This window comes from Pseudomonas sp. BT-42-2 (assembly GCF_025847435.2).
Taxonomy (GTDB): Bacteria; Pseudomonadota; Gammaproteobacteria; order Pseudomonadales; family Pseudomonadaceae; genus Aquipseudomonas; species Aquipseudomonas urmiensis.
Map to the genome: position 1 here is coordinate 114,609 of NZ_JAOYTM010000010.1, position 57,671 is coordinate 172,279.

Annotated in this window: 41 protein-coding genes, 1 tRNA gene and 1 pseudogene (2 of these 43 cut by a window edge); 19 read left to right on the forward strand and 24 right to left on the reverse strand. The window is 60.6% G+C overall.

Annotated elements, in window-relative coordinates; all coding sequences use genetic code 11:
• Together OIU19_RS12280 and aguA are read left to right on the forward strand one after the other, a co-directional pair.
• A protein-coding gene (locus OIU19_RS12280) for an aminotransferase (RefSeq protein WP_264235222.1) crosses the window boundary here: on the forward strand, positions 1–570 show its final stretch. The gene continues 2,331 nt to the left of window position 1, outside the view; the window shows 570 of its 2,901 coding nt (coding positions 2,332–2,901); its start codon lies beyond the left edge, outside the window; the stop codon is at positions 568–570.
• 175 nt (positions 571–745) lie between these two features.
• The gene (gene aguA, locus OIU19_RS12285; protein ID WP_264235223.1) at positions 746–1,852 is read left to right on the forward strand and encodes an agmatine deiminase; all 1,107 of its coding nucleotides are present in this window, start codon (positions 746–748) and stop codon (positions 1,850–1,852) included.
• A gap of 486 nt (positions 1,853–2,338) precedes the next feature.
• Here aguA and OIU19_RS12290 read toward each other — a convergent pair whose 3' ends face one another.
• Positions 2,339–4,441 (reverse strand): TonB-dependent siderophore receptor, encoded by a 2,103-nt coding sequence (locus tag OIU19_RS12290; RefSeq protein ID WP_264235224.1) that lies wholly within the window; start codon positions 4,439–4,441, stop codon positions 2,339–2,341.
• A gap of 438 nt (positions 4,442–4,879) precedes the next feature.
• Between OIU19_RS12290 and OIU19_RS12295 the strand changes: the two genes are divergently transcribed.
• Positions 4,880–6,199: an OprD family porin gene (locus tag OIU19_RS12295; protein WP_264235225.1), complete on the forward strand. Its 1,320-nt coding sequence runs from the start codon at positions 4,880–4,882 to the stop codon at positions 6,197–6,199.
• A 30-nt stretch (positions 6,200–6,229) separates the two neighbouring features.
• Here OIU19_RS12295 and OIU19_RS12300 read toward each other — a convergent pair whose 3' ends face one another.
• The 13 genes from OIU19_RS12300 to tssA all read right to left on the reverse strand — a co-directional run bounded on the left by OIU19_RS12300 (position 6,230) and on the right by tssA (position 25,170).
• Positions 6,230–7,900, reverse strand: coding sequence for an FMN-binding glutamate synthase family protein (locus OIU19_RS12300; protein WP_264235226.1), 1,671 nt, complete (start codon positions 7,898–7,900; stop codon positions 6,230–6,232).
• Positions 7,901–8,040: 140 nt separating this feature from the next.
• Positions 8,041–8,472, reverse strand: a complete 432-nt coding sequence (locus tag OIU19_RS12305) for a hypothetical protein (RefSeq protein ID WP_264235227.1) — start codon at positions 8,470–8,472, stop codon at positions 8,041–8,043.
• Between the two features lies 1 nt (position 8,473).
• On the reverse strand, positions 8,474–12,901 hold the full coding sequence (locus OIU19_RS12310; protein ID WP_264235228.1) for an RHS repeat-associated core domain-containing protein: 4,428 nt from the start codon (positions 12,899–12,901) through the stop codon (positions 8,474–8,476).
• A 9-nt stretch (positions 12,902–12,910) separates the two neighbouring features.
• Complete coding sequence (locus OIU19_RS12315) at positions 12,911–13,342, reverse strand: DUF1795 domain-containing protein (RefSeq protein WP_264235229.1); 432 nt, start codon at positions 13,340–13,342, stop codon at positions 12,911–12,913.
• An 11-nt stretch (positions 13,343–13,353) separates the two neighbouring features.
• Positions 13,354–15,291, reverse strand: coding sequence for a type VI secretion system tip protein VgrG (locus OIU19_RS12320; RefSeq protein ID WP_264235230.1), 1,938 nt, complete (start codon positions 15,289–15,291; stop codon positions 13,354–13,356).
• Positions 15,292–15,302: 11 nt separating this feature from the next.
• On the reverse strand, positions 15,303–17,978 hold the full coding sequence (tssH, locus tag OIU19_RS12325; protein ID WP_264235232.1) for a type VI secretion system ATPase TssH: 2,676 nt from the start codon (positions 17,976–17,978) through the stop codon (positions 15,303–15,305).
• Positions 17,971–19,023, reverse strand: a complete 1,053-nt coding sequence (gene tssG, locus OIU19_RS12330) for a type VI secretion system baseplate subunit TssG (RefSeq protein ID WP_264235233.1) — start codon at positions 19,021–19,023, stop codon at positions 17,971–17,973. Before tssG ends, tssH begins: the two co-directional genes overlap by 8 nt.
• A complete protein-coding gene (gene tssF, locus OIU19_RS12335) occupies positions 18,987–20,849 on the reverse strand; it encodes a type VI secretion system baseplate subunit TssF (RefSeq protein ID WP_264235234.1) in 1,863 nt (620 codons plus the stop codon). The genes tssG and tssF overlap by 37 nt, the downstream gene beginning before the upstream one ends.
• On the reverse strand, positions 20,846–21,361 hold the full coding sequence (gene tssE, locus OIU19_RS12340; protein WP_264235235.1) for a type VI secretion system baseplate subunit TssE: 516 nt from the start codon (positions 21,359–21,361) through the stop codon (positions 20,846–20,848). Before tssE ends, tssF begins: the two co-directional genes overlap by 4 nt.
• A 123-nt stretch (positions 21,362–21,484) precedes the next feature.
• On the reverse strand, positions 21,485–21,973 hold the full coding sequence (locus OIU19_RS12345) for a type VI secretion system tube protein Hcp (RefSeq protein ID WP_186552835.1): 489 nt from the start codon (positions 21,971–21,973) through the stop codon (positions 21,485–21,487).
• Between the two features lie 66 nt (positions 21,974–22,039).
• Positions 22,040–23,533 carry a type VI secretion system contractile sheath large subunit gene (gene tssC, locus OIU19_RS12350; RefSeq protein WP_264235236.1) on the reverse strand — a complete coding sequence of 498 codons (1,494 nt, stop codon included), beginning with the start codon at positions 23,531–23,533 and terminating at the stop codon, positions 22,040–22,042.
• An 11-nt stretch (positions 23,534–23,544) separates the two neighbouring features.
• The gene (tssB, locus tag OIU19_RS12355; protein WP_186552833.1) at positions 23,545–24,060 is read right to left on the reverse strand and encodes a type VI secretion system contractile sheath small subunit; all 516 of its coding nucleotides are present in this window, start codon (positions 24,058–24,060) and stop codon (positions 23,545–23,547) included.
• A 72-nt stretch (positions 24,061–24,132) separates the two neighbouring features.
• Positions 24,133–25,170 carry a type VI secretion system protein TssA gene (tssA, locus tag OIU19_RS12360; RefSeq protein WP_264235237.1) on the reverse strand — a complete coding sequence of 346 codons (1,038 nt, stop codon included), beginning with the start codon at positions 25,168–25,170 and terminating at the stop codon, positions 24,133–24,135.
• A gap of 395 nt (positions 25,171–25,565) precedes the next feature.
• Between tssA and tagH the strand changes: the two genes are divergently transcribed.
• The 14 genes from tagH (at position 25,566) to OIU19_RS12430 (ending at position 44,198) form a co-directional block, all read left to right on the forward strand.
• On the forward strand, positions 25,566–26,951 hold the full coding sequence (gene tagH / locus OIU19_RS12365; RefSeq protein WP_264235238.1) for a type VI secretion system-associated FHA domain protein TagH: 1,386 nt from the start codon (positions 25,566–25,568) through the stop codon (positions 26,949–26,951).
• Positions 26,952–27,000: 49 nt separating this feature from the next.
• Positions 27,001–27,498 carry a type VI secretion system lipoprotein TssJ gene (gene tssJ / locus OIU19_RS12370; RefSeq protein ID WP_186552830.1) on the forward strand — a complete coding sequence of 166 codons (498 nt, stop codon included), beginning with the start codon at positions 27,001–27,003 and terminating at the stop codon, positions 27,496–27,498.
• 15 nt (positions 27,499–27,513) lie between these two features.
• The gene (gene tssK, locus OIU19_RS12375) at positions 27,514–28,848 is read left to right on the forward strand and encodes a type VI secretion system baseplate subunit TssK (protein WP_264235239.1); all 1,335 of its coding nucleotides are present in this window, start codon (positions 27,514–27,516) and stop codon (positions 28,846–28,848) included.
• Between the two features lie 6 nt (positions 28,849–28,854).
• Positions 28,855–30,162 (forward strand): DotU family type VI secretion system protein, encoded by a 1,308-nt coding sequence (locus OIU19_RS12380; protein WP_264235240.1) that lies wholly within the window; start codon positions 28,855–28,857, stop codon positions 30,160–30,162.
• Entirely contained in the window at positions 30,159–33,662 is a 3,504-nt protein-coding gene (tssM, locus tag OIU19_RS12385) for a type VI secretion system membrane subunit TssM (protein WP_264235241.1), read from the forward strand. Before OIU19_RS12380 ends, tssM begins: the two co-directional genes overlap by 4 nt.
• Positions 33,659–34,315: a type VI secretion system-associated protein TagF gene (gene tagF / locus OIU19_RS12390; protein WP_264235242.1), complete on the forward strand. Its 657-nt coding sequence runs from the start codon at positions 33,659–33,661 to the stop codon at positions 34,313–34,315. Before tssM ends, tagF begins: the two co-directional genes overlap by 4 nt.
• Positions 34,312–35,031, forward strand: coding sequence for a PP2C family serine/threonine-protein phosphatase (locus OIU19_RS12395; RefSeq protein WP_264235243.1), 720 nt, complete (start codon positions 34,312–34,314; stop codon positions 35,029–35,031). The genes tagF and OIU19_RS12395 overlap by 4 nt, the downstream gene beginning before the upstream one ends.
• A 7-nt stretch (positions 35,032–35,038) precedes the next feature.
• Positions 35,039–38,053, forward strand: a complete 3,015-nt coding sequence (locus OIU19_RS12400) for a serine/threonine-protein kinase (RefSeq protein ID WP_264235244.1) — start codon at positions 35,039–35,041, stop codon at positions 38,051–38,053.
• Positions 38,053–38,769: an ABC transporter ATP-binding protein gene (locus tag OIU19_RS12405; RefSeq protein WP_319004511.1), complete on the forward strand. Its 717-nt coding sequence runs from the start codon at positions 38,053–38,055 to the stop codon at positions 38,767–38,769. The genes OIU19_RS12400 and OIU19_RS12405 overlap by 1 nt, the downstream gene beginning before the upstream one ends.
• A complete protein-coding gene (locus OIU19_RS12410) occupies positions 38,769–39,971 on the forward strand; it encodes an ABC transporter permease (RefSeq protein WP_264235246.1) in 1,203 nt (400 codons plus the stop codon). The genes OIU19_RS12405 and OIU19_RS12410 overlap by 1 nt, the downstream gene beginning before the upstream one ends.
• A complete protein-coding gene (locus OIU19_RS12415) occupies positions 39,964–41,736 on the forward strand; it encodes an SUMF1/EgtB/PvdO family nonheme iron enzyme (protein WP_186552821.1) in 1,773 nt (590 codons plus the stop codon). Before OIU19_RS12410 ends, OIU19_RS12415 begins: the two co-directional genes overlap by 8 nt.
• Before the next feature lie 77 nt (positions 41,737–41,813).
• The gene (gene tagQ, locus OIU19_RS12420) at positions 41,814–42,740 is read left to right on the forward strand and encodes a type VI secretion system-associated lipoprotein TagQ (protein ID WP_264235247.1); all 927 of its coding nucleotides are present in this window, start codon (positions 41,814–41,816) and stop codon (positions 42,738–42,740) included.
• Positions 42,741–42,891: 151 nt separating this feature from the next.
• Positions 42,892–43,782 carry an NAD synthetase gene (locus OIU19_RS12425; protein ID WP_372353310.1) on the forward strand — a complete coding sequence of 297 codons (891 nt, stop codon included), beginning with the start codon at positions 42,892–42,894 and terminating at the stop codon, positions 43,780–43,782.
• Positions 43,782–44,198 carry a hypothetical protein gene (locus tag OIU19_RS12430; RefSeq protein ID WP_264235248.1) on the forward strand — a complete coding sequence of 139 codons (417 nt, stop codon included), beginning with the start codon at positions 43,782–43,784 and terminating at the stop codon, positions 44,196–44,198. The genes OIU19_RS12425 and OIU19_RS12430 overlap by 1 nt, the downstream gene beginning before the upstream one ends.
• A 133-nt stretch (positions 44,199–44,331) precedes the next feature.
• Here OIU19_RS12430 and OIU19_RS12435 read toward each other — a convergent pair whose 3' ends face one another.
• Together OIU19_RS12435 and dsdA are read right to left on the reverse strand one after the other, a co-directional pair.
• Positions 44,332–45,006: an outer membrane protein gene (locus OIU19_RS12435; protein ID WP_264235249.1), complete on the reverse strand. Its 675-nt coding sequence runs from the start codon at positions 45,004–45,006 to the stop codon at positions 44,332–44,334.
• A 372-nt stretch (positions 45,007–45,378) separates the two neighbouring features.
• A complete protein-coding gene (gene dsdA, locus OIU19_RS12440; RefSeq protein ID WP_264235250.1) occupies positions 45,379–46,737 on the reverse strand; it encodes a D-serine ammonia-lyase in 1,359 nt (452 codons plus the stop codon).
• 125 nt (positions 46,738–46,862) lie between these two features.
• On the opposite strand from dsdA, the pseudogene OIU19_RS12445 reads away from it, so the two are divergent.
• Together OIU19_RS12445 and OIU19_RS12450 are read left to right on the forward strand one after the other, a co-directional pair.
• Positions 46,863–46,976, forward strand: a pseudogene (locus OIU19_RS12445) (type II toxin-antitoxin system RelB/DinJ family antitoxin); the annotation flags it as partial.
• A gap of 431 nt (positions 46,977–47,407) precedes the next feature.
• Complete coding sequence (locus tag OIU19_RS12450; protein WP_196163314.1) at positions 47,408–48,997, forward strand: DUF6119 family protein; 1,590 nt, start codon at positions 47,408–47,410, stop codon at positions 48,995–48,997.
• A gap of 342 nt (positions 48,998–49,339) precedes the next feature.
• Here OIU19_RS12450 and OIU19_RS12455 read toward each other — a convergent pair whose 3' ends face one another.
• The 8 genes from OIU19_RS12455 to OIU19_RS12490 form a co-directional block, all read right to left on the reverse strand.
• The gene (locus tag OIU19_RS12455; protein WP_196163315.1) at positions 49,340–49,888 is read right to left on the reverse strand and encodes a GIY-YIG nuclease family protein; all 549 of its coding nucleotides are present in this window, start codon (positions 49,886–49,888) and stop codon (positions 49,340–49,342) included.
• Positions 49,889–50,024: 136 nt separating this feature from the next.
• On the reverse strand, positions 50,025–51,950 hold the full coding sequence (locus tag OIU19_RS12460) for a hypothetical protein (RefSeq protein WP_264235252.1): 1,926 nt from the start codon (positions 51,948–51,950) through the stop codon (positions 50,025–50,027).
• A gap of 26 nt (positions 51,951–51,976) precedes the next feature.
• Positions 51,977–52,501: a hypothetical protein gene (locus OIU19_RS12465; RefSeq protein WP_196163317.1), complete on the reverse strand. Its 525-nt coding sequence runs from the start codon at positions 52,499–52,501 to the stop codon at positions 51,977–51,979.
• Complete coding sequence (locus tag OIU19_RS12470) at positions 52,498–53,742, reverse strand: hypothetical protein (RefSeq protein ID WP_264235253.1); 1,245 nt, start codon at positions 53,740–53,742, stop codon at positions 52,498–52,500. The genes OIU19_RS12465 and OIU19_RS12470 overlap by 4 nt, the downstream gene beginning before the upstream one ends.
• A gap of 246 nt (positions 53,743–53,988) precedes the next feature.
• Positions 53,989–54,264 (reverse strand): hypothetical protein, encoded by a 276-nt coding sequence (locus tag OIU19_RS12475; protein ID WP_230392810.1) that lies wholly within the window; start codon positions 54,262–54,264, stop codon positions 53,989–53,991.
• Positions 54,257–55,240 carry an integrase domain-containing protein gene (locus OIU19_RS12480; protein ID WP_196163319.1) on the reverse strand — a complete coding sequence of 328 codons (984 nt, stop codon included), beginning with the start codon at positions 55,238–55,240 and terminating at the stop codon, positions 54,257–54,259. Before OIU19_RS12480 ends, OIU19_RS12475 begins: the two co-directional genes overlap by 8 nt.
• A 929-nt stretch (positions 55,241–56,169) precedes the next feature.
• The gene (locus OIU19_RS12485; protein ID WP_264235255.1) at positions 56,170–57,489 is read right to left on the reverse strand and encodes an integrase arm-type DNA-binding domain-containing protein; all 1,320 of its coding nucleotides are present in this window, start codon (positions 57,487–57,489) and stop codon (positions 56,170–56,172) included.
• A gap of 161 nt (positions 57,490–57,650) precedes the next feature.
• Positions 57,651–57,671, reverse strand: a tRNA-Thr gene (locus OIU19_RS12490); it runs 55 nt beyond the window's last position.

The following is a 57,671-nucleotide window of genomic DNA, read 5'->3' on the forward strand; positions in this document are numbered from 1 at the left end:
GACGAGGTGCAGGTCGGCTACGGTCGGCTGGGCGAGTATTTCTGGGGCTTCGAGGAGCAGGGCGTGGTCCCGGACATCATCACCATGGCCAAGGGCATGGGCAACGGCCAGCCGCTGGGCGCAGTGATCACTCGCCGCGAAATCGCCGAGGCGCTGGAAGCCGAGGGCTACTTCTTCTCCTCCGCAGGCGGCAGCCCCGTCAGTTGCCGGATCGGCCTGGCAGTGCTGGACGTGATGCACGACGAGGGCCTGTGGCAGAACACCCGTGAGGTCGGCGCCTACTTCAAGGCGCGCTTGCAGGCTTTGGTCGATAAACATCCGCTGGCCGGCGCCGCCCATGGGTCGGGTTTCTACCTGGGACTGGAACTGGTACGCGATCGCGACACACTGGAGCCGGCCAGTGAGGAGACCATGATCCTGTGCAATCGCTTGCGCGATCTGGGCATCTTCATGCAGCCAACCGGCGATTACTTGAACATCCTCAAGATCAAACCGCCGATGTGTACCACGCGGGCGAGTGTGGATTACTTCGTCGATTGTGTGGATAAGATCTTGGCTGAAGGTCTCTAACAGCGGGCGAATGGCTCGGTCAAATCGATTCATATCGGTTAGATCGAGCTTTTTATATCTAAACGGTCTCTTTGATCGCTTTTAAAGCCGATATTTATCGGATATAAATGCGGGTCATTGACCCTCGGGCCGCAGCGCGACCCAGACCCTCCGACAGTTTTTCCAGAGGCTACTGATGAAAACCCTCAATTCGACCCCGCGTGCCGACGGCTTCCACATGCCAGCCGAATGGGCGCCGCAGACCCAGGTCTGGATGGTCTGGCCGGAGCGCCCTGACAACTGGCGTCTGGGCGGCAAGCCAGCACAGGCTGCGCATGTCACCCTGGCCAAGGCCATCGCCCACTTCGAGCCGGTGACCGTCGGCGTTTCCGCCGGCCAATACGAGAACGCTCGGCGCCAACTCGACGTGCCGAACATCCGCGTGGTGGAAATCAGCAACGACGATGCGTGGGTGCGCGACACCGGCCCAACCTTCGTCATCAATGACCACGGCGAAGTGCGCGGTGTAGATTGGGGCTTCAACGCCTGGGGCGGCTTCGACGGCGGCCTCTATGCGCCGTGGAACCGCGATGAAGAGCTGGCTGCCAAGGTGCTGGAAATGGAGCGCTGCCAGCGCTACCAGACCGAAGGTTTCGTGCTCGAAGGCGGCTCGATCCACGTCGACGGTGAAGGCACCCTGATCACCACCGAGGAATGCCTGCTCAATCGCAACCGCAACCCACACCTGGACCGCGAGCAGATCGAGCAGATCCTGCGCGAGCAGTTGGCAGTCGATACCATCGTCTGGCTGCCAGATGGCTTGTACAACGATGAGACCGACGGCCACGTCGACAACTTCTGCTGTTACGTCGCCCCAGGTGAAGTGTTACTGGCCTGGACCGATGATTCCAACGACCCCAACTACGCCCGCTGCCACGCGGCCTTCGAGGTGCTGAAAAACACCCGTGATGCCAAAGGGCGCGAGTTCGTGGTGCACAAGATGCCCATTCCTGGACCACTGTTCGCGACTGAAGAAGAGTGCGCCGGGGTCGATCAGGTCGCCGGCAGCCAGGAGCGTGATCCATCGGTGCGCCTGGCTGGCTCCTATGTGAACTTCCTGATCGTCAATGGCGGGATCATCGCGCCGAGCTTCGACGATCCGGCAGATGCCGAAGCTAGAGCGATTCTGGCCAAGGTCTTCCCTAATCATGAAGTGGTGATGATCCCGGGTCGTGAGTTGCTTCTGGGCGGTGGCAACATTCACTGCCTGACCCAGCAGCAACCGGCGCCGATCAAGCGCTAACCTCTTGGCAAATGAAAAGGCCCGTCGCGATGACGGGCTTTTTTGTTGGTGCGACGGCTGGCGCGGGGAATGGCATACGTTTTGTATTGTTTTCCATTGTGTTTCAAACAGATAGGACTACTCCGATCTGTAACAAAACCCACGTAAGTTAGCCGCTCACGGGCCCAGGGAGTTTGTGTAGAGATGAATGCAGCAAGTGAGTCGGCTTTGCCCCCATCGGCAGTGAATCACGAATCGCTCAAAATATTGACGCAGTGGTTGAGACACCATGGAAGCAAACGGGTCAGGACGACCGACCCGCGACGTCTGCTGGATGGGCGCTATCCGCAAGGCTTGATCAGTGAAGCAGAGCTTGAGGCTCTGATGGCTGTCTGGCATTGACCGGGTAGTACTTACGGATGAATGAAAAACGCCACCGCGATCATGCGGTGGCGTTTTTGTTTGTGGGGGGCAGTGCCGGCCGAGGGCGGTACGCACCCTGCAAATCTAGAAATTGTACGTGCCGGTCACCACCAGGCTGCGCGGATCGCCCACCTGAATCTGCGCCGCACTGGTTGCCGAGGCGTAGTAGGTCTTGTCGGCAATATTGTTCAACGCCGCGCGCACATCCCAGTCGCGGGTACGGAACCCTGCCAGTGCATCCCAGCGGCCATAGCCCGGCAACACCGTGGTGTTCTGGTTATCGGCATAGCGCTCGCCCACCAGGGTCAGGCCGGTTTCTGCGTACCAGCCCAACTCTGGCTTCCAGGTGATGAACAGGCTGCCGTTACGCTTGGCCACGTCGTTGATCCGGTTGCCCTCCTGGCCGTTGTTGTCCTCGACGATGATCGCGTCCTGGATACCGATCCCGCCGCGCACGTACCAGTTGCCAACGATATTGCCGGTGGCGGTCAGCTCGATACCGCGTGACCGTTGCAGGCCGCTCAGTTGAATCAGCTCTGGGTTGTTCGCGTCGCGGGTGCGGCGGTTGTAAAGCTCCAGTTCATAGACGGCGAGGGTGGTGGTCAGGCGGTCGTCCAGCCAGTCGCTCTTGACGCCGATTTCCTTCTGCCGGCTGAGCTCTGGCCCGGTGTCGTTGGCATTACCAGGCGCGCCTGGGGTGATGCCGATCAGCCCGCCGCCAACCGGCGAGAAGGTCTTGCTCCAGGACGCATAGAACGAATGGTCTTGCCATGGCGAATACACCACGCCCAGACGGGGGCTGGTGGTGTTGCTGTCCTGTTTTTCGCTCAGGTTGCGAATCTGGTTGGTCGTTTCCACCTCGAACTGATCGAAGCGCACGCCAGCGAGGATCTGCCACTGATCGTTCAGGCGGATCTGGTCCTGCAAGTACAGGCCGCGGCTGTCGACCACGCTGTGGTTGTTGCTCGACACCACCATACGGCCGTTGTGTTGCAGGCTACGGTCGGGGTTGTTCAGGTCCAGGCTCGGAACCAGGGTGCCGCCGTCCTTAGGCTTTGCGGCGGTGTACAGCAAAGGATCGCGGCGCTGATGACCGAACTCAAGGCCCACCAGCAGCTTGTGTTCCAGGCTCCAGGTGGCGAAGTTGCCTTCGGCTTCGAGGTTGTTGAACAGGTTGCGGGTCTTCAGGTCCTGCTGCCAACGCTGGCGAGTGACGGTGTTATTGCTGGCGTTGTAGGCGGTCACGTAGGTGTTGTCGAAATCACTGTCGAGCTGGAACAGGCTCAGGGTGTGGCGCAGCTGCCAGGTGTCGCTGAGCTGGTAGTTCAGGCGTGAGCGCAGCGACTGGCTCTTGTCGTCGATGAAATCGCGCTGGGTATCGCCATAGGTGGTGTCGCGGCCAACGTCGGCCGGGCGTCCATTGACGCCTGGGATGCCGCGATCAGGTGTGCGGTTGAAGCGGCTGTATTCGTACTGCACCAGCCAGTTGAGATCTTCGCTCAGTTGCCAGCTCATGGAGGGGGCGAACAGCTGGCGGCTGCCATCGATACCGTCGCGGAAGCTGTTGTTGTCCTGGTTGCCCAGGTTCAGGCGCAGGCTGATGTCATCGCTAGGGTCGGCGCTGAGGTCGGCGTACAGGCTGCGCAGGTCCTCGCTGCCGCCTTGGACCTCGATGCTCGAGCGGCGGCCATGTTCTGGCACCTTGCTCACCCGGTTGACGATACCGCCTTGGCTGCCCCGGCCATACAGCACTGCCGCTGGGCCCTTGAGCACATCGACCCGCTCGATGTTGTGCAGGTCGCGAATGTACTGGCTGTCGTCGCGCACGCCATCGAGATAGAAGTCGTTGCTGCTATCGAAGCCGCGGATTCGCACGCTGTCGAAGCGCGTGTCGGCGCTGCTGCTGACGTTGGGGATGCCTTCGAGTGCCTTGCCCAGCGAACTGCTGCCGTAGTCCAGCACATTTTGCGTCTTGAGGGTGTCGATCGCCTGCGGCACGTAACGCACCGGGGTCGAGGTGCGGGTCGCGGTGCTTACTTCTTTCACTCTGGGGTTATCGCGCTCGCGTTCACTGTCGGCGGTGACCGACAACTCCGGCAGGGTAGTGGTAGCAGCATGGGCAACGCCTGCGCTGCACAGCAGCGACAGGCCGAGGGTTACAGGAGAAAGACGGCAGGCAGCACGCATGGAAACATCCGCATAAGGCAGTAATTGGAAAAAGGGTGCGGATGATAATGCGTGCTATTTACTCGTGCTTGGGTATTTGTAAAGACTCGTCTTTACATATGTATCAGTTTGTAAATGCCAGGCCACAGTCAGGATGTCAGCACAAGAGACAGATTGCCCCAGGCAATGGCAGATATGCATTGAAATGCACCAGACCTAAGCGTGATTTTGGTTATATCGACCTGCATTTCACGATTTTTTGACATCCTCAAGCGCGGGCGGATAGGATTCGGCCAACGCCTGCCGGCCATGACTTGGCCATGCAGCTGCACAAGGCCCGCCAGGCAAGTATCGGTGGGGCCTTCCAGTTGGATCCGCATAGCGTCGAACCTACGAAGGGGCGTTGGTTCCTGGCGTCAGAATGCAGAGCGTTTTTGATTAAGAAATAAGGAAAATAAGATGTTGAAAACCAGGATCAGCCTGGTCGCCTTGGCGATGATCGCCGCGACCCAGGCACAGGCCAACGAGCAGGCCGACAGCAAGGGCTTTATCGAAGACAGCCACGCAAACGTTCTCCTGCGTAACGCTTTCATCAATCGTGACAAGAAACACGGCACCAACGATCAGTCCCAATGGGGCCAAGCGTTCATCGCCAACTTCTCCTCCGGCTTCACCCAAGGCACCGTCGGTGTAGGCGTTGACGCCTTCGGCCTGTACGCGGTGCGTCTGGACGGTGGTAAAGGTCGCAACCAAGGTGGCGGCGTCGACTTCTTCAAGCGCTCCGACCCCACCTTCGACGGCGAAAAAACCAACTCGCCGCACAACCTGGCCCGCGCTGGCGCGGCCGTGAAGTTCCGCATCTCCAACACCGTGCTCAAGTACGGTGACCAGATGCCAGCCCTGCCGGTTCTGCAATACGACGATGCCCGTCTGCTGCCAGAAAGCTTCACCGGTACCCTGATCACCTCCAAGGAGATCGAAGGCCTGGAGCTGAACGCCGGTCGTTTCACCCAGGAAGCGCGCAAGAGCGCCGAGCGCCGTGACGGCGGTGGCCTCAAGTCGATCAACGTGCTCGGTGGTAGCTACAAAGTTACCGACAACTTCACCGCTTCGCTGTACACCGCAGACAACGAAGACGTGATGAAGAAGCACTACCTGGGCTTGAACTACGTCTTCCCGATTGCCGCTGACCAGTCGCTGACCCTGGACTTCAACGGCTACAAGTCGGACATCGACAACAAGTACGTACGCGCCGCCAGCCTCAATGGCGACTCCAACACCATCTGGAGCCTGGCTGCTACCTACGCCTACGGCCCGCACTCGTTCACCCTGGCGCACCAGCGCAGCACCGGCAGCACCGGCTACAACTACGGCTGGTACCAGAACGAGGGTGGCGTGGGTGACGGTGGTTCGACCATCTACCTGGCCAACTCCTACTGGTCTGACTTCAACGCTGAAGACGAGCGTTCCTGGCAGCTGGGCTATGGTCTGGACTTCGGCGCCTTCGGCGTACCGGGCCTGACCTACAAGGTCGCCTACGTTGTTGGTGACAACATCAACACCCGTAAAGTCGGTGCCCCACAAGGCTTCGGCGAGGGTAAAGAGCGCGAGATCTTCAACCAGATCCGTTACGTCGTTCAAGACGGCCCGGCCAAGGACCTGTCGATCAAGCTGCGTAGCTCGTTCGTGCGTACCAACAACGCCGTTCAGCAAAACGGCTACAACGACGACGGTAACGAAGTCCGCGTATTCGTCGAGTACCCGATCAGCATCTTCTGATCCTGACTTGGCGTCTCAAACAGCCCCGGCCTATGCCGGGGCTGTTTGTTTGCGGCGTACCGTAGCCACGGCTGGCGCCTTGTCAATTTCTCCCGTCTCTGGCGCAAAGCTGTCACTGCGCGCCATCCGCCACATCCGCGCATAGAACTCACTTTCGATCGAGCCACTGAGCAATTCACCTGGCTTGAGGAAGGTATGCAGCTGCGAGAACAGGCCAATTTCACTCGGGCTGATGCGCCGCGCCAGGTGCTTGGGCTTGAGCTCCGAGGGATGCTCAAGCCCCGCTGCGGCGAGCATCTCGGCCAGGGCATGCAAGGTGTTGCGATGGAAGCTGGCCACGCGCTTGGCCTTCTCCGGCACCACGAGCGCACGCTGGCGCAGAGGATCCTGGGTCGCCACGCCAGTCGGGCATTTGTTGGTATGGCAGCTCTGCGACTGAATGCAGCCAATGGCGAACATGAAGCCGCGCGCCGAGTTGACCCAGTCGGCGCCAATGGCCAATACGCTGGCGATATCGAATGCGCTGACCAGCTTGCCCGCCGCGCCGATGCGTACCCGATCACGCAGGTTCAAGCCGACCAGGGTGTTGTGCACGAACATCAAGCCCTCCCGCAGCGGTACGCCGATATTGTCGGAAAACTCTCGCGGCGCCGCGCCCGTGCCGCCTTCACTGCCGTCGACGACAATGAAGTCCGGGGTAATGCCGGTGGCCAGCATGGCCTTGGCGATGGCCATGAACTCCCACGGATGCCCCAGGCAAAACTTGAAGCCCACCGGCTTGCCGCCAGACAGTTCCCGCAGCAACGCGACGAAGCGCAGCAGCTCGACCGGGGTGCGGAAGGCGCTGTGGGCGGCCGGCGAGATGCAGTCCTCACCTTCGCGCACGCCACGGGTGGCGGCGATTTCCGGGCTGACCTTATGCCCCGGCAAGATCCCGCCGTGGCCAGGCTTGGCGCCTTGGCTGAGCTTGATCTCGATCATCTTCACTTGCCCATCGCGCGCCTGCTCGGCAAAGCGCTGTGGATCGAACCGGCCCTCGTCGGTGCGACAGCCAAAGTAGCCACTGCCGATCTCCCAGATCAGGTCGCCGCCGTGCTCGCGATGGTAGGGGCTGATACTGCCTTCGCCGGTGTCATGGGCGAAGCGGCCCAGCCGTGCGCCCTTGTTCAGGGCGGCAATGGCGTTGGCGCTAAGGGCGCCGAAGCTCATCGCCGAGATATTGAAGATCGATGCCGCATAGGGTTGCAGGCACTGCGGCCCGCCGATACGGATGCGAAACGACGCCGGATCCGGCGTTTGCACCGGCAGCATCGAATGGCTGATGAACTCGAAACCGGTCTTGTAGACGTCATTGAGCGTGCCAAAGGCTTTCTCGGCGCTCTCGTTCTTGGCGCGGGCATACACCAGTGAGCGTTGCGCGCGGGAGAATGGCAGCTTGTCGTCATCACCTTCGATCAGGTACTGGCGGATTTCCGGGCGAATGGTTTCGATCAGGTAACGGATGTTGCCCAGGATCGGGTAGTTGCGCCGCACCGCGTGATGGCTCTGGCGCAGGTCGTTGAGGCCGACCAGGCTGAGCAGGGCAGTGATCACGCAAAACGGCCACAGCCAGCTGTGCTGGGCGAGCAAAGGGATACTGGCAAAGGTGAAGATCAGGCAGGCGGCCAGGCAGGCGTAGCGGCTGGGGAGCGACTCTTTCATGGGTCCATCGCAGGCAGGATGACCCGACCTAGGATAGGCAAAGCAGGCGCGCGGAAAACCAGGGGTTTCGGTAAAAGACTCTTGCGCGCGCGCAGCTTGTGTTCAATGGATTGCTTACGCTAAGACCACTTGCAATGCGATCAATCCAGTTCGAAATACCATTCGAGGAAGGCGTTGAAATCTGGCCACTGAGGTTTCACCTTGCCTGCCAGGAAATCGACCAGCAACGGGCCGGCCTCCAGCTCAAGCACTTCGCCTGTATCGCGGTTGTAGAAGAAACCGTGTTCGGAGTGGAACCCGTCCAGTGGCAGGTATGCTTCTGGCAGCCCCATCTCATGGGTAGCCTCGATACTACCCAGATAGCTGGAGTTCACCAGGAACCAGCCCACCTGAAACATCTCCACATGACGACTGAGAAAGGTCGGGCCGTCTTCGGCATGCAGGAAGAAGCGCACGAAATCAGAGTCCATGGGGAGGCCAAGGCCAAGCAACGCTTGGCGGTATTCTTCAGAGGCATCATCGAACCACCAGCCTTTGGTCTTGCAGTGGTTGATCAGTTTTTCGGAAAGCATGTCAGGCTCCACAGCGGTTTGGTTTGCCACCGCCCTTGATGGAGGCAGTGGCACGTTGTTTCCAGTATGCCTCACGGTCAATGTCAAACGCGCTACGGTTGACCGGATTGTGTGGGTGAGCATTGGGCAAGTGCGGATGCAGCGCCTTGCTCTTTTGGAACCGATTATGGGTATCGGCCGACAGTTCGAACAAGGATCCGATGCCATTCTGCTTGGAGTGGTGCAGGTGGACCACCTCGTACTTGCCGTTCTTGATGATCATCGGACTGCGCTGCTCTTCCAGCACCAGCTGACGGTTGGTTTTCACGCCATTACGTGTATTGACCTTCAAGTCCCAGTCGATCTCCTGCTGATAGACCGTATGCACATTGCCAGAAGGCGCCTCGAACACCGTTCGGGTGAAGATGCCATCCAGGCCGAGCGGGTCGATCCAGGTGAACGGGTTGGGCCCATAGGCATACAGGTTCAGGCCACCGTACAGGCCAATCGGGTCCGGTTGGGTGAAGCGCCCGATATCGGGGTCGTAGTAACGGTGCAGGTTGTAGTGCAGGCCGGTTTCGCGATCAAGGTACTGGCCCTGAAAGCGCAGATTCTGCTCGTCGATGAAGCGCGCCTCGCGCTCCTCGCGCAAGGTATTGCCCCACACCTGATAGCTCGCTTGCCAGAGCAGCTGGCCCTGGTCGTCGGTCAGCTTGTTCGGCAGGCCATTGACGTCGTTATGGAAGTGGCAGACCTGCTGCGTCTGGCCCTGGCCGTCGATGCGCGCAAGTGGCTCGAAGCCGTCGTTGGCATAGACGTAGAGGCTGGCGCGGCCATTGCGTCGCTCGCTCAGCAGGCGCTGGCCCTCCCAAGTGAAGCAGGTCTGGTTCAACAGCCGACCCTGGCCGTCGTACTCGGTTTTTTCCAGCCTGCGTCCCAGCGGGTCATAGCGCATGCGCAGCACGCGTTCGCGCCCTGCCTGATGGCTGTCGACCCGTACCAGGCGGTGCTCGGCGTCATAGTGAAAGTGCTGTGTGCCCCAGCGACGGCTGCGTTTTTCCAGCAACCGGCCAAAGGCGTCATAGCGGTAGCGTTTGTCCTGGTAGTGGCTCAGGCGATTATGGCGAACCGGTTTGGCCGGCGCCTGCGCGGGGTCTATCAGGTTGGCGGCAGCATCGTAGGTGAAGGCTTCATGGGTGCCATCGTGAGCATCCTGGCGAGCGATTATCCGGCCGGCGGCATCGTGGCGTAGCCACTGCTGGTGCTGTTGGCCGGGCTGCTGGCTGAAATGCCCCGCCAGATCATCGGCCAAGCTCCACTGGTAGCTGTCCTGGAACGGCGCCAGCAGCTGGGAGGCTTGGTCGAGCTGGCGAGATTGGCGTCGGTGCAGCCGCCCGCTGCGGTCGTACTCGCTTTGCGTCGCCAGGCGACCTTGCACGCGCAAGGTTTCCCGATGCAGGCGGTCGCGTTCGAAGTCGCAAAGCACCAGGCCGTCGAGGTTGATGTGGTGCAGATGGCCATTGCCGTAGAAATGCCGATTGAGCCAGCGGCCGTCAGGCAACTGGGTTTGCAGGGGATTGCCCAGTTCATCGTAGACCCGCCTCAGTACCCCGCCTGCAGTGTGCTCCTCGGTGTTTTGCCCCAAGGCGTCATAGGCGAACGCTACCCGTTGCGTGTTACCGTCGCGGTCAGTGCCGAGCACTTCCAGCAGTCGGTCCAACGCGTCGTAGCGATACTCGGTAAAACCATCGTCGGTGGTCTTGGCGACCATTCGCCCACCGGCATCGCGGGTGTACTGATGGACGATTGCCGCTGGGTTCGCCTCGGCGAACTCGGGCGAGGGGTAAAACTCCAGCGCGATCAGGTTGTCCGTGGCGTCATAGCGGTAGCGGCGTCCACCGCCGTCCAGCTCTTGCTGGTCAATCAAGCGATCGAGCGGGTCCCAACTGAACCGATAGTGCTCGCCGTTGGCATTGCTCAGGGCAGTCAAGCGACCGTAGGGATCGTAGCGGTACTCCACCTGATGACCGAGGGGGTCGATGCTTTTCCAGGCTTTGCCTTGCCGATTGAAACTGTAGAGGCTGGTCTGCCCGCCCGTATCGCTGTAGCGCACCAGACGGCCCAGGGCGTCGTGCTCGAAGTGCTCCCGACGACCGTCAGGCTGCACGATGGCGGTCAGGTAGCCACGGATATCCCGCTCATAGGTGGTGCATTCACCCAAGGCATTGGTCACTGCCTGCAAGTGGCCGCGGTGATCATAGTCGAAGCGGGTTGTTGCAGCAGAACAATCGGTATAGCGCTTGAGTTGGCCCAGTGGGTTCCAGTGCAGTTGCTTGTGCTTGCCTGCCGCATCGATGATTTCCACAACCTGGCCGTGCGCGTCGTAGCGGTAGCGTGTGACCTGGCCCAGCGGGTCGGTCTCACGGGTGCGATTGCCACGCGGGTCATAGCGATACTGCCAACGATTGCCCGCCCTGTCGGTGCGCGCGCGCGGCAAGGCCCAGTGCTCCAGCCACTGAAACGACTCGCTGCGCCCCAGTGGGTCGATACTCTCGGCCAGGTTGCCCGATTCGTCATAAAAGTACTGCCATTGGCCACCATCGGGCGCCTGGGCGCCGAGCAGTTGGCGCTCATCGTTCCACTCGAAGTGCCAGGTGTCGCCCAGCGCATTGGTGAACGAGGTGACCTGATACTGCGGGTTCCAACGACGGGTCGAGACCCGTTGCAGGCCATCGGTGATACGCGTAATGCCCGCGCCAAGGTCATACTCGAAGCGATACTCGTCGCCTTCGTTGGTCCAGTGTCGGACCACCCGCCAACCATCGTCGAAACTCGCCCACTCATAGCAGCACTGCAGGCCGTCGTAGGTCTGGTGCAGGGTCAGGCGAGCGCCGCCATCGTAGCCGAACTGTCGGGTGGGGCGGGCCAGGGCGTCTTCAACCTGGGCCAGGTTGCCGTTGGCGTCATAGCGGTAGCTGACCAGTGTTTCCCGGCTGGGCTGGGGCTGATTTGCCTGAGGGTAGTGACGATCAACCGCGAGCAGCCGCTGTGGCCACTGGCTGCAATAGCGCAGGTGGATCTCGATCTGCCCGCTACTGTCGCGCAAGCGTGCTAGACGGCCGAGGTCGTCGTAGTCCAGGTAAAGGCGGTTGTCGTTGCGGTCGCCCAGCTGGCTCAGGCGCAGGCGGTCAGGGTTGCCTGGCGTAGGCTCGAACAGCCGGTACACCCCTTGCAGGCTTTCGATCAGCAGTTCGCCATTGAGGGCGTGACGTACGCTCAAGCCTTCACTGGCACTGAATACCGCATCGCCCTTGGGGATCTGCCCCATGTCGATGACTCTGGCTTGCTCATCGGTGAACAGCAGGCGTTCTGTGCCCGCGTCACGCTTGAACTCGACGAAGACTTCGTAAGCCACGCTCCAGCCGGGGCCAAACAGCCCGTCGCGGCGTTCATCGCGGCTGTTGTAGTAGCGCTGCCAGGGCAGCGGGATCGGGCCTGGCAGGTTGAAGTCCAGGTCCTCCTCGCCGTTGAGCAACTTGGCGCCAGTGGGCGCGTGGACCGGATTCGGCGAGCCGACGATGGCAGAGGTGAGGGCGCTGGTGACCTGACCGCTGACATAGCTGCTCACGCCACCGATCAGCATGCAGCCAAACCGGCTGTAGAACTTGCCACCACGCCCGCGCAACAGCATCAAGGCAGTGATCGCCAGGCCGATCCCAGGCGTCTTGCCGCTGCGTATCTCGCGGACCACGATAGGCTCGCCGCCGATGCGCACATTGTTCGACACCAGCCCACCGTCGACGATCACCGCTTCACAGGTGCTGCGGTCGCCACTGCGCGCAGCCGGATGGCCGTTGATCAAGACCTTGCTCGAACCCTCGGCAAGGTATTGCGGCGGCATCGGCGGGTGCTTGCTGCACACGACCTTGTCGTCGTTGGCTTCCTGGGTGTTGGCGGCGGGGCTGGCGACGGTGGGGCGCCACATCTGCGAGAAGAACCCCTTGGCCATGTCCAGGAAGGTTTCCTCAGGCTCATCGGCACCCTCTGCGCCGCCTTCCAGTGGCGCGGGGGGGGCGATAACCACACCTGCTGCGCGGGCTGCCGGTTTACCGTTGGTCTTGGTGTCGGGGGAGCCTGAAGCGATGGTCGCCTGCACCGAGGGCGGAAACAAAAAATTGCCGATACCCTCACATAATCGACTGAGCCCAGTGTCGGCGCCGGTCGCCGCCATGGCCACACCCACCACCAGGCCCACCACTGCGCCGAGCACGAAGCAGCCCAGCCCGCCAGTGGCTACGGTGATGCCCAGGGCCGCAGCGACGGCTGCCGTCGCCAGGGCGCCGATGGCCACGGTGGCAGCAACTTCCAGCACGCCGCCGACGATGTCGGCCATCATCGAGGTGTGCAACAGGGCATCGCCTTCGCGTGCCGCCCACAGAGCGTCAGACATGGAAGGGGATCAGCCGAGGTTGTCGAAGTCGAGCGATTGTTTGATCGCCAGCCAATGCGCTGCCTCAGCTTCGCCCAGCGGCTGCGGCTTGACGTAGCTGAGCGCGAACATCCGGCGAGTGCCGGGCAGCACAAAAGCCAGCTGGTACTGGTAGACCTTCTCCTGGCCCTTGCTGAACTGGCTGCTCAGCTCGATCGCGTCAATGCCTGTGGCGCCCACGCGCACCGCCTGGGCGGGCTGGAAGTTGAGGTCCTTGACCTGCTGTTGCAGGCGCTGCAATTGGCCATCGAAGTTGCTTTGCAAGGTCTCGCCCTCGGCCAACAGGCTACGGCTGACGATCAAGGAGGTGCCCAAGGCCTCGAAGCGCAGGATATTGATCGTGGAGTCCTGCACAGTGGGGTCAGGCAGGGCGAAGCGGAATTCGTTGAGGCGGTAGCTCATTGGGCATCTCGTTACTTGCTGGAGTCGGGGAACATGGCCTTGACCGAGTCCTGGATTTTTTTCTGCACACCTTGCTCATTCGCTGCGGTTTGCGCACCGCTGCCAACGTTCAGGTCGAGGGTGCCGTCCGTGTTGATCTCGGCATCTTTGCTGGCGTGGAAGCTGAACTGCACGCAGCTGAGGTTGATCTGCCCACTGGCATTGAGCTCGATCACGCTCTTGCCGCAGACCAGCCGCAGGTTGTCACCCACTTCCAGCAGGTAGCTGTTGCCGATGCTGTCGCGTTTGCTCGCGCCGACCAGCAGGACCTCGTCGCGGCGCACTGCGCGCAAGCGGTCCTGGCCGATGGTGATGGTCTCCAGCATGCCGACGCTCTGGGTGCGGTTGATGCCTACCGAAAGGGTCTCGCTCTGCTCGACCACGGTGTCCATGTTGCGCTCGGCATGCACGTACAGCTGCTCGGCCCCCTTCTTGTCTTCCATGCGGATTTCATTGAAGTTGGCCGGGCTGCCGCCCTTGCTCGAACGGCTCTTCATGCCGCTCTGGGTGGCATTGCCGGGCAGGTCGTAAGGCACCGTTTGTTCAGCGTTGTAGACGCGCCCGGTAATGATCGGTCGGTCAGGGTCGCCTTCGAGGAAACTGACGATCACCTCCTGGCCAATTCGTGGGATCTGCATCGAACCCCAGTTCTTGCCAGCCCAGGCCTGGGACACACGAATCCAGCAGGAGCTGTTTTCGTTGGATTGGTCATGCCGGTCCCAGTGGAAATGCACCTTGACCCGGCCGTACTGGTCGGTCCAGATCTCTTCGCCGGCGGGGCCTACTACCACGGCGGTCTGCGGACCTTTGACGATCGGTCGCATGGTGCTCGAAACCGGCCGATAGCTCTGCTGCGCAGCGATGCAGCTGAGGTTGCTTTCGAACTGCGCCGAGCCGCTGCCCCCGCCGGTCTCCAGGCGCTCCTGGACCACGTAGTAACGGGCAGAGACGATCAGGTACTCGCGGTTCTGGTCCTGGCGGGTAAAGCCGCTGAGGCTGAACAGATGGCCGCTACCCAGGCCGCGGGCGTTGCCGCGCAGCTCGACCCGCTCGTGCAGGCTTTGCAGCGACTCCAGGCGGGTGCGCGCATAGTGCTCGCCGTCCTGCGACTGTTCGTAGGCGCCAGGGTAGTCGAACAGCGGATAGTCGCCGGCCTGGTGCGGGCGTGGCATCGCCGAGCGTACGTCGATGCGTGCGCTGGGGCGCTGGAAGTCGTAGTCGTTGAGCTCAAGCGAGCCTGGCTGCACTTCCTGGGCAAGGTGCCAGTCATTGATATGGTCGCGTTCGCGGTGCTGTCCATCCGGGGGATAGAAGGGCACCGACTCGTAGCCCGGCGCCTTGTTGTGGGCGCCGTAGGCGTCGGCCAGCACCAGCACGTGGCGCTCTTGTTCGTGGCGGAAGAAGTAGTAGATGCCTTCTTCCTCCATCAGCCGGCTGACGAACTCGAAGCTGGTCTCGCGGTACTGCACGCAGTATTCGCGCTCGCGATAGCTGCGGCTCAGGGCGTCCTCGAAATCGGAGAAACCCAGGTCGCGGAACACCTGCTTGATGATCTGCGGCGCGCTCAAGTGCTGGAAGATCCGGCAGTCGCTGGTGCGCGTCAGCAGCCACAGCCACGGGCGCAGGGTCACCCGATAGCTGGCGAACTGGCCACGGTCGACCGACTGGCTGCAGCGCGCGACGATGCCATGGAAATAGCGCGAGCCACCCAGGCTCAGCTGCAATGACAGGCTCATCGGCTTGCCGAGCAGTTGGTTGAGGTCGATCGCCGGATCGTCGCTGGTCAGTTGCAGCTCATAGTCGAACAGGCGGCCGAGTTCTTCGCTGCCGCCCATCTCGCTGAGCAGCAGCACGTCTGGGCCCAGAGGGCTATTGATCTGCGCCAGGCGCGTGAGTTGCTTGAACAGCATGAAAGGTCCTGTCAGCTGGCGGCGCTGAAGTCGTAGTGCAGGTCATTGTTGCGGCGGCGGATGCTGACGCTGGCCAGCGGCTTGCCTTCGAGCAGGCGCGTGAGGAACTCGCGGCTCATGTCCGGCAGCAGGCCATTGGTCAGGATCGCGTCGATCATGCGTCCGCCGCTTTCGCTCTCGGTGCAGCGCGAGACGATCAGCTCGACCACGCCTTCGTCGTAGGCGAAGCCCACCTTGTGGGTGCTCTCCACGCGCTTGCGGATGCGCTCCAGTTGCAACCGAGTGATGGCCTTGAGCATGGCATCGCTGAGCGGGTAGTAAGGGATGGTCACCAACCGGCCGAGCAGCGCCGGCGGGAATATTTCCAGCAACGGCTTGCGCAACGCGCTGGCGACCGACTCGGGATCGGGCAGCGCTTGCGGGTCGTTGCAGGTGCTGGCGATCAGCTCGGTGCCGGCGTTGGTGGTGAGCAGGATCAGGGTATTGCGAAAATCGATCTGGCGACCTTCGCCATCCTCCATGACGCCCTTGTCGAACACCTGGAAGAAGATCTCGTGCACATCCGGGTGGGCCTTTTCCACCTCGTCGAGCAGCACCACGCTGTACGGCCGACGACGCACCGCCTCGGTCAGTACCCCGCCTTCGCCGTAGCCGACATAGCCGGGTGGCGCACCCTTGAGGGTCGACACGGTGTGGGCTTCCTGGAACTCGCTCATGTTGATGGTGATCAGGTTCTGCTCACCGCCATACAGCGCTTCGGCCAGGGCCAGGGCGGTCTCGGTCTTGCCTACCCCAGAGGTGCCGGCGAGCATGAATACGCCAATCGGCTTGTTCGGGTTGTCCAGGCCTGCGCGCGAGGTCTGGATGCGCTTGGCGATCATCTGCAGGGCGTGGTCCTGGCCGATGATGCGCTTGGCCAGGTGGCTGTCGAGGTTGAGCACCGTCTCGATTTCGTTGCGCGCCATGCGTCCGACCGGAATGCCGGTCCAGTCCGCGACCACCGAAGCCACCGCTTGGTAGTCCACGGTTGGCAGAATCAGCGGCGACTCGCCTTGCAGCGCGCTCAGGCGCTGTTGCAGGTCGATCAATTGCTCGCGCAGGGCATGGCTGCCCTGAACGTCGATCTGCTGATCGACCACGCCGACGTGTTCGCGCAATTGCGCGCGAGTGGCCAGCAGCTCATCGACCAGGGCTTTTTCTTCGGCCCAACGGCTTTCCAGCTCGGTGAGGCGCTGGCGCTCTTCGCTCAGGCTGGCCTCGACCTTGGCTTGGCGCTGGACGGTGTCGACGCCGATGGCGCTTTCGCGGGCGATGATCTGCAGCTCTACCTGCAGGGCCTCGATGCGTCGGCGGCTGTCGTCGACCTCGGCCGGGACCGCATGCAGGCTGATCGCCACGCGTGCGCAGGCGGTGTCGAGCAGGCTGACCGACTTGTCGGGCAACTGACGCGCCGGGATGTAGCGGTGCGACAGCTTGACCGCGGCCTCCAGGGCCTCGTCGAGGATTTGCACCTGATGGTGTTTTTCCATGGTGGAGGCAACGCCGCGCATCATCAGCAGCGCCTTGTCTTCGCTCGGCTCGGCCACTTGCACCACCTGGAAGCGCCGGGTCAGGGCCGGGTCTTTCTCGATGTGCTTCTTGTACTCGGCCCAGGTGGTCGCAGCCACGGTGCGCAGGCTGCCGCGCGCCAGTGCCGGTTTGAGCAGGTTGGCCGCATCCCCGGTACCGGCTGCGCCGCCTGCGCCGACCAAGGTGTGCGCTTCATCGATGAACAGGATGATCGGCTTGGGCGAGGCCTGGACATCCTCGATCACCTGGCGCAGGCGCTGTTCGAATTCGCCTTTCATGCTCGCACCGGCCTGCAGCAGGCCAACATCCAGGCTGCGCAGCTCGACGTCCTTGAGCGCTGGCGGTACGTCGCCAGCGACGATACGCAGGGCGAAACCTTCGACCACCGCCGTTTTGCCAACTCCAGCCTCACCGGTAAGGATCGGGTTGTTCTGCCGGCGGCGCATGAGGATGTCGACCAGTTGGCGAATCTCTTCGTCACGGCCGACGATGGGGTCGAGCTTGCCGCTGCGGGCCTGCTCGGTGAGGTCGACGGTAAAGCGCTTGAGCGCTTCCTGCTTGCCCATTGCCGCGGGCGCTACAGCGCCGCTGGCCTCGCCGGGAGCGGCGGCAGTGAAGCCGTCGCTGGCACCCAGGTTGTTCTCGGGCGAGTCGCCGACATACTCATCGAAACGCTCGCTCAAAGCCTCGACCTTGATCTTGGCGAACTCGCTGGACAGCCCCAGCAGGGCGTTGCGCAGGCTTGGTGTCTTGAGGATGCCCAGCAACAGGTAGCCGGTACGCACCTGGCTTTGGCCGAACATCAGGCTGCCGTAGACCCAGCCGCGCTCGACCGCTTCCTCGACTTGCGATGACAGGTCGGTGATCGAGGTCGAGCCGCGAGGCAGGCGGTCCAGCGCGTCGGTCAAATCCCGCGCCAGGCGCGCAGGTTCGATGTTGCACTGGCGTACGATGCGGTGCAGGTCCGAGTCCTGGAGTTGCAGCAACTGGTGCAGCCAGTGCGCCAGTTCCACGTACGGATTACCCCGCAACTTGCAGAACACGGTGGCGGCTTCGATCGCCTTGTAGGCGACGCTGTTGAGTTTGCCGAACAGCGCGGCGCGGCTGATTTCACCCATGTTGCTGACTCCTTGTACCCGGTGGTGTGAGTGGCTGCTCGGCGTAATACCGGGCTAGCTTGAGATCGTTGGCATCGCGTGCTGGCTGGCCGAGCCAAGTATCGAAGCCCAGGCGTTGGCCTGCATTGAGTTGCAGGGCGGGGACCTGCTCGCGTTGCAGAATCAGGTTCAAATCCCAGTCCAGCTCGTGGCCCTGGTACTCCGCGACCCAGGCGGCCAGTTCGATGAATGCGCTGCCGCCGGGCAGCAGGGCGTGGTACTGGTCGAGGGTCAGCGGGCCCAGGCACAGGCGAAACTTGTGCTGACGGTCCCAGACGTAGCGGCCCAGGCACAGATCCACCCCCAGGCGATTGGCGCGCACGCCGAGCTGGCTGCGCTCGGGCAGCTCAAGCCATTGGCCGACGTACTCTTCAAGTTTCACCGGCACGCCGAAGTAACTGGCCAAGATGCTGCACAGCCCATCGGGGTAGCGGGTTTGCGCGGCCAGGTGGCCGGAGAAATGCAGCTTGGCGGTATCGGCCAAAGGCCCCTGGCCTTGCAGGGCCGGCAGGCCACGGCCGCTCAGGGCGGCCAGGCGCGCGGCCCAGTAGTCATCACCCGGGCGGTCGTGGCTGACCGTTGGCCGCGCCTCGGCCCAGGCCCGGTAGAACAGGCTCAGCAGGCGGTGGTGGAAGATGTCCAGGAAGCGCTTGCTGGTATGGTCGGCGTGATTGCGCTGGCGTTCGCGCATGTGTTCGGTGAGGTGCAGCGGCAGTGGCCCGTTGGGGCCGCCGAGGCCGAAGAAGAACTGCTCGAGGCGCGCAGGCCGCTGTTCTTCAGCTGGGCTTACCGAGGCCAGGGTTGCCGGGGCGAACGCGCAGTCCAGGCGCTGGCCAAGGCGCACCGGCTCATCGGCCAGGCGCAGCGAATGGCCGAAGCGTGGCAGGTCGGGGTGTTCTGCTTCGAGCCGGCGCAGGGCCTGGAAGAAATCGTACTCCCAGGGCTCGGCCTGCATGGCCTCGAGCGTGTTCACAGGGTCGGTCGGCGTCCGGGCTTGGCTTTCCATCGCATGATCTCGCCGCGCTCAGTGGTGCGCAGCACGGTTTCGGTGAAGCTGTTGATGGACACGTAACGGGTGAGGAAACGTTCGAACACCGCGCCGAGCAGAAACACCCCGGTGCCGCGGAAGGCGTTCTCGTCGAACGCCAGGGTGATCTCCAGGCCACGGCCGAAAACGATCGGCCCGGGCATCGGCAGGCGCCGGGTGCAGGCTCTGCTGCTGACCTCGCGCAGGCCGTCGATCTGCAATTGCAGCGCGCTGTCCTGGCTGTCGCCATACAGCCGGAGCAACTCGCGCAGGGCGGCTGCGCCCTGGCCTTGCTCGGTCAGCGACAGGTAGTTCAGCGACAGCTGGCTGATCAGCCGCCAGGCGCGGTTGTCGTGGGCGTGGCTGGCGCGCGGGCGGCTCGGCCCGGCCAGGCAGCGCACGGCCGACACCGGGGCGCTGTCGGCCAGGCTGAAGTCGCTACGGCCGTCGCCGATGTTCATGAACAGCGGCAGGTCGCGGTTACTGCACAGCGCGCTGATGCCCAGCTGGCGCAGGTCGTGGCGATACGGCGCCTGTTGGCCGTCGACCAGGCTGACGAAGGTCTCGCTGCCCATGTAGCTCGAACGGGTGCCATTGCGCCGCTGTTCGCTGGACAGCACGCGCGGCTCACGGCGCACGATGTAGTAGGACTGCTCGCGGCCATAGCGCGACGGATCGCGTACGGCGTAGAACGGCAGGAATTCTTGATCGGCGCCGGTGCCATGGCCAGTTACCCGGTGCAGCGAGTGGATCTCGAAATCGGTCGGCCGGGTGCGGTCGGCAATCACATGGTGTTCGTTGACCTTGTCGCTCAGGTGAATGCGGTCGACCCGACGCGGGAACAGGTTGATCGCCGGGGTACAGAAGGGCACGAACTGGGTGGCCGTGACGCTGCTTTCCAGGCTCTGGTCGAAGCGCTCGAACAAGATCAGCAGCTCCAGCTCTTGGCCGCTGCAGCGTTTGACCGCGCGCTCCAGGCCGGCGAAATCGACGAACAGAAAGCGCTGCGGCAGGGCGAAGTATTCTTGCAGCAAGCGGTAGCCCTGAAACGCCTGGGGCACCACCGGCAGCGCCGCCTCCTGGTCATCGAAGCCGCAGGGTAGCAAGGCTTGCTCGACGGGGATGCGCTCGACCCAGTCAGCCCCTGGCTGGCGAACGAACACCGCGCAGGCATTGCCCAGCAGTTGCTCGTAGAGGCGAAACGGCGTTTCGTCGGCGCCGTTGAGGTACAGCGGCAGGTGCTTCAATGGCAGGCTGGCGAACGGCACTTCAGCGCCGCTGCGCAGGGTCAGGCGCAGCCCGGCGCGGGCCTTGGGTTCGCTGCTGGCAAGCCGGCCGAGCACCGCGCCGGGGTTGCCGAAGTACTCGGCGCGGGCCACGTGCAGGGGCCAAAGGGTGACGTCCTGGGTGCTGCGAAACTCACAGGGCGTCTGCGTATCACGGCCAAGGTTGGCGCGCAGCACGCTGCCCCGCGGCAGCTGGAAACCGGCGCTGAGCGAGCCTTCGTCGGGGTCGGTCTGCATCTGCACCACGGTCATCGACGGCGTCGGCGCCAGGTAGTGCGGGTAGGCGATTTCCAGCAGGTTGTGGGTGAAGGTCGGGTATTCGGCGTCGAGCTTCAACTGCACCCGCGCCGTCAGGTAGGCAAAACCCTCCAGCAGCCGCTCGACATACGGGTCGGCGCAGTCGATGCCGGACAGGGTCAGGCGGCCGGCGATCTTCGGGTATTCCTTGGCGAACTCTGCCGCGCTTTCGCGGATGTGCTGCAGCTCCTGGTTGTACAGCTCGAGCAGGCGCGGGTTCATGCACGTCTCCGGCGGTCGGCGGGGGCCACGCGCACATGGCCCGACTCCAGGTCCAGGTCAGTCTGCAGCAGCAAGGGCAGGGCGGCCGGTTGCGCCCACAGGTCGCCTTCGATCTCGAAGCTCAGGGCGTTGGCGTTCATCTCGCCGGGCGCCGCCTGGGCCCGCACTTTCAGGGTGTGGGCAAGAATGCGTGGTTCGTAGGTGGCGATGGCCTGGTGGATGATGCGCTCCAGGGCGGCCAGGTCGATATTCGAGGCACTGTTGCCGGCCAGGGCGGGCAGGCCATAGTTGATCACCGAGGCACCGGCTGGTGTGTGCAGGGTCGCCTGGGTGTCGAGCAGCGAAGTGGTGTTGAGCAGCCAGGTCAGGTCGCGCAGCACCGAGGCCTTGAGCTGTTGCAAGGACAGCACGCGTTTGTCGGCGGCTTCCTGCAGGTTGCCGGGCTCGTCGTCGGTCAGACGATCCAGTAACGAGGGTTGCAGAAGGTCGCGGGCGGCGATGTTGGCTACCACGGAAAAACTCCGCTGGAACAGTTCGGGACCGCGTCGCCTGCTTCGCGAGCAAGCCCGCTCCCACAGGGGCAACCGATGGCCATTGTGGGAGCGGGCTTGCCCGCGAAAAAGACGACGCCCAGATCAGATCTTGACGTTGGAGCGCACGTTCCAGCCGTACTTGATCGGCCCGCCTTCCTTGGAACCATCGGCCTTCTGCGGTTGGTAGTCGACAGTGACCTTGGCGAAGTTCAGGGTGACGTTTTCGGTCAGGCGATCATCGCTGCCCGAGCCGCCGGTGCTCAGCGAGCTGATCAGCACTTCTTCAAGGTTGATGATCAGGTACTCGACCTGGCTTTCGCCGCCGGCTTTACGCACGGTCAGCTTGACCTTGTCGATGTGCTTGCCGCTGGAGCAGTGGGCCATCAGGTTCGGGCTGGATTTGTCGACGTACTTGGTGATCGACAGGTCCTGGATATTGACCTTCCCGGCACCGCCGCCACCGCCCATGTGCATGTTGCCGGACTGGGACATGCCCCAGCTCCAGTTGAGCACGTCGATCTCGTCCTTGTGGGCCTTGTCCATGGACTCGCCCTTGATGTCGCCGATCTTGATGAAAATATCTACAGCCATGATGTCTCCGGAATGTCGCGTCGTTTGGCAGTGCTAGAGGGCGGCGATGCCGCCCCTTCGCGAGGTTTAGGCGCTCTTGGCCGATGGCAGCTTGGAAACCAGGCGCAGCGACACGGTCAGCCCTTCGAGCTGGTAGTGCGGGCGCAGGTAGAAGCGCGAGTTGTAGTAACCCGGGTTGCCCTCGACTTCCTCGACCACCACTTCGGCAGCCGCCAGTGGGTGCTGGGCCTTGGTGGTCTCGGTGGAGTGCGCCGGATCGCCGTCGACGTAGTTGAGGATCCAGTCCTGCAGCCAGCGCTGCATCTCGTCCTTTTCCTTGAACGAGCCAATCTTGTCGCGAACGATGCACTTGAGGTAATGGGCGAAACGGCAGGTGGCGAACAGGTACGGCAGGCGCGCAGCCAGGTTGGCGTTGGCGGTGGCGTCCGGGTCGTCGTATTCGGCCGGCTTTTGCAGCGACTGGGCGCCGATGAATGCGGCGAAGTCAGTGTTTTTCTTGTGCAGCAGCGGCATGAAGCCGTTCTTCGCCAGCTCTGCCTCACGGCGGTCGGAAATAGCGATTTCGGTCGGGCACTTCATGTCCACGCCACCGTCGTCGGTGGGGAATGTGTGCGCCGGCAGGCCCTGCACTTCGCCGCCCGACTCAACGCCACGAATGCGCGAGCACCAGCCGTAGTGCTTGAACGAGCGGTTGATGTTGACCGCCATCGCGTAGGCCGCGTTAGCCCAGGTGTACTTGCTGCTGTCGGCGCCGTCGGTGTCTTCTTCGAAGGCGAAGGCTTCCACCGGGTCGGTCTTGGCCCCGTAGGGCAGGCGTGCGAGGAAGCGCGGCATGGTCAGGCCGATGTAGCGCGAGTCTTCCGACTCACGCAGCGAGCGCCAGCCGGCGTATTCCGGGGTGGTGAAGATCTTGGTCAGGTCACGCGGGTTGGACAGCTCCTGCCACGAACCCATGCCCATCACCGTCGGCGAGGCGGCGGAAATGAACGGTGCGTGCATCGAGGCGCACACCTTGGACATCTCGCCGAGCAGCTCGACATCCGGTGGCGACTGGTCGAAGTAGTAGTCGCCGACCAGGCAGCCATAAGGCTCGCCGCCGAACTGACCGTACTCTTCTTCGTAGAGCTTCTTGAACACCGGGCTCTGGTCCCAGGCGGTGCCCTTGAATTTCTTCAGGGTCTTGTGCAAGTCGTTCTTGGAGATGTTGAGCACGCGGATCTTCAGCTGCTCGTCGCTCTCGGTGTTGTTGACCAGGTAGTGCAGGCCACGCCAGGCGCTTTCCAGCTGCTGGAAATCGGGGTGATGGATGACCTGGTTGACCTGGGCGGTGAGCTTGGCGTCGATGGCGGCGATGATCTGCTCGATCGAGCCAATGGCATCGTTGGAGACCAGGTTGGTCTGTGCCAGGGCCTGTTCGGCGAGGGTGCGCACGGCGCTTTCGACGGCTTCCTTGGCGCGCTCGGTCTTGGGCTTGAACTCTTGCAGCAGCAGCGCTGCGAATTCACTCGGCTCCTGGGTGGTGGCCGGTTGCGACTGGGTGTCGCGCAATGGATCGTTCATGGGCGGTCTCCTCAGGCGCTTGGGTCAACGTCGGCAGGCTTTGGCGCGCTGGCCAGGGCCTGCAGCAGGGCAGGGTCTTTGATCGCTTTGAGGATGATGTCCTCGGCGCCGGTCTTGCCGTCCATGTAGGTCAGCAGGTTGGCCAGCTGGGTGCGTGCTTCGAGCAGCTGGTTGAGCGCGTCGATCTTGCGCGCCACGGCCGCAGGGCTGAAGTCGTCCATGCTCTCGAAGGTGATATCCAGGCTCAGGTTGCCTTCACCGGTCAGCTCGTTGGGCACGTTGAACGCTACCCGTGGCTGCATGGCCTTGAGGCGCGAGTCGAAGTTGTCGACGTCGATCTCCAGGAACTTGCGCTCGGCCACAGCCGGCAGCGGCTCGGCGGGTTTGCCGGCAAGATCCGAGAGCACGCCCATGACGAACGGCAATTGGACTTTCTTCTCGGCGCCATACAGCTCGACGTCGTATTCGATCTGCACCCGCGGCGCACGGTTGCGTGCGATGAATTTCTGGGAGCTGGTGTTCGCCACGTTGTTCCTCCTGGTCGCCGGTGCGGCGGCTTCGTCTGTTGCGGGCGTCGGTTAAGCGGTGCGCGTGGGAGCTCAGTCGGCCTCGGGACCGCGCAGGTTTTCAAATTGCGAGAGACCGTCCGGGATCAGGTCGCGGACGATGGTCGCGAAGTCGGCATTGACCAGGTTCTTGGCCCGGCGCAGCAGCACCGGCAACGGGCTCGACGGCTCGTGACGGGCGTAGTACTGGAGCAGGCGGTCCAGGCTTTGCAGCACCTCTTCGCGGCTGCTGACCTCACCGGGGCGAGCTGACTGGCGCAGGCTTTGCGCAGGCTGCGCGGCGCTTTGCTGGTCGCTGTCTGGGCTGTCGTCAGCGCCACTCTGGGCTTCGCCCAGTGGCAGTTCGCCGCCTGGCGCGTAATCGCCAAGCACTTGCTGCGCCTGGCGCAGTGGCTGCTTGAGGGCGCTGAGGTCGACCCCGCTGGCCGAACCGACCTGATCGCTGACGCGCCGCTCGATGGCCTCGCAGGCTTCGCGGGCTGCGGCCAGGGCCTGGCGGGTCTGTGCCAGTTGCTCGGGATCGGCGTCGCGCAGGGCCGCAGCCAGTTCTTCGACGCTCAGCTGCTCGCTGGCGAAGTGCTGCACACCAGCGGCATTGAGTGCCGCACGCAGGCTCACCGGGCCGAAGGCGCGCGAGCGGGCCAGCACCGCCTCGCGCAGCAGGGCGATGTTGGCATCGCAGGTCAGCCCGGCGAGGGCGTTGATGCGCACGGTAGGGTCGTTGTCGTCGGAGGCATCGAGCTGCGGGTGCACGTGCAGCCAGTACTCATCGAGCAGATCGCGGATCAGTTCGAGGCTGGCAGCCAGGCCCGGCAAACCGTGCAGGGCGAGGTTGGCCTGCAGCAAAAAATGGGTGATGCGCAGGTCTTTGCTGCGTTGCAGCAAGGCGCTGCAAGACGCTTCGATAGCACGCCACTGTGGTGGCTCGGCCGGCTGGATGGCATCGCCCATGACACGCTCGGGCCGGCCCTGGGCATCGCGCTCCAGTTGCAGGAAATCCGGGTCGTATTCGAGGTCGTCGCCGCAAGGAAAGTCTGCGGAAACAGCGGCGAGCAGCAACGGCGAGTTCACCAGAATTCGATCTCCATATCGGCCCGTGGTGAGGGCTTGACTTGCGCGAGTTGCGTTATGTGAACTGGCGCACAAACTTGTCAAAGAATGCGAAGTTGACATCACGGCGATATCACTTTGGCACTCTCAAGTTGCGCATTTATGGTTTATTTCCAAATTGCTGTCAAGGTAAGCTAGCTGCCCTCGAGTGGGGGTGTGATCGAGTTGGCAGGTGTTGAGCGCCATTGGTCGACTGCCAGCAAAGTGCGAGTTTCGTGTGGTTAGAATTCACGACCCAAGCGCAAATAACCGCAAGAATAACCAGCAAATTCAAAGTTTTACTGAGTTTTTTGGACGGTCGTGCTGAAACACTCAATTGAATGGAATCGGGCGTTGCAATATATGCAGGAGGCGTGGTGGCACTTTGCCTAACAATTACTAGTTACCACAAGATCACCCCGGGACAATGCTCGGAGAAGGTCGTGGAAAGTAGTGCCATCACTATTGGACGTGGCCCGGATAATGACTGGGTACTGCCCGATCCTGAACGCTTGGTATCTTCACAGCACTGCGTCATCCAATTCAGGGATGGCCGGTACTATCTGACCGATAACAGTACAAATGGTGTGGAGTTAGTTCACGCCGGTATTCGCCTGCGCCGTGGCAACAGTGAGCCATTGATGGATGGCGAAGTTATTCGGATTGGCGATTACGAGATCCAGGCACGGGTCGATGCGGGCTTTTCCCTGGGCGCTGGCGGTCAGCCGCAAGCGCAGAGCTTCGAAGCGTTGATGGCCAATCAGGCGAGTGCCTCCAGCTCACCGATTGCCCCGGCACCCGCGGCCTTCTTGCAGGGGGCTTCGAGCCACGACACCCTGCCGGATCTGTTCGACTTTCTCGGCCCATCTTCCGTGCCTGCGGCCAGTCAAGCCGATCACCTGCCTGCCCAGCAACACGATTTCCGCCCACCCACGCCGCTCGCGCCACCCACGCCAGCTGAGGCTGCGCCCGCACCTGCCGGGCCAGGGGTGATCCCAGCGGACTGGCACCTGCTCGATGACCTGCCGCCGGTTGCCGCACCGGCGCAAGCTGTGCCGCCTGCCCCGGCCGCTGCGCCGCTGGCGCCAGCGCAAACAACTGCGCCTGTGGCGCAACAGCTGCCCCAGCAGGCACCCGAGCCTGCGCCGCGTGCAGCGGCTGCGGCGGTCGAAGGCGATGCGCTGCTGCAGGCCTTCCTGCGTGGCGCGGGTATCGAACATCTGCGCATCGATGGCGGTGACGCCACGGCGCAGATGGAAGCCATTGGTCGCAGCTACCGGCTGATGGTCGAAGGGTTGATCGACGTATTGCGTGCACGCAGCAGCCTCAAGGGTGAGTTCCGCATGCAACAGACCTCCATCGCCCCGGTGCAGAACAACCCCCTGAAGTTCGCCCCCAACGCTGACGAAGCCCTGCTGTTGCTGCTGCGCCATGGCAATCAGGCGTTTCTCGCTCCGGACCAGGCGGTACGCGACAGCTTCGATGACCTGCGCGCCCATCAGTTGGCCGTCATGGCTGGCGTGGAAGCCGCGATCAAGCACCTGCTGACGCGCTTCGAACCTGCTCGGCTGGAGGCGCGCCTAGCCCCCGCCGCAGGTTTGGCCAAGCTGTTCGGCGGCTCGCGCCAAGCCCATTGCTGGCAGCAGTTCACCGAGCTTTACGGGCAGATTTCGCGCGAGGCCGAGGACGATTTCCAAGACTTGTTCGGTCGCGAGTTCAGCCGCGCCTACGAGGCTCACAGCGCTCGCTTGCAACGCTCCTGAGGCACATGCAGCAGGACAGGAAGAACACCAAGACGTCATGAGGACGAGGATGAATGCAACAAGACTGATCGCAGTCGCGGCTCTCGCACTGCTCAGTGCCTGCAGCAAGGATGCGAGCGTAGCGCCCGTGGCCGAACAGGCCGCCGCCGGCCATGCCGTGACCCTGTACTTCAGCGCCGCCGAAGGGCTCAACCCAGGTGCCAGCGGTATACCTGCGCCAGTCCGGGTGCGTATCTACGAGCTGAAAAACAGCGCGGCGTTTGCCCGCGCCGACTACTTCGCCTTGGCCGAGCGCGCCCAGGCGACCTTGGCCGCCGACCTGCTCGACCAGGACGAGGTGCTGCTGCAGCCCGGTGAACAATTGAGCGTCGAGCGTCCCCTTGACCCGGCCACCCGCCAGATTGGCCTGGTGGTCGGCTACCGCGAAATCGACCAGGCCCAGTGGCGCAGCGTGCTCCCTGTGCCACCGCGCGATTATCAGATCAGCCTCGATGTGCGCGCCGTGCGCAGCGCCGTGGCCGTCCAACCCATTGAGTCTGCCCGCTAGGCAATCGGAGAACCCATGTCCTGGAACAATCGCGTGGTCTGGTCGGAAGGCATGTTCATCACGACCCAGCACTTCCAGCAGCAAGACCGCTACCTGGAGAACTTCATCGATGCCCGCAGCCGGCCATTGTCCTGCGCTGCCTGGGGGTTCTCCGAGCTGCTGATCGACCAGGGCCTGCTGGCCCAGGGCAAGCTGGCGATCCTCAGCGCGCGTGGCCTGCTGCCTGACGGCACGCCGTTCGATATCCCTCGCGATGACCTGCCGCCGCCGCCGCTGGAGATTCCTGATGACCTGCGCGATGGCCTGATCTACCTGGGCCTGCCGCTCAAGCGCGCCGGCGCCCGCGATACCGTCGACGAAGGCGAAGCTGCCGAAGGTGCGCGCTACGTCAGCCGTATCAGCGAGGTGCGTGACGATAACGCCCCGTTCGAGAACCGTGCGCCGCTGGCCCTGGGCAGCCGCGCCCTGCGCTTGCTGAGTGAGGTCGATGGGGTCAGCGATCATGCCGCGCTGGGTGTGGTGCGTATCCGTGAGAAGCGTGCCGACCGCGCCCTGGTGCTCGACGACAACTACATTGCGCCGCTGCTGGATGTGAGTGCCAACAACGTGCTCTCAGGGTTTCGCAGCGAACTGCTGGGCCTGCTGCACCAGCGTGGCGAGGCGTTGGCCGGGCGGGTGGTGGCCTCGGCCAACGGCGGCGCCTCGGAAATTGCCGACTTCATGCTGCTGCAACTGGTCAACCGCGCCCAGCCACTGCTCGAACACCTCAACCAGCTCAGCCCGCTGCACCCCGAGCGGCTGTACAGCGAGCTGGTCAGCCTGGCCGGTGAGTTCGCCACCTTCTGCAGTGAAGGCCGGCGTCCGGCCAGCTATCCGGTGTACCAACACGACGATCTAGCGGCGACCTTCGCTCCAGTCATGAGCGCATTGCGCGAAGCGCTGTCGATGCTGATCGACAGCAAGGCGGTCGCCATCCCGATCATCGAGAAGGCCTACGGCATTCACGTGGCCATGCTCGCCGACCGCAGCCTGCTCGACAGCGCCAGCTTCATCCTGGTGGTGCGCGCCGATGTGCCCAGCGAGACCCTGCGCAGCCGGTTCGGCCAGCAGAGCAAGGTCGGCTCGGTGGAGCACATCCGCGACATGGTCAACCTGCAACTGCCGGGTATCGGCCTGCTGCCGTTGCCGGTGGCGCCACGGCAGATCCCGTTCCATGCCGGCTCGACCTACTTTGAGCTGGACCGCGGCAGCGAGCACTGGAAGCAATTGCAGCATTCCGGTGGTTTCGCCTTCTATGTCGCCGGCGAGTTCCCCGGCCTGAGCCTGGCCTTCTGGGCCATTCGAGGATAAGCCGCGATGCACTCCGACGATCCGCAGGCGTTCGACCGCACCCAGTTCATGCCCAGGCCCGGTGGCCGAGGCCCGCAACCGGCCGCAGCGGTCCAGCCGGCCCCGGCGCCGCTGAACCTGCCCGCCGAGCCACTGGCGCCGGGCCAGGCCCAGGGGCTCAATCCGCTGGAGCAGGCGGCGGGGCCGCTGCTGGCGCTGCTCACCCGCTTGCGCAACACCATTGCGCACCCGGCTCCGGCCAGTTTGCGCGCGCAACTGCTGGCCTACCTGCGCCAGTTCGAGGAGCGCGCCGAGGCTGCCGGGGTGGCGCGCAACGAGGTGCTGCTGGCGCGCTACGCCCTGTGCACCGCGCTCGATGAGGCGGTGCTCAGCACGCCTTGGGGCAGCAGCAGTGACTGGAGCAAGCAGAGCCTGTTGATCACCGTGCACAACGAGGCCTGGGGCGGCGAGAAGGTGTTCCAACTGCTCGAACATTGCCTGCAGAGCCCGCGTGAGCGGCTGAACCTGCTGGAGCTGTTGTACCTGTGCACCAGCCTCGGCTTCGAAGGTCGCTACCGGGTGATGAACGGCGGCCGGGCGCAATTGGAAGCGCTGCGCGAACGCACCGCCTCGGCGATTCGTAGTGCCCGCGGTGATGTCGAGCGCGAACTGTCGCCGCATTGGCGTGGGGTGACGGTGACGCGTGATCGCCTGGCGCAGTTCGTACCGCCCTGGGTTGGCCTGGCGGTGGCCCTGGCCCTGCTGCTGCTGGTGCTGTTCGGCCTGCGCCTGAAGCTGGCCGCCGATGCCGAGCCGGTGTTTCGTGGCATCCATGCGCTGGGGGAAATCCCGGTGCAGGCGATGGATCGGCCAGTGGTCCAGGCGAAACCGGTGGAGCGCCCGCGCCTGGCGGGGTTCCTGGCAGACGACATCAAGGCCGGGCGAGTCAGCGTCGAGGATGCGGTCGACCGCTCGGTGGTGACCATTCGTGGCGATGAACTGTTTGCCTCCGCCAGCGCCAGCATCAAGGGCGATTTCGAGCCGCTGATGCTGCGCATCGCCGAGGCCGTAGCCAAGGTCAAGGGCAACGTGCGGGTCTCCGGGCACAGCGACAACCGACCGATCGCGACACTGCGCTTCCCCTCCAACTGGGCACTGTCGCAAGCCCGCGCCGAACAAGTGCGCGATATTCTCGCGGCGCGTACCGGCCAGCCTGAGCGCTTCACCGCGCAAGGCCTGAGCGACACCGAACCGCTGGCGTCGAACGACAGCGCCCAAGGCCGCGCGAAGAATCGCCGGGTTGAAATCACCGTTTTGGCGGAGGGCGTCGAGTGAAGGCGTTTTTCAGTTTTGTCATCCGCTGGGTGATTCCGCTGCTGGGCCTGCTGGCCCTGAGCCTGATCATCTGGTTCGTCGGCCCGCTGCTCGATGTACTGGTGCCAGCGGCGCCGCGCTGGGTGTTGATCATCCTGCTGTTCGCCGGCTGGCTCGGCTATCGCCTGTGGCGCATCGTCCAGGCCCGCCGGCAGGCGGCCAAGGTGATCCAGAGCCTGGCCGCAGAGAGCGCGCCCGACCCTGCCAGCGTCGCCACCGCCGAAGAGCTGGCGACCCTGCGCCAGCGCATGGACGAAGCCTTGCAGTTGCTGAAAAAGGCCCGCCTGGGGGGCGATGAGCGGCGCAACCTGTACGAGCTGCCGTGGTACGTGATCATTGGCCCACCCGGTTCGGGCAAGACCACGGCGCTGGTCAATTCCGGCCTGCACTTTCCGCTGGCGGCGCAGATGGGCGAGGGCGCCATTCGTGGCGTGGGCGGTACACGCAACTGCGACTGGTGGTTCACCGACCAGGCGGTGCTGCTCGACACCGCGGGCCGCTACACCACCCAGGACAGCCACGCGCAAGTCGACAAGGCGGCCTGGCTGGGCTTTCTCGACCTGCTGAAGAACCAGCGCTCGCGCCGACCCATCGATGGCGCGTTCATCGCCATCAGCCTGTCTGACCTGCTGCTGGGCAGCGAGGCCGAGCGCGCCGCGCATGCGGTGGCGATCCGCACGCGGATCCAGGAGCTGTACAGCCAGTTGGGCGTGCGCTTCCCGATCTACCTGATGCTGACCAAGCTCGACCTGGTGCCGGGCTTCATGGAGTTCTTCGACAACCTTGGCAAGGACGAGCGCGCCCAGGTCTGGGGCATGACCTTTGGCCTGGACGACGGCCAGCACGGCGAAGGCCCGCTGGCCCAGTTCGGCAGCGAGTTCGGATTGCTCGAGCAGCGCCTCAACCAGCGTCTGGTCGAGCGCCTGCAACAGGAGCGCGACCCGGCCAGGCGTGACTTGGTCTACGGCTTCGTGCAGCAGTTTGCCGCCTTGCGCGGTAACCTCAAGACCTTCCTCGATGGCGTGTTCAAACCCAACGCCTTCGAAGACCGCGCACTGCTGCGCGGGGTCTATTTCACCAGCGGTACCCAGGAAGGCAGCCCGATCGACCGGCTGATCGGCAGCATGGCCCAGAGCATGGGCCTGGACCGCGCCCACCTGGCCCGCCAGAGCGGTACCGGCCGCAGTTATTTCATCGAGCGTCTGTTCAGCGCCGTAGCCTTCGCCGAGCGCGGGTTGGTCGGCAACAACCCGCAGGTCGAGCGCCGGCGCAAGTGGATCGCCCGCGGCGCGTTGGCCCTGAGCGTGGCCTTGGTGCTGGTGGTCGGCACCTTGTGGACCCTCAGCTATCGCGCCAACCAGCAGTACATCGCCGAAGTCGACAGCCGGCTCAAGCCGTTGGGCAGAAGTGTTCAGGAGTTGAGCCCGGCGCAGCGCAACGTGCTTGAAGTGCTGGGGCTGCTCAATGCCGTGCGCGGCCTGGCCGACAACCCGCCAAGCTGGGCCGAGGGCCTGGGGCTGTACCAGGGCGACATGCTCGAAGGCGAATCGAACAGCGTCTATCGCAAATTGCTGATCGCTGTGTTCGCCCCCCGGCTGGTGACGCGCATCGAGGAGCAGCTGTATGCCGGTGGCCCGTCCGATTACCTCTACGAGGGCCTCAAGGCTTACCTGATGCTCGCCGACAGCGAGCATTACGACCCTGAGTTCATCAAGGCCTGGATCAGCCTCGATTGGGAGCGCAGCCTGCCGCGCGACCTGGCGCCCGAGCAGCGCCAGGCCCTGGAGCAGCACTTGCAGGCGCTGTTCGAGCGCCGGCCGCCAAATGCCCGCCTGGACCAGCGCCTGGTCGAGGACGTGCGCCGCCAGCTGCAGCAGTTACCGGTGGCCCAGCGCGTCTATGACCGGGTCAAACGGCAGAAACTGCCGGCTGGGGTCAGCGATTTTCGTATCAGCGACGCTGCCGGGCGCGATGCGGCGCTAGTGTTCCGACGCAAGAGTGGCAAGCCTTTGGACGAGCCGCTGCCGGGCATCTTCTCCGTCGAGGGCTACCGCAAGGCGTTTCTCGCTGCGAGCCTTGCGCACAGCGAGACGCTGGCCGAAGAACGCTGGGTGCTGGGCCGCGAGGCCAGCGAGTCGGGCGATGCCAAGCGGTTGGCCGCCGATGTGCAGCAGCTGTATTACCAGGACTACATCCGTCATTGGGATGCGCTGCTGGCCGACCTCGACTTCGTGCCGATCACCAGTGTCGGGCAGGCCGCCGATGTGTTGCGGGTGCTGTCCGGTCCGACCTCGCCGATGAAGAAGTTGCTGCAGGCGGCGGCCAAGCAAACCAACCTGGCGCAGCCAACCAGCCTCGACAAGGTCCAGGCCAAGGCCGAGCAGGCCGGGGTCGATCAGCTGCGTCAGCGCCTGGGCGGTCTGTTGGGTGATGCGCCGCTACCCAGCGACGACCCCGCCGCGCGTGAGCTGGACCCGGTGACCGCGCACTTCGCCGAGCTGGCCACCCTGGTGGAAACCAGCGAAGGCCAGCCAGCTGCCATCGATGCACTGCTCAGCGACCTCAATGCCCTGTACGTGCAGGTCAGCGCCATGGTCGGCGCCAGTGGCGACGCGCTGCTGGGCGAGGCCAAGAACCAGGCCCAGGCCGCTGCGCAGCGGGTCGCCCTGGGCGCTGCGCGTCAGCCTGAGGTGGTGCAGAACCTGGTGAGTTCGGTGCTCGGCTCGACCCACACCATTGTCATGGGCGGGGTGCGCAACCAGCTCAACGCCGCCTGGAACAGCGAAGTGCTCAACGTCTACCGCCAGTCGCTCAGCGGCCGTTATCCCTTAGTGGCCGGCAGTGCGCGCGATGCCACCCTGGAAGATTTCGGTCAGTTCTTCGGGGTGGGCGGGGTAATGGACAACTACTTCCGCAAGTACCTGCAACCCTACGTCAACACCTCCTCGACGCCGTGGAGCTGGCAGCCGGGGGCGGCGCAGAAGCTGGGTATCAACAGCAACGTCCTGGCCACCTTCCAGCGCGCCGCCGCCATTCGCGATGCCTACTTCCGTGCCAGTGGCGGCATGCAGCCGGGGGTACGTTTCGAGCTCAAACCGGTGGCGATGGATGCCTCGATCACCCAGTTCTTGCTCGATCTGGATGGCCAGCAGGTCAGCTACGACCACGGCCCGAGCCGGCCGGTAGCGCTGCAATGGCCCAATCCCAACAGCATTGGCGTGGTCCGCCTGTCGATCTCGCCGCCTGCGGCCAGCGGCCGCTCCGGGCTGACCATGGAGGGGCCGTGGGCCTGGTTCCGCCTGCTCGATCAGTCCGACCTGGTGGCCGCCGGATCGCCTGAGCGCTTCAACCTGCGCCTGCGCGTCGATGGCGCCAGTGTCTCGTACGAGTTGCGCGCCAGCAGCGCGTTCAACCCGTTCCGCAGCCGCGTCAGTGGCTTCAGCCTGCCGGAGCGCCTGTGAACGATTTCGGCTTCTACGGCAAGCTCGCCAGTCGCGGCGATTTTGTCAGTCGCGGTTTGCCGCAGAGCTTCATCCAGCCCTGGGATCAATGGTTGGCGGCGGGCCTGCAGGCCAGCCAGCAGCAGTTGGGCGAGCAGTGGTTGCAGGCGTATCTGGTCAGCCCGCTGTGGCGCTTTGCCCTGGCGGCGGGGGTATGCGGCGAGTCGGCGGTGGTCGGCGTGGTAATGCCGAGCATCGACCGGGTCGGGCGCTATTTTCCGCTGACTGTGGCGCAGCTGCTGGCACCGGGTGAGTCGCTGGCAGCCGCAGTGTCTGGCGGTGATGAGTGGTTCGAGCAGGTGGAGAGCGATCTGCTGGCAACGCTTGAGCCGCAGGCTTCGTTCGAACAGTTCGAGGCGGCCTTGCGCCCTTTCCCAGGTGCCAGGCCGCAGCTGCCGGGCGCACGGGCTTCGTTCACTGCGATGCGCAGGCTGCAGGTCACCACCCCTGAAGGGCGCGCACTGGCCCTGGCCGAGTGTGCCTGCGAGGGCACCAGCCTTTGGTGGGGCAGGGGTTCGGAGCGGATCGCCGCCGGCCTGATGCGCTGTGTGGGGTTGCCGCGCAGTGAGGATTTCGCCGGGTATCTCCTGGGCAACGAGGCAGATTGCAGATGACCGCCATGCATTACACCGCGGCCAGTTACAGCCATGTCGGCATGGTCCGCAAGATCAACGAAGACGCCTGCCTGGAATTGACCTGGGCGGGCTTGTGGGCGGTGGCCGACGGTATGGGCGGGCATGCGGCGGGCGATTATGTCAGCAGCCTGGCGGTGGACAGCCTGCGCAGTCTGCCGATGCTCGACTGCTTGGGCGAATTTGCCGATGAGGTGCGCGACGGGCTGTCCTGGGTCAATGGCACGGTGCGCGAGGAAACGCTGCGCCGGGGTGTGGCGATGATGGGCAGTACCGTCGTCGTGCTGGCCGCACGCGGTGACCAGGCGATTGGCCTGTGGGCCGGCGACAGTCGGCTGTACCGCCTGCGCGATGGCAGCATCGAGCGCCTGTCCCACGACCACAGCTACGTCCAGGAGCTGCAGGACAGTGGCCTGCTCAACGAGGCCGAGGCGCGTGTGCACCCACGCGGCAACATCGTCACCCGCGCCATTGGCGTCGAGGATCACCTCGAGCTGCAGGCGGTCACCTTGCAGGTACAGCCGGGCGATACCTACCTGCTGTGCAGCGATGGGCTGAACAAGACCGCCGAAGATCACGAGATCGCCGAAGTGCTCGGCCACGCCGATCCCTACCAAGTGGTGCGCAGCCTCGTCCATCTGGGCCTGACCCGTGGCGCGCCGGACAACATCACCGCTGTGGTCGTAAAGGCGAACTGAACAGAGCATGGACATGCACATCCCCGGATTCGACATCGACGGCGAGATTGGCCAAGGCGCCATGGCCAGCGTCTACCTGGCCACCCAGCGCTCACTGCAGCGCAAGGTGGCGTTGAAGGTCATGGCCGCGAGCCTGGCCGCCGACCCGACCTTCTGCGAGCGGTTCCTGCGTGAAGGCCGTACCCTGGCCCGCTTGGCGCATCCGCACATCGCCACCATTCACGACATCGGCAATGTTGGCGAGCTGTACTACATGGCCATGGAGTTTCTGCCCAGCGGTACGCTCAAGGAGCGCATCGCCGACGGCCTGACGCCGCAGCAGGGCCTGTTGTATGTGCGCCAGATCGCCCAGGCGCTGGGCTATGCCCACGCCCAGGGGCTGGTGCACCGTGACGTCAAACCGGCCAACATCCTGTTCCGCGCCGATGGCACCGCCGTGCTGTCGGACTTCGGCATCGCCAAGTCGCTGGATGATCGTACCCAGTTCACCCAGGCCGGCTTTGCTGTGGGCACACCCAGCTACATGAGCCCCGAACAAGCCCGCGGGCTTGAGATCGATGGCCGCGCCGACCTCTACGCGTTGGGCGTGGTGCTGTATGAAATCCTGGTCGGCAAGCTGCCGTACAACGGCACCGATGCGCTGTCCACGGCGTTGGCTCACTTGACCGAGCCACTGCCGGAATTGCCCATCGAGCATGGCCGTTACCAGGACATCCTGCGCGGGCTGCTGGCCAAGGACCCGAACGAGCGCTTCGCCGATGCTGCCGCGTTGCTGGCAGCGCTGGACCGCTTGCCAGCAGAAAGCACTGACAGCACTGTCATCCGCCCGCTGCCGCTACCACCAGTGGCACCGGCCAAGCCAGATCTGGCCGGGCTGACGCCGGTGTCTATCGAGATCCCCAAGGCGCCGCCAGCGCCCGAGCCGGTTAGCGCCGCCACTGTCGACCGCGCCCCTGCGCCAGCTGCCAAATCGGCATCGAATAAACCCGCCAAGGCAGTCCTGGCCTTGGCCATTGCCGCTGCGCTGGGCCTGGGTGGGGCGTTCTTCTGGCTGCTCGGCGGCGACCAGCAGCCCGCAGCGCAGGCGCCGCTAGAGCAATCGCCAGTGGCGCAGACCGCCGGTCAAACTGCGCCTGAGCGCACACCGCTCGCCGCCGTCGATGACCAGCGGCCGTTGCTGATGCCCGGCAAGAAGACCCTCTACCAGCGTGTGCTCAGCCAGCCCGGCGCGCAGCTGTTCGATCAGCCTGGCGGCAGTGCTGGCGAGCGTTTGCCAGCGTTCAGCGTGCTCTATGTCTACCAACGCAAGGAGGTCGACGGTAAGCCTTGGATCGAGGTCGGCAGCTCCAGCGATGGTCAGCGCGATGGCTGGCTGCCGGCCAGCGCGAGCAGTGATTGGAAACAGAGCCTGGTGCTCAAACTCACCGAGCGCTCAGGCCGCTCACCGGTGATGTTCATGCGCACTGCCGACGACGTGCAGCGCCTGCTCGATGACACCGGCCAGGCGCGCGAGCAGTTGCTCAAGGCGCAGAACCATCCCGAGCAGGTGCCGCAGGTCATGGCGTTGGAGCCGACTGCCAGCGCTGTGCCGCAAGAGCAGTTCTACCTGATGCCGATCTTCGATTTCCGCGAAAGCTTCGATGCTCAGGGCCAGCCGGTGCAACTGCTCAACATCGCCTCGATTGACCCGGGCGCCAGCGCTCGTGACACCCCGCCGAAGGCCGCCGGGGTGGCGGGTGCCGATGGCAAGGGGTTCCGCACCGGTATCGTGCTGGTGGTGGATACCTCGGTTTCCATGCAGCCCTACATCGACCGCGTGCGCCAAGTGGTCAGCGAGCTGCAACAGCAGTTGGCCGCACGTGGCGAGCTGGACAGCGTCAGTTTTGGCCTGATCGGCTTTCGCAACAGCACCAAGCGCACCCCGGGGCTGGACTACCTGAGCAAGACCTTGGTGAGCCTGGAGCAGGGCCGCGATCCGGCGCGCTTCCTCAAAGCTGCGGCGCAAGTGAAGGCCACCAACGTTTCCAGTCACTCGTTCAATGAAGATGCCTTTGCCGGGGTCATGCAGGCCGTTGAAGGCATGGACTGGAACGGCTATGGCGGGCGCATCGTGCTGTTGGTCAGCGATGCTGGCGCGCTGCGCAAGAACGACCCCTACAGCAGCACCCAGATGAACGAGGCCGAAGTGCGCCAGGCCGCCTTGAGCAAGCAGATCAAGATCTACGCCCTGCACCTGCGCACCCCGGCGGGGCAGAAGAATCATGCTGGCGCCGAGCAGCAGTACCGGGTGCTGACGGCCGACAGTAACCCGCAGATCGGCGACCTGTATGTGTCGGTGCCCGGCGGTGACGTCAACGCCTTTGGCGAGCGCGTGCGCGAGATCGGCTCGACCTTCGCCGAGTTGGTCCACCAGGTGCGTAGCCAGCAGCCCCAGCCGGTGCCATTGCTGACCTCGGCGTCGAGCCTGGCAGCCAAGTCGCAGGCCATCGGCTATGCCATGCACATGGATTTCCTTGGCCGCCAGAACGCCAGCCAGGCGCCGCAACTGGTCAGCGCCTGGACCGCCGACCGCGACCTGACCAACCCTGCGCTGCCCACCTTGCAGGTGTGCGTGATGCTGACCAAGCTGCAGCTCAACGATTTGCAGCAGTCGCTCAAGCTGATCGTCGATGCGGCGCGTAAGACCCGTAGCTCGCCTGGCGATTTCTTCAATGAGATCGCCAGCGCCAGTGCCTACATGAGCCGCGATCCTGGGGCACTGAGCAAGGGCACCAATCTGGCCCAGAGCGGGGTGCTCGGCGAGTACCTGGAAGGGCTGCCGTACCGCAGCAAGTCGCTGAGCATGAGCCAGGACCTGTGGCTGTCGCTGTCGGTCGCCGAGCAGCAAGACTTCATCGACGAGCTCGACTCGAAGATTCGTCTCTACGAAACCTTCCACAACGACATGGCCAACTGGGTGCGTTTCGGCAACGCCGAGCCGGGTGACGCCTTGTACCGTGTCCCGCTGTCGACGCTGCCGTGATGATCAACCTGCACGAGGTGCGCAAGACGCGTGGCGAGGGTAGCCAGCGCTACAGCCTGGAGATCGAGCGGTTGTGCTTGACGGCGGGTGAGCGGGTGGCGTTGGTCGGCCCCAGTGGCTGTGGCAAAAGCACCTTGCTCGACCTGCTCGCGCTGGTGCTCGAACCTGATGCTGCGCAGGCGTTCAGCCTCGCCCTCGATGGCCGCGAGGAAGATATCGCCGCGCTCTGGCGCAGTCGTCGGCTCGACCGTCTGGCCGCCCTGCGTAGCCGCCATCTGGGCTATGTGTTGCAGGCCGGTGGGCTGCTGGGCTTTCTCGATGTGCGCGGCAATATTCGCCTGCCTCGGCAACTGCTGGGGTTGGACGAGGACGGCAGTGTCGAGCGCCTGGCGCACGCGCTGGATGTACATGACCAGTTGGAAAAACGCCCGGGGGCGTTGTCGCTCGGCCAACGCCAGCGCGTCAGTTGCGCCCGCGCCCTGGCCCATCAGCCGGCGCTGCTGTTGGCCGATGAGCCGACGGCGGCGCTGGATCCGCTCAACGCCGAGCGGGTCATGGGCCTGTTGCTGCGTCAGGCCGAGGCACGCCGGGTGACCTGCGTGATCGCCACGCATGACGAGCAACTGGCCCGTGACGCTGGCCTGCGGGTGCTGCGCATGAGCTGTCGGCGTGATGCCGAGGGTGGTGTCACGGCTACCTTGGACAGGGCCGCCTGATGCGCCCGCGGCTGATCGCCAGCCTGGCCTGGCAGGACTATCGCAGCGATGCACGGCTGTCGGCCTGCAGCGTGTTGGCGCTGGTGGCGGTGATTGCGCCGCTGCTGGTGCTGTTCGGACTCAAATTCGGCTTGGTCGGTAGCCTGACCGAGCGCTTGCAGCGCGATCCTGGCGTGCGCGAAATCATCCCCTTGGGCGGTGGTCGTTTCGATGCCGCGTTCATCGCCAATCTGGCTACCCGCGATGAGGTGGCATTCGCCATTGCCCGGACCCGGCAGATCGCCGCGACAGCCGAGTTGCGGCTACCGGCACAGGGCCGCGCGGTGACGGTGGAAATGCTCCCCACCGCTGACGGCGACCCGTTGCTGCAAGGGGTGCCAGTGCCAACCGGCCTGCAACAAGCGGTGCTCAGCTTCACTGCGGCAGAAAAGCTTGGGGTCAAGGCCGGTGACTCGCTATTGGCCAGCTTCAGCCGCCAGCAGGCGGGGCAGTTGCAATGGCGCCAGAGCGAGCTGCAGGTGCTGGCGGTGTTGCCGCTGGCGGCCTTTGAACGCGATGGACTATTTGCCTCGCTGACGCTGCTGGAGGCCGCTGAAGATTATCGCGATGGCCGCGCCGTGCCTGCCCTGGACTGGGCCGGTGAGCGTGAGGCCAATCCCACCCAGCGGGTGTATCCGGCGTTTCGCCTGTATGCCCGTTCGCTGAACGATGTCGAGCCGCTGCGCCAGTACTTTGCCGAGCGCAAATGGCTGGTGTCGACCCAGGCGGCGCAGATCGCCCAGGTGCAGTCGCTGAGCCGCAATCTTGACCTGGTGTTCTGGATCATCGCGGCCCTGGCTGTCGCTGGCGCTACGGCCGCCATCGGCGCAGGCGCGGTGGCGGCGGTCGAGCGCAAGCAGCGCGAGTTGGCGGTGCTACGCCTGCTTGGCTTCGGCACTGGCGCACTGCTGCTGTTCGTGGTGCTCCAGGCGTTGTACAGCGGGGTGTTCGCCGCGGCCCTTGGCGGCCTGCTGTATGCCCTGGCCGAGCTCGGCCTGAATCGAATGTTCACCCAGGTGCCGGGCGAGTACGCCAGCCGCCTGCTGCCCCTGCACTACCTCGTCGCGCTGCTCGCCGTCCTCTCGGCCAGCACCTTGGCTGCCGCCCTGGGTGGCTGGCGGGTGGCGCGGATCGATGCTTGCGAAGGAATCCGTGATGTCTGAATTTCGCCTCGGGGCGCTGGCCCTGATCCTAGCCACCCTCAGCCTGGGCGCCTGCTCTCAGGCAGAGGATGAACAGCCCAAGGCAGCTGCCAAGGCTGAGACTGGCCAGCCGCTCGCCGCTGACAAGTTGGACAACCCCAAACCCTTGGCAGGGGATGTCAGCCTGCCGCTGCCCTGTGGCGGCGAAATCGTCTTCCGCCCTGTCTATGTATTGGCCCAAGGCAGCCTCGACGATCGTGAGGTGAGCCTGGGTTATCCCTTCAGCGAAGGCGAGGCGGGCTACAAGCAGTCGTTCATTTCTGGCTATCGGCGCGACTTCATCAACGGTCAGTTCAGCCTGGCCGACTTGGCCCCGCAGTGGCAACAGCAGGTCTCGCCGAACCTGCCCAAGGTCGACGCGAAAAGCCCGCTCAAACCGATGATGTATTTCATCGGCAAGTACGAAGTCACCGCCCGCCAGTATGCCCAGGTGATGGCCCAGGCCCAGGCGCTGGCCAGTGGCGAGCAGCCGCCGGCGTGCGCGCCAGTCACCGACATGGCCGGGCGCCTGCCCAAGGTCAAGCTGTCGCGCTTTGAGGCCGAGCGTTTCGCTGCGGTGTACAGCGCCTGGCTGATGCAGCATCACCGCGCGCTGTTGCCGGTCAGTGGCCGTGGTAGCAAAGCCGAAGATGGCGGCACTGGCTTCGTGCGCCTGCCGACCGAGGTGGAGTGGGAGTTCGCCGCGCGCGGTGGCTCGCTGGTCAGTCGCCAGGAGCTGGAGGGCCGCTTGTTCCCGCGCAAAGTCGAGGGCAGCGACAGCGAAGGGCCGTTGGCCGACTGGGCGGTGTTCAACCAGGTCGCCGGCGGCACAGGCCAGGCTGCGCGACTGTTGCCAATCGGCACCAAGTTGCCTAACCCGTTGGGCTTGTTCGATGTGATCGGCAACGCTGCGGAGATGGTGCAGGAGTCGTTCCAGCTGGTCCATGCCGGGCGCCGCCAGGGCGCTTATGGCGGCTTCGTGGTCAAGGGCGGCAACTACCTGGAAGGCGAGGGCACCTTGTTTACTGGCATGCGCCGGGAGTACCCGCTGTTTGGCGCCGACGGCACCGAGCAGCGCAACGAGACCACCGGTTTTCGCCTGGCCATTGGCGCGCTGTCGGCGCCGCGTTCGCGTTATCAGGAGCTGTTCGAGCAGTGGCAAAAGGAGGGTCGCCTGGCCAGCCTGACCGATGCCATCGATGACGCCCAGGACCCGACCAAGCGCCTGGACGGGATCATCGCCAGCGCCACCGACCCGCGCCTGCAAGCCGAGCTGGGCCTGGTCAATGAAGAGCTCAAGCGCAACGTCTCGCTGATCGCCCAGCAGCGCGAGGAGGCCGCCGGCAACTTGATCCAGTCCGCAGCCTTGGTGGCCGAAACCATCAACAACTACAACATTCGCCTGACCAACCTGCGCAACACCCAGGCCAAGGCGCAAGCGGCTGGCGATCAGACCAGCGCGCGCATGTACGGCGCCGCCATCGCCAACGGCCGCAGCGCCCTCGATGGCGCGGTGGCGATCTATATCGACAACCTGGCCAGCGGCACGCGCTACACCGACGCGGTGATCCAGGCGCAGTTCCAGCGGGTCAAGCAAGAACTCAATCTCAAGCCGGTCCTGGGCAAGAGCCTGGAGAGCCGCGCCACCCTGTTCGTCCGCCACGTCGGGGAGTACCGCCAGCAACGGCGGGCCGATCCGGCGACGATCCTCAAGGAGTTGCTGGCATCGGCCGCCCCGCGCCCTTGAACGACTGCAATGCAAGCAAGCCATCCCGGGCGGCATGACGCCACCCGGACCTGTACAACCCAAGCGAGAACCTGACCATGCTTTTCACCCGTAACGCTCTGATCAATGCCGCCCAGGCCCGTACCGCACTGCTCCTGGCCGCAGGCTTCAGCACCGTACTGTTGGCCGGCTGTGCTGGCTCGCCGGTCTCCAAGGTCGGTGCCAGCACCAAGGTCGAGTACTACCCAAGCTGCTACGAGCCTGTGCAGCACCTGCGCTCCACCGACTCCGACATGACCAAATCGGTCGCCACCGGTGCCCTGCTCGGCGCGGTCGGCGGCGCGCTGACCGGCGCCCTGGTCGACGGTGACAAGCGCGGCCGCAATGCCGCCATTGGCGCCGCAGGGGGTGCCCTGGTCGGTGGCGCGGCAGGCTACTACACCGAGCGTCAGAAACAGATCAGTGACGATAAGCAGCGCATCGCCTCGTATGCGACCGACATCGACAAGAGCGCGGCCGACATGGACCGCACCACCACTTACGCCAAGGCTTCGCAGAGCTGCTACCAGCGTGAGTTCGCCAACCTCATGGAAGGGCGCAAGGCCAACCGCATCAATGACACCGAAGGGCGCAAGCGCCTGGCCGAGATCGTCGCTGGCCTGCAAGAGTCGAATAACCTGATCAGCGCTGTCAGCGGTCGCCTGGGTGAGAACCTCAACAACTACACCCAAGCCTACGAGCAGGACCTCAAGCAGGTGGGTGTACAGCGCGCCGATGTGACCGTGGTGGCAGCGGCCGAAGCGCCGAAAGCCGCGACCACCGGCAAGAAGGCCAAGGCAGTGAAGAAGACCAAGCTGCCTGATGTGCCGAAAGAAGCCGTCGCTACCGAGAAGACCCTGCAGAACGCCACCAGCAAGAAAACCGAGGCCCAGCAAGTGGCCAAGGCTGGCCAGGATCAGGTCAACGGCATGTGCCGCAACCCAGACATGGGTGACTGGGCGCCGGTGCCTTGCCCGAACGTTTGATGCCTGATCTTCAAGGCAGTTAAGTTCCTCGTGGGAGCGGGCTTGCCCCGCGATCGAGTCCGTCAGCACGCGGATTCATCGCGGGGCAAGCCCGCCTCCCTATGAGGCACACCCGCCTACTCCCGCAAGGACAGCACTCGTGACAGACCTTTTGGCAAACCCATTGGGTAATACCTCGCAGTTTCTCGCGCGTCAGCGAATCCAGGCACGAATCAATTTGCCGAAAATGTTCGCAGCGATCGACGCCGACCCCCGAATCGTTGGGGCAGGGGTTGTGTACATTGACGCTGACTTCAATGTCATTACCCTGCGTGAATTCCAGCCAATCTGCAGTATCAGGCCCAAACGCGTGATTCTGCGGGAAATCAACAAATACCAGACCCCCGCGCAGTACACCGAACAGTTGCAAAACAATCCGCGTGAGTCGCGGGTGGTGAAGGAAGCGATCAACACCTCGCTTTCCTGTGCCGGTGCATTCATAGGCTGGTGGGTGGTTTTCAGCGGTACCATCGCCGCGCCGTTCACTGCAGGTACCAGCCTGGTGCTGACCTATGTTGGCGGTACAGCAGCCGCAGCCAGTACTGCCCAGTGCGCCATTGGGGTTATCCGTACGGTGCGCGAAGTGACCAATCCGGCAGCCAACGACGCACTGGATGAAAACCAGTGGTACCAGGCGGCTTCCAAGGTACTCGATGGCGCGTCGCTGCTGGGCGTCGGGGCTTCGGGGCTGACCACGCTCAAATACCTTCAGGTGCACAAGGCCGCGACCGGGCGTAGCTGGCTTGAGCTGACCCGATCACTCAGCCGGCAGCAGCGCAAGGCGCTGACCGATGAGCTGCTTTCGATCAAGCATCCCAGTCTCACGCCCAAGCAGCTCAAGTTACAGCAGGCTGCAGGCACCATGACCAAGCGCTACATGCCCACGCAGATCAACCATGCCACCCAGACGCTTTTGCGTGACTCTCTTGGTGCCACTTTTGGTCTAGCGGGCAGTGCCACGGTGCAGAGCATCGCTGTGGGCCTGTATGAGGAGTTTGAGTGATGATGAAGTTTGGCGAGTTCCAGGCGTTCATGCGGCGTTACTTCCCAACGTTCTTGTTGGGCTTTTTCACCTGTGTGATGTCGGGGGCTTTGTCACTGGCTATGTGGATCGATAGTCACTGGCGCAATCATCCGGATAATCCGTTGTACACCCTGATGGGCACTGCAACGCTAGCGCTGTTGCTCTGCGCTGGGCACTTCGCGATGATCCGCGGCCTCAAGTGGGCCATGTGGGTTGTTTTGCCCGTCCCGCTCGTGGCGCTGCTGATGGCCTTGAGTCTGTTGGGCAGCGGTTTGAATACAGTGCTATTGGCAATCTTGTTGGCGCTGCCTCTGCTGGCCATGTTGGTGTTCAATGGCAAGCGGCATCGCCAGATGCGGGCTGATTTAATCGCGTTGCGCGCTGCCAGGTCTTGAGATGCGTGGCAACTGTTGCGTCATTCACCTGGCGGGAGTGATGTGTGTCAGCACAATCGCGCAACGTGCAAAAGCCGCTCGGGCTATCACCGAAGCGGCGTTGTAACTATCAGCAGGTAATCAGTGAATGGGCTCAGAGCGATAGACGAACTTCGACGAACAAGCTCTGTTCGGTCAGTTTGCCCTTGAGCTGCTCGTCACGTGCGTTGATCCGATTGGCGAAGGTGTTGCGGCCGGTCTCGATCTTGCCCATGTCCACGTAGCGGTAACCACTGCCTAGGGTGATTTTGTCGGTCAGGGCGTAGTCCATGCCCAAGCCCAAACTCCAGGCAAAGTTGTTCTGGCCGTTCTTGGCGAACTGGCGCGAAGGGTTGCCCTGGTAGCCCTCAGACTGGACATGCGCAACGCCCGCGCCCGCCATCAGGTACCACGATAATTTGTCGGTCAGGGCAAAATCCTTGAACCCGTTGAGCATCAGGCGTTGGGAGTTGACCTCCATGCGATTGACGTTGGCATCAAAGGGCGACCAGTGAGAGTCAAACTGGCTGTTTTTGCGCAGGGTGTATTCAACCTCCGCACGCCAGCCATCGTCGAAGCCGCGGCCCAGTGCGATAGCGCCATTTAAGTCACGATCATTGCTTGGGCTTTTGATGCGATGGTCAACACGCGGGCTGGTCAGTTCGGCATCATGCAGTTTCTGGCTAGCGTTTTGCAGTCGCAAAGCGAGGTAGGTGTCATCGGCCAGGACCTGGGTGGAAGTCGCCAAGATGGCAAGACCAATGGCATGGAGGGCGAAAGCAGCTTTCATCGGGCGTATCCTGCACTGTGAATAGTGCGTAATACGGTAAGGAGCTGCTTGGAGTGCTGGCTGTAGGAGAAATCTGATATCTAGCGAGATCCGCCGACAGCTTCGTGCCGAACCCTCTGCATCAGTGGGCGGTGCCGTGCTTAGGCTGAACCCTCGGCAAACACACAGTCACTCGCAACCTGCCCTCTGCCAAGTTGCTTAGCACCAGTTTTACCTGCATGACTTAGCGCAATGCGCTGGGCGATGCTCAGCCAAGTCCATATCCTGCAAAGCTCAGGTGCCGAGCCGCCACCAGAAAGGTATGCAGGTTGGCGAACTGGCTGCTGTTCAGCCGGGAGCTGATACGCGGCGCAAGGTTGAGCACGGTTTCCCTCAAGCTTGTGGTTGGGCCAGCAGTTCACGGCCCTTGGCCAGATACGCCTGCATTTCATCGTTAGGCACCCTGTTGCCCCCGGTTGCCCACACCAGGTGGGTGGCGTTGGCCATGGCTTGGCGATCCAGCCCCAGGCGCACCCGGTAACCCTGCTGCTCAGCAAGGACTCTGGCCATACCCGGCACGCCGGCCAGTGCCGAAGGCTCAAGACGCAGACCCTCGCTGCGCTCCATCAGCGCCAGCAAACTGTACATTTCCTCGTCGCTGACCGTGTAGAAACCATCGAGCAAACGCTGCATGGCCTTGCCGACGAACCCCGAAGCGCGGCCCACCGCCAGGCCATCAGCGGCAGTCACATTGTCGATGCCGAAGTCCTGCACACTCACCTGGTCATGCAGCCCGGTGTATATGCCCAGTAGCATGCAGGGCGAATGGGTCGGCTCTGCGAAGAGGCAATGCACCGCATCGCCAAACGCCAGCTTCAAGCCAAAGGCCACGCCCCCGGGTGCGCCACCAACGCCGCAAGGCAGATAGACGAACAGCGGGTGCTGTGCATCGACGCGAATGTTCGCCGCCGCCAGCTGCAGTTTCAGGCGCTCGGCGGCCACCGAGTAGCCGAGGAACAGGTTGACCGAGTTTTCATCGTCGACGAAGTGGCAGCCAGGGTCGGCCTCGGCTTGCTGGCGCCCTTGGGCAACCGCCACGCTGTAGTCGCTGGCGTACTCAACCACTGTCACCCCGTGCGCGCGCAGTGTGTCCTTCTTCCACTGCCTGGCATCTGCCGACATGTGCACGGTCACCTGGAATCCCAGCGCGGCGCCCATGATGCCGATCGACATCCCCAGGTTGCCGGTCGAGCCGACGGCAATCGTGTACTGGCCAAAGAACGCCCGCGCCCGCTCGCTGTCGAGTAGCGCGTAGTCATCATCGAGCGTGATCAGCTTGGCGGCCAGGGCCAAGTCTTCGGCATGCTTGAGCACCTCATAGAAGCCGCCGCGCGCCTTGATCGAGCCTGAAATAGGCAGATGACTGTCGCGCTTGAGCCATAGCGCGCCGGTCAAGGTCTGGCCGTAGCGCTCGCTTAGCAATGGCTGCAGCCGAGTCAGCGGCATGATGTCGGACTCGATGATGCCGCCGCTGTTTTGCGTTTCTGGGAACACACGTTGTAAGTAGGATGCGAACCGCGTCAGCCTCGCGCTGGCATCGGCCACATCTGCCGCCGTCAGCCCTACATCACCCAGGGCTTGTGCGGTCGGTGCTACGGCGGGGTTGAACCAGGTGGTCTGTTGCAGCGCGACCAGATCACGGATCAACGGAAAACGGGCATACCACTGTTCGAGCGTGCTTCCCAGAATCATGACGGGGTCCCTGTGCTTGGTCAGTCTGAAACCTGTACTGCATTAGAAGGCACAGTGCGCAGAGTGACAAAGGATTGATGATCAGGGGGTAGATGATTTGCGGTCAACGGTAGGTGGCGCTTTTGCAGTTACCCTTCAAACCTGTACCCATGACTGAGGACGATGAGGCGTTGCTGGCAACGGTACGCGATCGGCTTGCTGCGCCTGAGCGGGTGAAGGTTTCGCTGGATGACCTATAGCCTTGGGTCGCTGTGGATAAACGTAGCGGGAGGAGGTTTATCGTAAGGTGGCTGAGCGTATGCCCGGGTGATTTGATTGAAGGGTGGGGCAGCTGAAAACAAAAAAGGCCCACCCGAAGGTGAGCCTTTGATGCTGTGTATGGTGCGGCACCAGGAGTCGAATTAGCCGTTAACATTATGATTTCAAACGAAATTTAAAGATCTCCTCCTGATTAGTATCGCTAAAACTATCCTAAAGCCACCCCGTTGATTTCATATTTTATTCATTAGAACTCTTCAAGTGGCTTAGTAAACCCGACTGGAGTTGTATGGCTTCGAGAAAATCAATGAAAGAGATCCAGTGATTTTCTAGCATGCGCACATATTGCGTTGGGGATTCAGAAATGGCACCTTTAGTGCTCGCTAGGGAAGATACTCCAAAGGAGGCGGGCATGGCCAATACTTATAATATATACAAGGTAAAACCCCATAAGTTGGAGCAGCTCAAAGAAAAGCTCCGGACGGTGGGGTTAGCTGAGCAGAAGACTCATGTTGCAAATTCTTACTCAAAGACATTTTACTATTCTGAAGTTAATCCGGGGAATGACGTTTGGTGGTGGGATACGTATCGGACCTTCTTTAAAGATGATTTGCCAGCACCTAAAAATATTTTCAATTTCGGGATGTTGCTTTGCCAACATACAGCCCAGCCTGAAACAATTTATGCGGTAAGCTTGGGTAAGTCGCACTTTTATCTATCTAAATTTATTCAGCTTGATTTTGGTATTGACTTGGCTATTCGTATGGCAGACGAAAACTCAATATTGCTGAAAAAAAGTCGTTACTTTACGGGTACAAAAAGACAGGATGTTTCTTCGTACCAGCAATTCCAAATTGATAGTTACGAGCCTGGGGAGTCGGTCGATCACCTCAAGCTAAAAGCAGCAGACAAGGATATTTGGGGTAAACGTAATATTATCTTTGCAGACTCTATCCAAATGGACATGGATAAGGCACCGCTTGAATTATCAGAAATTTTTGAACAGATTGAGAGAAGTTACCAGGGCGATAAAATCATACACTTGCCAAAACTGGAGGCTGTGACAGAGGAGTTGAGCGGTGAGCTGGATTCTGTAGCGTTTGAGAGTTTGAAGCGTGGTGAGGGGGGAGTCGCCATTCAGGAGTTTCAAGTGCACGGGGTTGCAATATGCTTTAGCTTCCATGACTACGACTATCGAATTTCAGCAAGAACTGAGGGTGATACATTCCGCAAGAGTTTAGGGAATACGCTAGACATTGCTAGTGTCTCAGGCTTTATTCAAGACCATGCTGAGATTACAAACATCAACGAGATCTCTATCCAGTTTAAGAACGAGGAGTCTGGGGCTTTTACTAAGCCGCTTAAAGAGCTGCTTGACTTTCCGATATCCTTCGATGGTGCAGATTACTTCCTTAAGGGAGGGGAGTGGTTTGTATTTAATCAGACTTTTATGGATTATCTGAAGCGTTCCTTGGAAAGTATCGATGTAGTTGTTGAAGAGGATTTAATAGAAGCAGATTTTCAGCGCTGGAAAGCCGAGAAAGAACGAAAAATCGCTGCCAACGAGCCAGTCGATGATAAGCTAACTTATCGGGAAGCATATTTTAATCAGAAAATATGTGCTGATCGTGGGTTTGTATTGCTTGATAGGCAGTTAACTCTGATACAGTCACTAAAGAAAAAGAAAAACCAGTACCGGGTTGAGGTCGCTGATATATATAAGTCAGGTGAGATCATTTCTGTAAAGATTTCTGAGACTAACTCTGAATTGATCTATAATATCGAGCAGTCCAAAGATTCCATAGAGCTGATCAAAAGGAAGACGATAAAATTTGACAAGTCAGTAAAAACGGCTTCGTTGTGGTTTGTGTTTGAAGGAGATATAGAGAAAATCACTGACTACAATTCCATTCAGTTTCTTCTAGCTGTGGAGTCATGGCACAAGCTTGTTAAGGGCTTCGGCCTTAAACCTAAAATATACATATCGAAGCATGTTGTTTGAGCTTATAAGTCTGAGTTTGGTTTTTGTTAGGCTTCAATTCGGGGGGGCTGTCACACATTACTGTTCGCTATTGGCCGCCCCCTGCCGGTTGATGATAGGCGGAGACCGCTCAAAAACGAACATTGCGGCCGACAATAATTCGGTGTGTCTTGGGGGTATGTAGCTAATTCATATTAAAAATCTATTGGTCTGATATTGGGTATGTCGTAATTACTTAGATTTGGAATGGCTGATGTCGAAAGGTTGTTCGCTTCGATTGGGCATCCGGTAGTCAGTTTTTGGAGTCAATAAGTGTGTTGAGTGCTTCAAATTAAAAACTATACCTATCAATATCTAGTCTCGTCATATCGGCAGAGTTTCAATGAGCTTTCTCCTGCGGGAAAGGGCTATGTCGCTCCAGCTTTGAAATAGTTCAAAAGCGCTTTCAGCGCCTATTGCTGTCATGGCTTCCAAGCTCCAATTTTTGTCTGGATCTAGAAAATTATGAGCCCAGTCTACTCCCGCGATAAACATAGAGCGATTACAATTACATGAGAACGGCCAAGAAACTTGGATAGCACCCGACACAGCAAATATAATTCCGAGCGCAAATCCCTGGACCTCATCATTCCAGTTAAACCATTCCCTTGTTCGGTTATGCTTAGAGAGCATTTGGTGCAATGTCTTCTCGGCGGATTTACCAAATAATCTTGAGTAAAATATCAGGTGTAGCTCGCTTGGAGAGCCAGTTCCTAAGTTTGAGCGTCGGGTAAAAGGCGACGTTGAAATCCCAATTTTTATAGACTCTGGTTCTTCGCAATAAATGAAATATAGCCCTTCGACTGCTTCACTATTGACTGAATATCCCGTCCGTGGACCAAATAGCATCCACTCTTTATCAAAATTATCCATGTCGGCACCTTGGAATTGCTAATATGTTCCTACGAGCAAGGAAGGGAACAAGGTAGTGGATCACGGTTAATACCGGGAAAGAGTGATCCGCTCCCTATAATGTTCTATTTATGCATAACGCATTTATGGTTTCTGTTTATTTTTTGAGTAATAAGCGATTTTGCTTGTCTGGAAGAAATATTTTTCTATGCTCTTTGAAGCTGTCAGGATATTTTTTGAGGCCGGTAGTGAGTATGACTTGATAAGATTTTCCATAGCTACCAAGTTCGCCAATTTTTTCAAGACAACGTTTAAGATTATCTAGTTCAATCCCCGATGTTTCTGGTGTGTCGATCAGCAAAAATCTGGGAAATGGCACGTCTTCTTGTGATAGGGATAGATTCATGAGAGCGAGGTAATACATAAGTCGTCTTGATACGGCTGAGCTGGCCTCTCTATATTCTCCGCTGCCAACTATCGGGAGGTAGTCATCTAAGCTTATGCGAGCAGTGTTGCAATCAGGTAGTGCGTCGGTCATTAACTTGTTATAAATGGAGCTGAGCTTCCCTACCTTGCCTTGAATATCTATTTTTGCTTTTGCTTCCAACGCATCTGTTTGCAGTTTTGAGCTTTCATGGTCGCTTCTCTTTCGCTCATAATCGTTTGTGAGGCGGACATTTTTGCTTTCCGCTTCAATTTGCTGGCGTATTTTGTCTATGTCTAGGCGAGTGTTTAGAATTTCATCGTCAATATCATTTATGGTGTCTAAATCTATTGGTGTGTCTAGGTTGTCAACTCGTTCTTCAATTTTTCGCATTAACTCTGGAATTTCTGCTTCCAGTCTGCGAATATTATTTTGAATAGTATTCAGGTCTTGGTTGCAGTCGGCGATGGCAAGTTCAATAGTTTGGGTTGTTTTGATTTTTGCTTTGTATATCTCTTTGTATTCTTTGGATGTATAGAAGAAACGTTGATATTGTTCTTCTTGTATCTCCGAGCCACAGACGCAATGACCTGTTGCCCGCTCAACCTTCCCCAAACAGTACGGACATGTGTCTGCCGAAAATAAATTAAGCTGATCATGCGAATGAATAATTTTTACGATTTGAGAAATTTCTCTTAGAGTGTTTTCTTTTACGGCGTTTAATTGTTGTTTTTCACCTAAGTTTGAGATTAGGTCTTTATTTAAATTGCTTAAATGTAGTTGCTTCTCGGTGATTTGGTTCTTTATGTCTGTCAGTGCATAATCGGATGCTGTTCCTTTGAACTCTCTGTTGCTTTTGAATTTGCTTCTAGCGTGATGTAAGCGTTCTAATTGATTCTCTTTTTCTTGCAGAGACGTCTGAAGAAACGAAATGTTCAGCGGTTCGGAACTTCCAGATAGCTCTTCAATGATTCGGGAGTATTCTTTCAGAAGCCCTGCCGCAATATTCTTATCTTTTTCTAGTGCTTTTGACTTGGAAAGAGATTCGTAGTATTCCGAAAATGTTTTCCCGACTAAAAGCTCAAATATGGCTTTTCTCAGAAGCTCGGAGTCATTCATGAAATTGCTTTGGGTATCTATCTTTTTATAAACCCCTTTAGGGTCGGGTTGCTGATCATGATAGATAAGTCGCATAAGATCGGTGAAATTAATTTTGAAGTTTCTAAAACCTTGGTATAGTTCTACAACGCTTATTCCGAGCTTCGAGAGAATCCAATCGGAAAATATATACTCAACTTCAGGGGAGCGAAATACCTGGAGTACGAAAGTGGGCTCATCGCTATTGTGTATTAATACTGTTGATCTCTCAATGATATCGCAGGCTTCTAAAATAGAGGATACGGTTATATCGTTGTCGTCTATGTAGCGAGTTAATTTATAGCATTCATTGTTTATACTTATATACAACTCGACGCGATTGTCTTTGTCTTCTGTGATTTGTTTGTGCTGCTCTTTCTTCTCTTTGCGGCTGAATTCGCTAACTCGCCCGCCAAGCCCGTAATAAATCAAATTGCAGAAGGTGCTCTTGCCTGTTCCGTTGTCACCCTCTATAAGAATGAGGTTTTCATCAAATAGGGGGGATTCGAAATGATAGTTCATACCCTCATAAACTACCTTCTGAATTCTTAGACTTCCCATATTTTAATGCCTCTATCCCGATATGTTTTGCTTAGGAATGTGTCAAGAGTAATGGCTGTGCTCCTCTGAATTGCCCTCTTGAACTTATCGCAATTCATGTACTCGTTCTTGAAGACTACCTTGGATAGAAAGCTCGAGGGTAGTTTTTCTTTGTTTAGAGTTATGTTAACTAGTGCTTCTGTATCACCCTTGTGGAGAGACACATATCCCTTCTTTTCAAGCGTGAATAAAATCTTTAATGTTTCGCTTCTTTTTGAAAGGCCATTTGTATAGCTATGAAAGAGAAAGTCTTTGTCGCCCTTGTGTAGCTTTTCTGTAGTTGAGGACTCTAATATTAATATGTTTCGATTGTTGGTTATTAATTCTATTATAAATGGAATTTTTCTATAGTCCTTAAAAACTCGTCCCTTGGTACAGTCAAGGCAGTCAAGGATAATTATTGTTGCATATGTCAGTAGGTAAAAGTCATCAGATGATATGAACATTAAGTTCTTTTTAGCTGCCTCGTTCATTCGGATTTCTCCTCGTCGAAGCATATGAAACATGAGTCTATTAAGTTTACTACTATTCCGTTTATGGTTTCTTTATTTGATACGGTGTATGTGTAGTCTTTTTTCAACTCTTCAATCGTGTTTGCTGCTTTTTGCTGTAGTGCTTTAATTGTGGTGTCGATCGAAGCTTGATCGACGGTGTCGCTGAATTTGTCGTTATCAAAAAAATAGTCATCGCAGGCTTCAAAAACTCTATATTTTAACGATAGAAAGCTTTTGTTACTTGCTTCTTCTTCTGTTTTCGAACTGCAGGCTTTTCTTGCAAGCGTTGCAATTTTTGATTTTGGATATGCGGGGCAACTATCTATTATTTTTTCTTCTAAATTACGTTTGTCAGTTATTTTTGCTGATAGATCTTGAAGTTCTTTCCATATGGGGTCGAGCAACTGTTCACTGACTTCAGATTCTGCCATTTTGAAAATCAGCTCTACTTCGGCAGAATTTATAAATCTCTCTGCGAAGTCTGCAAAGTGTTGCTTTTCATCAATTTTGTCAAGAATTTTTGCGAGAATCAGTTGCTCCTTCCCACTCATGCTAAGTTGATAGTATTTGCAGCTCTTTATTAACTTGTTTGCACTGTCTTGGAGCTCTGACTCGTCTTCTTGCCCCGATAGCCAGTTTATTTTCTTAAGGAAGTTCTTGAAGTCTTTTAGAGAAATGTCTTCTAGAGCTTTGAGGTAGCCATTGCCAGGAATTTTGTCATACTGCTTTTTGTATTCAGCAAGCAGGATGGTTTTGACAATACTGGCTATGTTGTCGGGGATGTCAGAGGAGTTTTGAAGAATTTTAAGAATCGGCTTGTCGGGGAGTTCTATTGTTGTGCCGTCTGCAAGCTCTTTCTTTTTTTCTTTTCCGAAATTCGTCGTAGTATAAAAGCTAAATGTGAATACTGTAGATTGGCTTTTATGCCACTTGCCTGTGTAGATATCAAAAAAGCTTACGAGGGTATTTAGTACTGCTTCTGAGTGTATGGTGAAATTGCTGTCAGAGCTATAATTTTTGTCCTCTTCAATTATCTGCTCTGTGCTTAGATTCGCAGTCTTTATTATTGTTACATCTTCTTCCGCTTCAATGGCAGCGTAGTAGAAATTGACATTCGACAAGTCATTTGCTGCTTTCAGCAGAAGTGTTGCTGCTCGGAGCTTTTGGAGCCGGAAGCCCTTTGTTTTGTCAGCAGCATCCCGGTTTATTAGCTGCGTCATGTCGACGTATAATCCGTTATTTGGTTTTTCGGGGGGGGGCTATGACCGAATCCTAACTGAAAGCTGTCCATGGTGTCGATATGCCTCTATGCCTGCATGGCTAATGCCTCTGTTTTGGCAGGGGAAGCTACGAAAGGTGAACCCAACCACGGTCAGTGTAGATCTAGCCGAGTCGGACTCCAGCCATTGACGCCTGGCAACCTCTGACCAATATCTGCCGCTGGCGACAATCAGGGTGAGCCCTACTCAGCGATTGAAAACCCATGACATTTGTAGACGTCGAACGAGCAGTCGAACCGTTAGTAGATAGTAATCCCGTGTCGACTCACTCCGTTGGCTAAGGCGGTGTTCGAGAAACCAAGCCAGATCCTTTCTCTGCCAAGCCCAAGGTGTTTCTCGCTGCCAGCGAACTGCGATTTCAGCCTGGATGATTTTTGCTTGGAGCAAATGGCGTTTCCGGGTCGCGTGCGAGCCTGCCAGCACGCCAGCCAAGAACAGTTCCATATCAAATGGCTTACTCATGCCGGCCACCTATATAGGCAGCGACCACATCGATCCGGCCGTGTCCAAGCTCATAGCTGATTTGCGTTCGGGCATCACCATCAAGGTATCTATCTTTCTCATAGCAGCGACCGCCGTTGATTGGAGCTCGGTGATGGGTGATCTGCTCATAGCGCTCACATGCGTAAGCCGCTCGCAGTTCATGGAAGCCTTTGAGGTCATGTGTGTGCAGGACATCCCGTGCGGGACGTATTACTTGTTGCAAAACGCTCACGTAGCTTTCGTCGAGGGCGATCAGATTGCGGCTACCCGCAGGCGATACCTGCCGTGCAAACCCAAGGACACTTCGAACATGCTCGTCCACAGTAATCCAACGTGGCGCCGAAGCACCGGCGCGGCCGCCTTTGGTGCCATCCTGAATGTTAATTCTACCTTGCTCTTTAGCCTCACGGCTCAGCCGTGGCAGGTCAGCCAGGATGGCCTCACGCAAGCGCATGCCGGTGGCTCGCGCCAACAAAACAACCGCGGCGGCCCGTTGTAGATGAGCGCGGCAAAGCGCATCGAAAATCTGCCTAACCTGTTCGCGGTTTTGGCCCTGCGGCATCATTTGTCGAGCCCCGGTGCGCTGCATACCCAGCGCCTTGCTCGGACTGGGCAATTTCACGCACTGATCACCGCGAAGCGCCGCCATGGTCCTGTTAACGCTGGATAGGCGGTTTTGTGCGGTGCTGACGGCGAGATCACCGCGCCTAACCGTGTCGCGCAGATACACCGCGTAGTCGGCCAACACCTTTCGATCAATCTGCCGCGCATCATTGATACCGGGCCCCTGTTCGGAGCGGCACCATTTCACGAATGCCTGCCACCGATCACTGTGTGCCTTCACCGTGCCGTAGTGGCCGCCGCCGAACATGTCTTTCAACGCCTGCGGCCCTGCATAGCTCAGTTGCCTGCCGTAGCCGAAATTACGGCCATCGCGTCTACCTACCAATGCCATGTCGATCACCTCATCGCCTGTTCTCCGATCCTCGCCCCACGTCATCCCGCCAAGAATGTTGAGTGTTATCAGGGATCAAGGCCCCTGCGACCTGTGGGGAATGTCCTCTGCGCGGGACTGGCGGCTCCTTACGACCGGGAGCAAGGGCATCTCATGATCTGGCCTCCTGAACACCGTTACCGGTGGGCGGGTGGAGGCAGCACTGGCTGACGAGACCAGCACCTGAAGATCTTGAGCCAGGTGCAAGCAGCAATGCGATGACCGGGGCATGCCTGACTGTCAGTCAGGTGCAGTCCATTCCTTGGTCTGCGGCACCATCATCTGCATGGCTGTTGCTGGTGACATCGGCGTTTGTCACGCCGATTGTCACGAGGGGGATTGCCGCAAAGCCATGTGCGACAAGGGTTGCAGCAGTGGTAGAAGTGCCCGTCTCTTTCCACAGAAAGAGACGGGCACAGGTTGGCGCAAGATTCGGCCAAACGGATAGGTTGCTGCAGGGCAGCGAGGTACGGAGTATCTGGCGCACGAGCGCTATAGGTATAAGAGCATCCATCACCGGGGAGGTGACCGGGCGAGCTGCCGGATGCGAATCGCCCTTGGGGAGAACCACCGCCAGAGCGGCGTGACCTTTAAGGTTCGGGTCACCTGGGGTGCTGTCATCGACAGCGCTTGCAACTCCTGGTCTACGTCTGTGGACAATGTTCGTCAAGCAAAGCGATTTCAGGGATTTAGCGCCTGTGGATAAAACTATCCCCCGGTGGACATCAGTGGTTTTCCACAGACGTACGCTGTGCCAGCGGTTTTTTTCTTAGGTATGGTCCTTTCAAACGGGGCGGCTTTGCAGCCCCGTTTGAAAGGACCCGCGCGGAGGAGCTTCATGCGGTGCTGTGGGTAACTTCACAGCGAGTTTGAGGTGGTGGTGCGGCGGGTTACTCGGTCCTCTTGGCACTACGCAGGCGCGTGACGTTCTCGCCCGTCTGCTTGGCAAACTCGTGCGGCGTCACATGGTCCTCGCGGTTCGCCTCCAGAAACCGGCTCCACCAGGTCATGATCATCCGGCGCTCTTCGAGGAACTCGGCCTTGTGGGTATACGCGGCCCGTACGTTGTTGCGTTCCTTGTGACTCATCTGCCTCTCGATAGCCGTCTCCGACCACAACCCGGACTCGACCAGCGCACTGCACGCCATGGCTCGGAACCCGTGGCCGCAGATATCCACCTTGGTGTCGTAGCCCATTGTCCTGAGCGCGGCGTTCACGGTGTTCTCGGACATCGGCTTCCACGGTTTGGCATCCCCTGCGAACACCAGGTCGAACTTGCCGGTGATCGTGTGGATCTGCTCAAGCAAGGCCACTGCCTGCGGCGATAAGGGTACAACGTGGATATCCCCGGCCATTTTTGTACCCCTTGTGGAAAAGGGTACTCCGTCCAGCGCCGGGCGGGTGTCGGGGATCTCCCAGATGCCACGCTTGAGGTCAAACTCGTTCCAACGGGCGAAGCGCAGTTCACTGGAGCGTACGAACACGTGCAGCGATAGCATCACCGTGAGGCGCGTGAGCGGGCGACCTTTGTAGCCGTCGATACGCGCCTGTAGCTCAGGCAGCCGCGATAAGGGTAGTGCGGGTCGGTGAGTTACCCGTGGTGTCTTGATCGAGCCATCGAGGTCATGAGCCGGGTTCGCCGTGATCAGTCGCAGCCGTTTGGCTTCGCGCATGATGCTTTGCAGGTAGTTCTTGATCCTGAGTGCCACGTCGATGGTGCCGCGCTTCGTCACAGCCTCCAGTGGCTGCATGAGGTCGTGGGTGTCGAGTTCAACGATTGCCCTGGCACCGAGCAAAGGGAATACGTGAGTCTTCAACCGGCTGAGCACAGTCTTAGCATGGCCCGGCGCCCACTTCGGTACCATCCCGGCATACCAATCGAGCGCAACGCTTTCGAAGGTTCGGCCATTGATCACGGCTTGCACCTTGGCCTGTTGCTTGGACTGGATAGGGTCAATGCCGTTGGCGAGCTGCTGTTTGAGCTCGAAGCGCTTGCGGCGAGCGTCAGCCAGCCCGACCACTGGATAATTGCCGAGTGAGGTCAGGCCCTCGCGGCCATCGGGCTTCACGTACCTGAGCCGCCAGCCTTTGCGACCGTTGGGCTTCACGAGCAGGTAAAGGCCATCGCCGTCAAAAAGCTTGTACTCACGTTCGCGAGCCTTTGCAGTGCGGCAGGCGTTGTCGGTAAGGGGAGCCGTTGTGCGAGCCATAAGGGTACTTTCCAATGTCGAATTGGTAGGTATCCTTAAAAGTACCCTTATTGGCGCTGGCTACCCCGGAATCCGACGGAACGCCAAAACGAAAAAACCCGCCAGAAGGCGGGTTTTTCGGGGGTTCCAGAGATTTTGAAAGCTTTCTATGGAACCTTGAATGGTGCCGGCACCAGGAATCG

Excerpts from the sequence above, each read along its gene's own strand:
- aguA (WP_264235223.1), top strand. The coding sequence starts at position 746 with ATGAAAACCCTCAATTCGACCCCGCGTGCCGACGGCTTCCACATGCCA.
- OIU19_RS12290 (WP_264235224.1), bottom strand. The coding sequence starts at position 4,441 with ATGCGTGCTGCCTGCCGTCTTTCTCCTGTAACCCTCGGCCTGTCGCTG.
- OIU19_RS12295 (WP_264235225.1), top strand. The coding sequence starts at position 4,880 with ATGTTGAAAACCAGGATCAGCCTGGTCGCCTTGGCGATGATCGCCGCG.
- OIU19_RS12300 (WP_264235226.1), bottom strand. The coding sequence starts at position 7,900 with ATGAAAGAGTCGCTCCCCAGCCGCTACGCCTGCCTGGCCGCCTGCCTG.
- OIU19_RS12305 (WP_264235227.1), bottom strand. The coding sequence starts at position 8,472 with ATGCTTTCCGAAAAACTGATCAACCACTGCAAGACCAAAGGCTGGTGG.
- OIU19_RS12310 (WP_264235228.1), bottom strand. The coding sequence starts at position 12,901 with ATGTCTGACGCTCTGTGGGCGGCACGCGAAGGCGATGCCCTGTTGCAC.
- OIU19_RS12315 (WP_264235229.1), bottom strand. The coding sequence starts at position 13,342 with ATGAGCTACCGCCTCAACGAATTCCGCTTCGCCCTGCCTGACCCCACT.
- OIU19_RS12320 (WP_264235230.1), bottom strand. The coding sequence starts at position 15,291 with ATGCTGTTCAAGCAACTCACGCGCCTGGCGCAGATCAATAGCCCTCTG.
- tssH (WP_264235232.1), bottom strand. The coding sequence starts at position 17,978 with ATGGGTGAAATCAGCCGCGCCGCGCTGTTCGGCAAACTCAACAGCGTC.
- tssG (WP_264235233.1), bottom strand. The coding sequence starts at position 19,023 with ATGGAAAGCCAAGCCCGGACGCCGACCGACCCTGTGAACACGCTCGAG.
- tssF (WP_264235234.1), bottom strand. The coding sequence starts at position 20,849 with ATGAACCCGCGCCTGCTCGAGCTGTACAACCAGGAGCTGCAGCACATC.
- OIU19_RS12345 (WP_186552835.1), bottom strand. The coding sequence starts at position 21,973 with ATGGCTGTAGATATTTTCATCAAGATCGGCGACATCAAGGGCGAGTCC.
- tssC (WP_264235236.1), bottom strand. The coding sequence starts at position 23,533 with ATGAACGATCCATTGCGCGACACCCAGTCGCAACCGGCCACCACCCAG.
- tssJ (WP_186552830.1), top strand. The coding sequence starts at position 27,001 with ATGAATGCAACAAGACTGATCGCAGTCGCGGCTCTCGCACTGCTCAGT.
- tssK (WP_264235239.1), top strand. The coding sequence starts at position 27,514 with ATGTCCTGGAACAATCGCGTGGTCTGGTCGGAAGGCATGTTCATCACG.
- OIU19_RS12380 (WP_264235240.1), top strand. The coding sequence starts at position 28,855 with ATGCACTCCGACGATCCGCAGGCGTTCGACCGCACCCAGTTCATGCCC.
- OIU19_RS12395 (WP_264235243.1), top strand. The coding sequence starts at position 34,312 with ATGACCGCCATGCATTACACCGCGGCCAGTTACAGCCATGTCGGCATG.
- OIU19_RS12400 (WP_264235244.1), top strand. The coding sequence starts at position 35,039 with ATGGACATGCACATCCCCGGATTCGACATCGACGGCGAGATTGGCCAA.
- OIU19_RS12405 (WP_319004511.1), top strand. The coding sequence starts at position 38,053 with ATGATCAACCTGCACGAGGTGCGCAAGACGCGTGGCGAGGGTAGCCAG.
- OIU19_RS12410 (WP_264235246.1), top strand. The coding sequence starts at position 38,769 with ATGCGCCCGCGGCTGATCGCCAGCCTGGCCTGGCAGGACTATCGCAGC.
- OIU19_RS12415 (WP_186552821.1), top strand. The coding sequence starts at position 39,964 with ATGTCTGAATTTCGCCTCGGGGCGCTGGCCCTGATCCTAGCCACCCTC.
- tagQ (WP_264235247.1), top strand. The coding sequence starts at position 41,814 with ATGCTTTTCACCCGTAACGCTCTGATCAATGCCGCCCAGGCCCGTACC.
- OIU19_RS12430 (WP_264235248.1), top strand. The coding sequence starts at position 43,782 with ATGATGAAGTTTGGCGAGTTCCAGGCGTTCATGCGGCGTTACTTCCCA.
- OIU19_RS12435 (WP_264235249.1), bottom strand. The coding sequence starts at position 45,006 with ATGAAAGCTGCTTTCGCCCTCCATGCCATTGGTCTTGCCATCTTGGCG.
- dsdA (WP_264235250.1), bottom strand. The coding sequence starts at position 46,737 with ATGATTCTGGGAAGCACGCTCGAACAGTGGTATGCCCGTTTTCCGTTG.
- OIU19_RS12450 (WP_196163314.1), top strand. The coding sequence starts at position 47,408 with ATGGCCAATACTTATAATATATACAAGGTAAAACCCCATAAGTTGGAG.
- OIU19_RS12455 (WP_196163315.1), bottom strand. The coding sequence starts at position 49,888 with ATGGATAATTTTGATAAAGAGTGGATGCTATTTGGTCCACGGACGGGA.
- OIU19_RS12460 (WP_264235252.1), bottom strand. The coding sequence starts at position 51,950 with ATGAACTATCATTTCGAATCCCCCCTATTTGATGAAAACCTCATTCTT.
- OIU19_RS12465 (WP_196163317.1), bottom strand. The coding sequence starts at position 52,501 with ATGAACGAGGCAGCTAAAAAGAACTTAATGTTCATATCATCTGATGAC.
- OIU19_RS12470 (WP_264235253.1), bottom strand. The coding sequence starts at position 53,742 with ATGACGCAGCTAATAAACCGGGATGCTGCTGACAAAACAAAGGGCTTC.
- OIU19_RS12475 (WP_230392810.1), bottom strand. The coding sequence starts at position 54,264 with ATGAGTAAGCCATTTGATATGGAACTGTTCTTGGCTGGCGTGCTGGCA.
- OIU19_RS12480 (WP_196163319.1), bottom strand. The coding sequence starts at position 55,240 with ATGGCATTGGTAGGTAGACGCGATGGCCGTAATTTCGGCTACGGCAGG.
- OIU19_RS12485 (WP_264235255.1), bottom strand. The coding sequence starts at position 57,489 with ATGGCTCGCACAACGGCTCCCCTTACCGACAACGCCTGCCGCACTGCA.